This window comes from Granulosicoccus sp. 3-233, from assembly GCF_052681095.1.
Map to the genome: position 1 here is coordinate 260,007 of NZ_JBQYLE010000006.1, position 56,776 is coordinate 316,782.

54 protein-coding genes and 4 tRNA genes (1 of these 58 running past the window's edge) are annotated in these 56,776 nt (G+C 56.5%); 16 read left to right on the forward strand and 42 right to left on the reverse strand.

From position 1 onward, the window contains the following. From ACUNV4_RS17240 to ACUNV4_RS17250, 3 genes are all read right to left on the reverse strand, one after another. On the reverse strand, positions 1–26 hold the beginning of the coding sequence (locus tag ACUNV4_RS17240) for an ATP-binding response regulator (protein WP_430879835.1). 1,849 nt of this gene lie to the left of the window's left edge; only the first 26 of its 1,875 coding nucleotides appear in the window; the start codon lies at positions 24–26; its stop codon lies off the left edge, out of view. Positions 27–288: 262 nt separating this feature from the next. After that, on the reverse strand, positions 289–819 hold the full coding sequence (locus ACUNV4_RS17245) for a hypothetical protein (protein WP_430879836.1): 531 nt from the start codon (positions 817–819) through the stop codon (positions 289–291). A 4-nt stretch (positions 820–823) separates the two neighbouring features. Beyond that, positions 824–3,394 (reverse strand): M35 family metallo-endopeptidase, encoded by a 2,571-nt coding sequence (locus tag ACUNV4_RS17250; RefSeq protein ID WP_430879837.1) that lies wholly within the window; start codon positions 3,392–3,394, stop codon positions 824–826. A gap of 346 nt (positions 3,395–3,740) precedes the next feature. Between ACUNV4_RS17250 and ACUNV4_RS17255 the strand changes: the two genes are divergently transcribed. Then, the gene (locus tag ACUNV4_RS17255; RefSeq protein WP_430879838.1) at positions 3,741–4,475 is read left to right on the forward strand and encodes a hypothetical protein; all 735 of its coding nucleotides are present in this window, start codon (positions 3,741–3,743) and stop codon (positions 4,473–4,475) included. Here the strand turns inward: ACUNV4_RS17255 and ACUNV4_RS17260 are convergent. After that, a complete protein-coding gene (locus tag ACUNV4_RS17260) occupies positions 4,389–5,402 on the reverse strand; it encodes a LysR family transcriptional regulator (protein ID WP_430879839.1) in 1,014 nt (337 codons plus the stop codon). The two genes, ACUNV4_RS17255 and ACUNV4_RS17260, sit on opposite strands and share 87 nt — an antisense overlap. Before the next feature lie 246 nt (positions 5,403–5,648). On the opposite strand from ACUNV4_RS17260, the gene ACUNV4_RS17265 reads away from it, so the two are divergent. From ACUNV4_RS17265 to ACUNV4_RS17285, 5 genes are read left to right on the forward strand one after another with little or no spacing between them, the layout of a single operon-like run. Next, positions 5,649–6,419 (forward strand): maleate cis-trans isomerase family protein, encoded by a 771-nt coding sequence (locus ACUNV4_RS17265; RefSeq protein WP_430879840.1) that lies wholly within the window; start codon positions 5,649–5,651, stop codon positions 6,417–6,419. A 24-nt stretch (positions 6,420–6,443) separates the two neighbouring features. After that, positions 6,444–7,475, forward strand: coding sequence for a TRAP transporter substrate-binding protein (locus ACUNV4_RS17270; protein WP_430879841.1), 1,032 nt, complete (start codon positions 6,444–6,446; stop codon positions 7,473–7,475). A 57-nt stretch (positions 7,476–7,532) separates the two neighbouring features. Further along, on the forward strand, positions 7,533–8,087 hold the full coding sequence (locus tag ACUNV4_RS17275) for a TRAP transporter small permease subunit (protein WP_430879842.1): 555 nt from the start codon (positions 7,533–7,535) through the stop codon (positions 8,085–8,087). Between the two features lies 1 nt (position 8,088). After that, positions 8,089–9,390 (forward strand): TRAP transporter large permease, encoded by a 1,302-nt coding sequence (locus ACUNV4_RS17280; protein ID WP_430879843.1) that lies wholly within the window; start codon positions 8,089–8,091, stop codon positions 9,388–9,390. Further along, a complete protein-coding gene (locus ACUNV4_RS17285; protein ID WP_430879844.1) occupies positions 9,387–10,721 on the forward strand; it encodes an amidase in 1,335 nt (444 codons plus the stop codon). The genes ACUNV4_RS17280 and ACUNV4_RS17285 overlap by 4 nt, the downstream gene beginning before the upstream one ends. Before the next feature lie 156 nt (positions 10,722–10,877). On the opposite strand, the gene ACUNV4_RS17290 is transcribed toward ACUNV4_RS17285, so the two are convergent. Further along, entirely contained in the window at positions 10,878–11,780 is a 903-nt protein-coding gene (locus ACUNV4_RS17290; protein ID WP_430879845.1) for a LysR substrate-binding domain-containing protein, read from the reverse strand. Positions 11,781–11,920: 140 nt separating this feature from the next. Here ACUNV4_RS17290 and ydiJ point away from each other — a divergent pair, with 140 nt between their 5' ends. Then, positions 11,921–14,989 (forward strand): D-2-hydroxyglutarate dehydrogenase YdiJ, encoded by a 3,069-nt coding sequence (gene ydiJ / locus ACUNV4_RS17295; RefSeq protein ID WP_430879846.1) that lies wholly within the window; start codon positions 11,921–11,923, stop codon positions 14,987–14,989. Positions 14,990–15,346: 357 nt separating this feature from the next. Here ydiJ and ACUNV4_RS17300 read toward each other — a convergent pair whose 3' ends face one another. From ACUNV4_RS17300 to ACUNV4_RS17335, 8 genes are all read right to left on the reverse strand, one after another. Beyond that, complete coding sequence (locus ACUNV4_RS17300) at positions 15,347–16,870, reverse strand: tripartite tricarboxylate transporter permease (RefSeq protein ID WP_430879847.1); 1,524 nt, start codon at positions 16,868–16,870, stop codon at positions 15,347–15,349. A 1-nt stretch (position 16,871) separates the two neighbouring features. Then, entirely contained in the window at positions 16,872–17,333 is a 462-nt protein-coding gene (locus ACUNV4_RS17305) for a tripartite tricarboxylate transporter TctB family protein (RefSeq protein WP_430879848.1), read from the reverse strand. A gap of 893 nt (positions 17,334–18,226) precedes the next feature. After that, the gene (locus tag ACUNV4_RS17310; RefSeq protein WP_430879849.1) at positions 18,227–19,171 is read right to left on the reverse strand and encodes a Bug family tripartite tricarboxylate transporter substrate binding protein; all 945 of its coding nucleotides are present in this window, start codon (positions 19,169–19,171) and stop codon (positions 18,227–18,229) included. A gap of 446 nt (positions 19,172–19,617) precedes the next feature. Continuing rightward, complete coding sequence (locus ACUNV4_RS17315; RefSeq protein WP_430879850.1) at positions 19,618–20,514, reverse strand: dihydrodipicolinate synthase family protein; 897 nt, start codon at positions 20,512–20,514, stop codon at positions 19,618–19,620. Positions 20,515–21,256: 742 nt separating this feature from the next. Continuing rightward, positions 21,257–22,219 carry a 2-hydroxyacid dehydrogenase gene (locus ACUNV4_RS17320; protein WP_430879851.1) on the reverse strand — a complete coding sequence of 321 codons (963 nt, stop codon included), beginning with the start codon at positions 22,217–22,219 and terminating at the stop codon, positions 21,257–21,259. A 320-nt stretch (positions 22,220–22,539) separates the two neighbouring features. Continuing rightward, positions 22,540–23,439: an NAD(P)-dependent oxidoreductase gene (locus tag ACUNV4_RS17325; protein ID WP_430879852.1), complete on the reverse strand. Its 900-nt coding sequence runs from the start codon at positions 23,437–23,439 to the stop codon at positions 22,540–22,542. A 34-nt stretch (positions 23,440–23,473) separates the two neighbouring features. After that, complete coding sequence (gene gabD / locus ACUNV4_RS17330; protein WP_430879853.1) at positions 23,474–24,925, reverse strand: NADP-dependent succinate-semialdehyde dehydrogenase; 1,452 nt, start codon at positions 24,923–24,925, stop codon at positions 23,474–23,476. A 56-nt stretch (positions 24,926–24,981) separates the two neighbouring features. After that, positions 24,982–26,061 carry a tartrate dehydrogenase gene (locus ACUNV4_RS17335; protein WP_430879854.1) on the reverse strand — a complete coding sequence of 360 codons (1,080 nt, stop codon included), beginning with the start codon at positions 26,059–26,061 and terminating at the stop codon, positions 24,982–24,984. Positions 26,062–26,336: 275 nt separating this feature from the next. Here ACUNV4_RS17335 and ACUNV4_RS17340 point away from each other — a divergent pair, with 275 nt between their 5' ends. Continuing rightward, the gene (locus tag ACUNV4_RS17340; RefSeq protein ID WP_430879855.1) at positions 26,337–26,654 is read left to right on the forward strand and encodes a hypothetical protein; all 318 of its coding nucleotides are present in this window, start codon (positions 26,337–26,339) and stop codon (positions 26,652–26,654) included. A 37-nt stretch (positions 26,655–26,691) separates the two neighbouring features. On the opposite strand, the gene ACUNV4_RS17345 is transcribed toward ACUNV4_RS17340, so the two are convergent. The 11 genes from ACUNV4_RS17345 to ACUNV4_RS17395 all read right to left on the reverse strand — a co-directional run bounded on the left by ACUNV4_RS17345 (position 26,692) and on the right by ACUNV4_RS17395 (position 33,428). Then, positions 26,692–26,778, reverse strand: a tRNA-Leu gene (locus ACUNV4_RS17345). 143 nt (positions 26,779–26,921) lie between these two features. Continuing rightward, positions 26,922–26,995: transfer RNA gene (locus tag ACUNV4_RS17350), tRNA-Cys, on the reverse strand. A gap of 38 nt (positions 26,996–27,033) precedes the next feature. Then, a tRNA-Gly gene (locus tag ACUNV4_RS17355) sits at positions 27,034–27,109 on the reverse strand. Positions 27,110–27,152: 43 nt separating this feature from the next. After that, positions 27,153–27,228, reverse strand: a tRNA-Gly gene (locus tag ACUNV4_RS17360). Positions 27,229–27,297: 69 nt separating this feature from the next. Then, on the reverse strand, positions 27,298–27,861 hold the full coding sequence (gene pgsA / locus ACUNV4_RS17365) for a CDP-diacylglycerol--glycerol-3-phosphate 3-phosphatidyltransferase (protein WP_430879856.1): 564 nt from the start codon (positions 27,859–27,861) through the stop codon (positions 27,298–27,300). A gap of 20 nt (positions 27,862–27,881) precedes the next feature. Next, complete coding sequence (uvrC, locus tag ACUNV4_RS17370) at positions 27,882–29,699, reverse strand: excinuclease ABC subunit UvrC (RefSeq protein ID WP_430879969.1); 1,818 nt, start codon at positions 29,697–29,699, stop codon at positions 27,882–27,884. A 122-nt stretch (positions 29,700–29,821) separates the two neighbouring features. Beyond that, positions 29,822–30,475: a response regulator gene (locus ACUNV4_RS17375; RefSeq protein ID WP_430879857.1), complete on the reverse strand. Its 654-nt coding sequence runs from the start codon at positions 30,473–30,475 to the stop codon at positions 29,822–29,824. 10 nt (positions 30,476–30,485) lie between these two features. Then, a complete protein-coding gene (locus ACUNV4_RS17380) occupies positions 30,486–31,457 on the reverse strand; it encodes a beta-ketoacyl-ACP synthase III (RefSeq protein ID WP_430879858.1) in 972 nt (323 codons plus the stop codon). An 84-nt stretch (positions 31,458–31,541) separates the two neighbouring features. Further along, a complete protein-coding gene (gene plsX, locus ACUNV4_RS17385; RefSeq protein WP_430879859.1) occupies positions 31,542–32,549 on the reverse strand; it encodes a phosphate acyltransferase PlsX in 1,008 nt (335 codons plus the stop codon). Between the two features lie 85 nt (positions 32,550–32,634). Then, on the reverse strand, positions 32,635–32,832 hold the full coding sequence (gene rpmF / locus ACUNV4_RS17390) for a 50S ribosomal protein L32 (protein WP_430879860.1): 198 nt from the start codon (positions 32,830–32,832) through the stop codon (positions 32,635–32,637). 23 nt (positions 32,833–32,855) lie between these two features. Then, positions 32,856–33,428, reverse strand: a complete 573-nt coding sequence (locus ACUNV4_RS17395; RefSeq protein WP_430879861.1) for a YceD family protein — start codon at positions 33,426–33,428, stop codon at positions 32,856–32,858. Between ACUNV4_RS17395 and ACUNV4_RS17400 the strand changes: the two genes are divergently transcribed. Continuing rightward, positions 33,407–33,988: a Maf family protein gene (locus ACUNV4_RS17400; RefSeq protein ID WP_430879862.1), complete on the forward strand. Its 582-nt coding sequence runs from the start codon at positions 33,407–33,409 to the stop codon at positions 33,986–33,988. The genes ACUNV4_RS17395 and ACUNV4_RS17400 overlap by 22 nt on opposite strands. On the opposite strand, the gene ACUNV4_RS17405 is transcribed toward ACUNV4_RS17400, so the two are convergent. From ACUNV4_RS17405 to cysS, 3 genes are read right to left on the reverse strand one after another with little or no spacing between them, the layout of a single operon-like run. Beyond that, a complete protein-coding gene (locus ACUNV4_RS17405) occupies positions 33,985–34,464 on the reverse strand; it encodes a phosphatidylglycerophosphatase A family protein (RefSeq protein WP_430879863.1) in 480 nt (159 codons plus the stop codon). The two genes, ACUNV4_RS17400 and ACUNV4_RS17405, sit on opposite strands and share 4 nt — an antisense overlap. After that, positions 34,461–35,087: a transcription antitermination factor NusB gene (gene nusB, locus ACUNV4_RS17410; protein ID WP_430879864.1), complete on the reverse strand. Its 627-nt coding sequence runs from the start codon at positions 35,085–35,087 to the stop codon at positions 34,461–34,463. The genes ACUNV4_RS17405 and nusB overlap by 4 nt, the downstream gene beginning before the upstream one ends. 11 nt (positions 35,088–35,098) lie before the next feature. Then, positions 35,099–36,514, reverse strand: a complete 1,416-nt coding sequence (gene cysS / locus ACUNV4_RS17415) for a cysteine--tRNA ligase (RefSeq protein WP_430879865.1) — start codon at positions 36,512–36,514, stop codon at positions 35,099–35,101. Between the two features lie 138 nt (positions 36,515–36,652). Here cysS and ACUNV4_RS17420 point away from each other — a divergent pair, with 138 nt between their 5' ends. From ACUNV4_RS17420 to ACUNV4_RS17430, 3 genes are all read left to right on the forward strand, one after another. Further along, a complete protein-coding gene (locus tag ACUNV4_RS17420; protein WP_430879866.1) occupies positions 36,653–37,432 on the forward strand; it encodes a peptidylprolyl isomerase in 780 nt (259 codons plus the stop codon). Positions 37,433–37,603: 171 nt separating this feature from the next. Then, positions 37,604–38,101 carry a peptidylprolyl isomerase gene (locus ACUNV4_RS17425; RefSeq protein ID WP_430879867.1) on the forward strand — a complete coding sequence of 166 codons (498 nt, stop codon included), beginning with the start codon at positions 37,604–37,606 and terminating at the stop codon, positions 38,099–38,101. Positions 38,102–38,133: 32 nt separating this feature from the next. Beyond that, positions 38,134–38,940: a UDP-2,3-diacylglucosamine diphosphatase gene (locus ACUNV4_RS17430; RefSeq protein WP_430879868.1), complete on the forward strand. Its 807-nt coding sequence runs from the start codon at positions 38,134–38,136 to the stop codon at positions 38,938–38,940. A 142-nt stretch (positions 38,941–39,082) separates the two neighbouring features. On the opposite strand, the gene ACUNV4_RS17435 is transcribed toward ACUNV4_RS17430, so the two are convergent. After that, positions 39,083–39,934 (reverse strand): ferritin-like domain-containing protein, encoded by an 852-nt coding sequence (locus ACUNV4_RS17435; RefSeq protein WP_430879869.1) that lies wholly within the window; start codon positions 39,932–39,934, stop codon positions 39,083–39,085. Between the two features lie 338 nt (positions 39,935–40,272). On the opposite strand from ACUNV4_RS17435, the gene ACUNV4_RS17440 reads away from it, so the two are divergent. Then, positions 40,273–41,169: a DMT family transporter gene (locus ACUNV4_RS17440; protein WP_430879870.1), complete on the forward strand. Its 897-nt coding sequence runs from the start codon at positions 40,273–40,275 to the stop codon at positions 41,167–41,169. Positions 41,170–41,437: 268 nt separating this feature from the next. On the opposite strand, the gene ACUNV4_RS17445 is transcribed toward ACUNV4_RS17440, so the two are convergent. The 13 genes from ACUNV4_RS17445 to rpoE form a co-directional block, all read right to left on the reverse strand. Next, a complete protein-coding gene (locus tag ACUNV4_RS17445; RefSeq protein ID WP_430879871.1) occupies positions 41,438–42,559 on the reverse strand; it encodes a hypothetical protein in 1,122 nt (373 codons plus the stop codon). Between the two features lie 3 nt (positions 42,560–42,562). Continuing rightward, positions 42,563–43,408: a DNA repair protein RecO gene (gene recO / locus ACUNV4_RS17450; protein WP_430879872.1), complete on the reverse strand. Its 846-nt coding sequence runs from the start codon at positions 43,406–43,408 to the stop codon at positions 42,563–42,565. 33 nt (positions 43,409–43,441) lie between these two features. Continuing rightward, positions 43,442–44,329: a GTPase Era gene (era, locus tag ACUNV4_RS17455; protein ID WP_430879873.1), complete on the reverse strand. Its 888-nt coding sequence runs from the start codon at positions 44,327–44,329 to the stop codon at positions 43,442–43,444. A 51-nt stretch (positions 44,330–44,380) separates the two neighbouring features. Next, positions 44,381–45,073, reverse strand: a complete 693-nt coding sequence (gene rnc / locus ACUNV4_RS17460) for a ribonuclease III (protein WP_430879874.1) — start codon at positions 45,071–45,073, stop codon at positions 44,381–44,383. Positions 45,074–45,118: 45 nt separating this feature from the next. After that, positions 45,119–45,565 carry a DUF4845 domain-containing protein gene (locus tag ACUNV4_RS17465; RefSeq protein ID WP_430879875.1) on the reverse strand — a complete coding sequence of 149 codons (447 nt, stop codon included), beginning with the start codon at positions 45,563–45,565 and terminating at the stop codon, positions 45,119–45,121. Positions 45,566–45,800: 235 nt separating this feature from the next. Next, on the reverse strand, positions 45,801–46,598 hold the full coding sequence (gene lepB / locus ACUNV4_RS17470) for a signal peptidase I (RefSeq protein ID WP_430879876.1): 798 nt from the start codon (positions 46,596–46,598) through the stop codon (positions 45,801–45,803). Beyond that, a complete protein-coding gene (lepA, locus tag ACUNV4_RS17475; protein ID WP_430879877.1) occupies positions 46,598–48,394 on the reverse strand; it encodes a translation elongation factor 4 in 1,797 nt (598 codons plus the stop codon). The genes lepB and lepA overlap by 1 nt, the downstream gene beginning before the upstream one ends. A gap of 21 nt (positions 48,395–48,415) precedes the next feature. Beyond that, positions 48,416–48,847, reverse strand: a complete 432-nt coding sequence (locus ACUNV4_RS17480) for a glutaredoxin family protein (protein ID WP_430879878.1) — start codon at positions 48,845–48,847, stop codon at positions 48,416–48,418. A gap of 6 nt (positions 48,848–48,853) precedes the next feature. Beyond that, the gene (locus tag ACUNV4_RS17485) at positions 48,854–50,299 is read right to left on the reverse strand and encodes a DegQ family serine endoprotease (RefSeq protein ID WP_430879879.1); all 1,446 of its coding nucleotides are present in this window, start codon (positions 50,297–50,299) and stop codon (positions 48,854–48,856) included. After that, on the reverse strand, positions 50,296–50,844 hold the full coding sequence (locus ACUNV4_RS17490) for a SoxR reducing system RseC family protein (protein ID WP_430879880.1): 549 nt from the start codon (positions 50,842–50,844) through the stop codon (positions 50,296–50,298). The genes ACUNV4_RS17485 and ACUNV4_RS17490 overlap by 4 nt, the downstream gene beginning before the upstream one ends. Before the next feature lie 54 nt (positions 50,845–50,898). Continuing rightward, a complete protein-coding gene (locus ACUNV4_RS17495; RefSeq protein ID WP_430879881.1) occupies positions 50,899–51,957 on the reverse strand; it encodes a MucB/RseB C-terminal domain-containing protein in 1,059 nt (352 codons plus the stop codon). 47 nt (positions 51,958–52,004) lie between these two features. Next, positions 52,005–52,745, reverse strand: coding sequence for a sigma-E factor negative regulatory protein (locus ACUNV4_RS17500; protein ID WP_430879882.1), 741 nt, complete (start codon positions 52,743–52,745; stop codon positions 52,005–52,007). Positions 52,746–52,748: 3 nt separating this feature from the next. Continuing rightward, the gene (gene rpoE, locus ACUNV4_RS17505; protein WP_430879883.1) at positions 52,749–53,336 is read right to left on the reverse strand and encodes an RNA polymerase sigma factor RpoE; all 588 of its coding nucleotides are present in this window, start codon (positions 53,334–53,336) and stop codon (positions 52,749–52,751) included. Positions 53,337–53,530: 194 nt separating this feature from the next. Between rpoE and ACUNV4_RS17510 the strand changes: the two genes are divergently transcribed. Further along, the gene (locus tag ACUNV4_RS17510; RefSeq protein WP_430879884.1) at positions 53,531–54,361 is read left to right on the forward strand and encodes a sulfurtransferase; all 831 of its coding nucleotides are present in this window, start codon (positions 53,531–53,533) and stop codon (positions 54,359–54,361) included. A gap of 150 nt (positions 54,362–54,511) precedes the next feature. Here ACUNV4_RS17510 and rsgA read toward each other — a convergent pair whose 3' ends face one another. Continuing rightward, positions 54,512–55,384: a ribosome small subunit-dependent GTPase A gene (gene rsgA / locus ACUNV4_RS17515; RefSeq protein ID WP_430879885.1), complete on the reverse strand. Its 873-nt coding sequence runs from the start codon at positions 55,382–55,384 to the stop codon at positions 54,512–54,514. 176 nt (positions 55,385–55,560) lie between these two features. On the opposite strand from rsgA, the gene orn reads away from it, so the two are divergent. Both orn and ACUNV4_RS17525 read left to right on the forward strand, forming a co-directional pair. Then, positions 55,561–56,106, forward strand: coding sequence for an oligoribonuclease (gene orn / locus ACUNV4_RS17520; protein ID WP_430879886.1), 546 nt, complete (start codon positions 55,561–55,563; stop codon positions 56,104–56,106). Positions 56,107–56,273: 167 nt separating this feature from the next. After that, positions 56,274–56,531 carry a hypothetical protein gene (locus tag ACUNV4_RS17525; RefSeq protein WP_430879887.1) on the forward strand — a complete coding sequence of 86 codons (258 nt, stop codon included), beginning with the start codon at positions 56,274–56,276 and terminating at the stop codon, positions 56,529–56,531. The last annotated feature ends 245 nt before the right edge of the window (positions 56,532–56,776 follow it).

The window sequence follows — 56,776 nt, forward strand, 5'->3', positions numbered from 1 at the left end:
ATCAGGTGATGCAATATCACTCTCATCGCGAGTTGCCGCACCCGGTGCGGACGTCGCAGCTGCCGCGCAACCGGTTTGCTTGATGACTCTCAGCGCACAGTTTCATGTCATGAGCTTCAAGGCATGGATGCCACCCATGCCGCTTCCCGGCATGGATTTGAACTCAACATTACCATGAAAGCCGGCAGACATCCCCTACCATGTGCTCGGGCATGCAGCACAGCAGGCAGGAAACAACACCGATCGATTGCAGTGACAGAAATAACCGCAGCGTGGACGCTGCTGAAATCATTCCTTGATCGTGAAACTCAGCGTAGCCTTCTTCATGGCTATCGGCGTCTCCTGATTCAGTTGCATGAGGCCATCAACCAGATAGGGTCTGTAGGAAATCGAGTAGTCACCGGGTTCGGACATGTCATAGTACTGCCCGATATCCACGGTGGCATCGACACGCCCGCCGGCAGGCACTGTCACGTAGTCATGTGGCTGCGGTGAGCCGCGCTTGACCATCCTCCCGAGATATTCCATGGTCTTGCCATCACGCACCACGACAAACACATCCGCGGACAGCTCTTTCTCCAGAGGTGTGTTCCAGGTCAGGATGTCGACCGCCTGACTTGCATGGTTACTCACATGAAAGACGATAGGTGGAGGGCCCTCACCTGCTGCCGTTGCAAGCTCGATTCCTGCTTGCAATGTCTGCTGTCCGATTTCCGCTGGCATGACATCCTCTTGCGGCAGTTTGTCACTGGCCGAGCAGGCAGTACCGGCCAGCAGGGACAGCACCAGAACTCGTGCCACTGATCTGACGGCGTTCACTGACTCAACTCCTGACCCGACGCCGACGGCGAGCCGCAACGGCCAGCAGCAGCACTGCAAATCCCCAGTTGCTCATGGAACCAATACCACTGGACGACGAAGATGACACGGTATCCTGCGCCACAGGGTCATCGTCCGACGTAGTCGGCGTCTCGGGATCCACTGGCGTTTCGGGCTCTACCGGCGTTTCTGGTTCTACCGGCGTTTCTGGTTCTACCGGCGTTTCTGGCTCTACCGGCGTTTCTGGCTCTACCGGCGTCTCGGGCTCTACCGGCGTTTCCGGCTCTACCGGCGTCTCGGGCTCTACCGGCGTTTCCGGCTCTACTGGCGTCTCGGGCTCTACCGGCGTTTCTGGCTCTAACGGCGTTTCTGGCTCTAACGGCGTTTCTGGCTCTACCGGCGTTTCGGGCTCCACCGGCGTTTCGGGCTCCACTGGCGTCTCGGGCTCTACCGGAGTTTCGGGCTCTACCGGAGTTTCGGGCTCTACCGGAGTTTCGGGCTCTACTGGCGTCTCGGGAACCGGATCATCATCCGGCACAGTCTGAACCGCGACGCTGGTGACGGTGTACGCTGAATCCTCATGGCCGAAGATGGCCACGAAGTAGTCAATTTCGCTGGGCAAATCACAAGCATCGACCACCGATACAGAACTGAAGTCTTCCGACAGACAAAGCTGTTCCGCATTGTCCAGATCGCTGGAGTCGTAGATCGCCAGGTCCACATCACCGGAATCCGAAGTGGCCTGTACTGACGTTGCGCCACCCAGCACGAAGACATGGATATCGCCTTGCGACAGCGTGCTACTGCGTGACTCGCCGGCTGTCAGACGACCCATATCGGTTCTTGTTCCCGTCGGCTCGGAAACCGCCTCTTCCAGAGACGCTACCAGCGTGAACTGCGCATCGGTGTAGGCCGAAACCAGCACATGGTAGGTAGCTGTACTTGATGGGATATCACAAATATCCAGTGTTGATTGCGAAGGCGATGCCTCCGCTGAACACACCAGCGTTGCATTATCGAAATCGAGTGAATCGAACACGAACAGGTCGGCATCACCACTCAATGATTCCAGCTCGACCCGGTTGGCGCCACTGACCGAATAAACCAGGCGTTCACCCTGAGCCAAAGAGGCGGATACCGGCGTATCCAGCGCCAGCACCGCAACCACCTCTTCCGGCGGCACATCGATTTCCTCACTCAATGCGACCAGTTCGAAGTTCGTTGCACTGAATGCGCTGACCTCGATGTATACCGTTCCCGCACCAGCAATCTCACAGATGTCTTCGCTGGTCACGCTCAATGAACGGCAACTCTCAGCGGTCATCTCCTCATCCGTGTAGATGAAAAGATCGGCATCACCCCCTGTCGATGTCAGTTTGACAACACTGGCGTCATCGACCTGATAGGTCAGGCGTTCATTGGTAGCCAGCTCTCCACTGACCGGTACGTCCAGCTCCAGCACGACATGTTCCACGATGTCGGGCGGTTCAACCACACCTGCAATATCCAGAAAAGGGGTGTTCTCTGCAAAATATTCGTGATTGTCAGCATTGCTGATAGCCTTGTCAGGGTCTGAAATCGCCAGACTCTGTGCGCCTCGCTGAGAGTACACATGGTCATCGGTATCGGCCAGAACCGTGAAATGCGATAGTTCATGAATGATGGTTCCGGCGCGAGAATCCGTTCCATCGACATTGGCACGACGAAATTCGGGACAGAGGAAGACATCATACGGTCGGCTTGGATAGACATAGGCATAGGTACCCGCCTCATCACAGCCACAGTCGTAACGCAGGGTTTCTTCCTGCAAAGCGGTTTCCATGGACTCGAAATTGGCGACCACGCGATCGAAACGTGCCTCGGTATATTCACCGAACCAGGTTGTATAACGCGGCGACCCCGAACGTTCATCAATGGCCAGCCCGTTGAGATCCTGCACAGCCGTTGCAGTCAACTGTTCGGCAACCTCGGTCGCAGCAAGAATATCGCTCTGTTCCTGCGCCGAGCAATTGTTATAGGCCGGTACCTGAATTCGGCGCTCGATCGATGGATACACGTCCATCGAGAGTCTGTTCGACTGCATTTCGCTGACCAGCAATTCCTCTGCCGAGCTGATCTTTCGAGTCAGAGTGGTCGAACCCGTTGTTGCGTTCTCGAAGTAGCGGATATCACCGACGAACTGAATCTGACGAGTGTCCGATCGATCTATGCGGTAATAGTCATTCAACTGAACAACGGTACTGAGACTCGCGCCTGGTGCCACCGTCAGGTAGTTTTCGGCAGCGGGAGCGACACGCTTGACTTCACGGCCAATGTACGACGCTGACTCTTTCAGTGGCCATTGCTTGAGAACACGCTCGATACGAAAGACATCACTGGACAATGTCTGCTCGAACGGTGTGTCCCAGCTCAGAATCGACAGTGGATGCTGCCCGGAATTGCTGAGACTCACGGTAACGGAGCCTTCCGCCGGACCGGCCGTCAGCGATATCTCCAGTGGATCAGCCTGTGCACTCAGGGCACACAATCCGATGCAAGCCGCCATTGATTGACGACGAATTGACGACGCACGCATCCCTTTTCTTACTCGAATTCCACTCGATGAATGCATTATACCGAGTAACGAGCATCGAAACCTTTCCGTTGGCGCATCAACGGAACGCATCACACCCGATCACCATCCGCGTGAACAGCGGCATGAAAGCAAGTGAAGACGTCACAAACAGTAGCAAAACCCTCTTCCGAGCATGAGAAAGATCTCTCGGCCTGGATCAACATCTGCGATATGATGCTCACTGTCGATGCTGGAACTGACCATCAAACCGCTTGCAAGGGTTTGGAATGCGAACATTTCCGGCTCGCCGACTTCAGGATACCCCTGCGCGATTCCGTTCAGCCGAATGAGACGAGGAAGTGATTTGATGACTGATGCACCTGTGACACCTGTTCTTGACATTTCTCAGGCTCTCATCGAGGCACGCCGCCTGGGTCGTCGCACGGACATATCGCAGCTTCCGACGCCGGACTATGCCGAAGCCCTGGAAATTCAGCAGCGTGTGCAATCGACCCTGGGGCCTGTTGGCGGCTTCAAGGTGGCGCGCCGCGCAGAAGGCGCACCGATCATGGCTCCGATCAGCACCAGTCGCGTGCTGCCGTCGGGTGCCGATGTTCACACGGACGACAGGCTTGGCATCGAGCTTGAAATCGGCTTCGAACTGATCTCCGATACCGTACCGGATAATATTGCAAGCCCTAACCAGCATTTTCGCCCGCGTATCGTTCTGGAACTGGTCGATACCCGACTGGAGGGAGCCGAAAGCGATCCGATGATGAAGCTGGCCGACATGCAATTGAACGCCGGACTTGTCGTCGGACCCGCAATCGAGACCTGGAACGGTGACGATTTCGGCACTGTCGAAGGCAGCCTGAGGTGTGGCGAACAGCAAGTGATCGATGGTGCGGTAACCGTACCGGGCGGCTCTGCCCTGGCAATGCTCTCGCACTTTCTCGAGCACGTTGGAAACCACTGCGGCGGCCTTCGTCAGGGCCAGATCCTCATCACGGGATCGCTATCGGGCCTGCTCTACTTCCCCCCCGGAACCCACGTCCTGGGCAGGATCAGCGGATTCGGTGAGGTCAGTTGTCGTCTGGGATGAGGCCCTGCCTCTTGCCTCGGCCAGCAATGTCTGCGTGCGCGTGACCAGGTAGTCTGCCACCAATCGCGCTGCACGTGACAAGGGACGACGCGCATCGATCACCACCGAGATCGTAGGTGACGAGAGAGCCTTGTCCTTCAGCGGCAGGAACAACAGCGTACCCTGATGCATTTCCGGGAGCACATCCAGCTCGGACGTGATCATGGCTACATCGCCGCTCTGCAGAACCTGCTTCAGGAGTTGTAGAGAATTCGAAGACAGCACCGGGGTGTTTTCCGCAAAGAACCAGGCGTAGCGATTATCGAGATACTGCCTCATTGGCAGCATCTTGTTCTGTGATACCAGCGCATGACCACTCACCTTGGCCAGTGAGGTATGCGGTACGTCGGCAAGCGGATGACCCGGTGCCACAATGCAACCGAAGCGCAACTTGTCAGACCAGTGCACGTGCTGGTGGCGCAGTCGCGGCAGGTTGAAAGCCATGGCAATCTCGACAGCGCCTTCGTCTAGTGCGCGAGCGGCTTCCGCAGGCGTGACGATATCAAGCGACAACCGGATATGGGGATGTTCAGCGCGTAGCCAGGCGTGCAGATCTTCCAGAATGCCATTGGACAAGCTGTCCATGGCAGCCAGTCGCACGCTGCCGTGCTTTACCCCACGCATTTCCAGCAACGCGTTTTCCAGCTGCTCCGCATCCGAACTCCAGCGACGAGCCATGACCACGACGGCTTCACCGGCTGCAGTGGGACGCATCCCACGTGGCAGACGTTCGAACAGAGGCACGCGAGAGTCCGCTTCCATCGACTTGACATGACGGTCGATCGCCGATGCAGCAATTCCCAGCGCACGCGATGCCGCCTGAACCGACCCATGTTCGGCAACCGCTGCGATATAGAGCAACTGCCGCGGTACCAGATGAAGTTTCATGTTCTCGGATATCCTCAAACCATTCTCAAAACGAGAATGCAGCGTTACAGATTTTGCCGTAGATGGCAATCCACCGTTGCGCTACTCTGTTTTCGACGTTGCTTGACGGACACTGAAAATGCCACCTACCTACTGCAAGGGACACGCCCTGCCGGAGCCGACCGTGAATCACGAACCAGTCATCAGAAACAACTGGCCGGATGAACGACAAGCTCCCAACCGCGAGACACAGCGGCAGGTCAGAGCATGAGATTCACGCCTGTTGACGGTCGCCGAATCGGCATGCTGACTCCTTCGTCCAATACCGTACTGGAACCGTATACATCAGCCATGTTCGCGCCACTCGGGCAAGATGCCAGCGCCCACTTCGGACGCTTCCGTGTCGTCGAGATCTCGATGTCGGAAGCCTCTCAGTCGCAGTTCGTCATGGATCCGATACTGGATGCTGCCGAACGACTGGCAGAGAGCAATCCGCACCTGATTGCCTGGAACGGCACCTCCGCCTCATGGCTGGGTCTGGACAAGGACCGCGCGCTCTGCGCAGCGATCACCGACAGAACCGGTATTCCGGCGACTTCGACCATGCTCGCCTACGATGACTTGCTGCGTGACTTGAAGGTCACCCGATTGGGACTGGTGACGCCATACCTTGGCGAGATACAGAGCCGAATCGAAGCAAACTATGCAACCCAGGGTATCCAGATCGTCGCCGAGGCTCACCTGGAAGACAAGGGCAACTACAGCTTCGCCACCTACCCGGCCGAGCAAGTTGGCGCGCTGGTGGAAGACGTCGCCGAGGCCCGACCAGACGCCATTGCCATCGTCTGTACGAACTTTCGGGGCGCCCCGATCGCGGAACGCATCGAACAATCCTGTGGCATTCCTGTGCTCGACTCCGTCGCCGTCACTGCGGCTTACTGCCTGAGAAAGACAGGCCTGGATCCTTCGCGAATCACCGGCTGGGGAAGCGTTTTCGAACGTGTGGCACGACTCGACACTTCCCTGACCCATCATTGAACAACCCGACCAGAGATAGACGCCATGAAACATGAAATCACCGCCAGTGCCATTGCGCTGGCCATTCTGACTGCCCCTGTCAGCGCGGAAAATCTGCGCGTGATGGGCCAGCCTGTCGCCACTGGCCTAATCCAGAAGAATGTGGAACAACCATTCTTCGAGAACTTTGCGACCGAGACCGGTCTTGAGGGATTTACAGCAGACTATCAGCCGGTGGATGTCACCGGCATCAAGGACACTGAGCAGCTACGCATCCTGAAGGACGGACTGTTCGATATCGTGTCCCTCCGCCTGAGCCAGGTATCGCGAGACGAACCAACCATACTGGGCCTTGACCTGGTCGGTTTGAACCCTGACTACGCCACAGGTCGCACGACCGTTGCCGAGTTTGCGCCGATCGTGGACGCTCGACTGCAGGAGAGGTTCAATACCAAGCTCCTGGGTGTCTGGCCGTTCGGACCACAGGTTCTGTTCTGCGAACCGGAGATCGACTCGCTGGCCGATCTGACCGGACTGAAGGTACGCGTATACGACCAGAACCTGGCCGAATTCGTGTCGCTCGTTGGCGGCACGCCAGTACCGATCGGCTTTCCTGAAGTTCAGCAGTCACTCGCCCGGGGTGTCATCGATTGCGCGATTACCGGCCCCTCCTCTGCCAATTCAGCCGGCTGGCCCGAAGTCAGCTCGTATACCATGCCCATCGCCTTTCAACTGGCGATGAATGGCTACGGCATCAACCTCGACACCTGGAAAAAGCTCACGCCCGATCAACAGGCGAAGCTCCAGGCCGGATTCGACAAACTCAGCGAACAGATCTGGACGTATTCCGAAGAACTCTTCACCGATGCAGTGCGTTGCAATACCGGCGAGGAGCCCTGCGAGACAGGTACTTCATACAACCTGACACTGGTCGAGCCAAGTGCCGCAGACATGGAACTGGTAGGCACTGCGGTACCCAATGTCTCCTTCCCTGCGTGGAAGGAAGTGTGCGATGTCTCCAATCCAGGCTGCTCCGCAGCATGGATGGACTCGGTCGGTACAGCGCGCGGGCTGTAAACAACAACCGGACCCGGGTCTGTTGAGCCCGGGTCGTTCTCGTTTCGGGAGAATGTCATGGATCGTCTGGCCACATGGATCAGCCGCTTGTTCGGATGGGCATTGCTGTTCCTGTCCGCCTTCGTTGCGCTGGAAACGCTGCTGCGCAAATTGTTCAATACCTCATTGCAAGGGGCGGATGAGCTGGGGGGCTACATTCTGGCGCTCGGCGCCTCCCTGGCTTTCATTGTCGCCATGATCGATCGCGCACATATCCGCATCGATGTACTGCACGCACGATTCCCACTCAGATTGCAGGCGCTGATCGACTGGCTTTCGGTCATCTCGCTCGGCGTGATCGGACTGTTTTTCCTGTACGTGGGCTGGTTCGTGATCACCGACACGCTGGAATACCGCTCGACGGCTGCCACGCCCTGGCGAACGCCACTGATCTGGCCTCAATCGGCCTGGTACGCCGGTCTGGTCGTTTTCGCTCTGTGCTCCTTCGTGCTCGCAGGCCGGGCAACGCGACTGTTCCTCTCGGCTGACTACACCCAACTGGCCAGGGAATTCAATCCGAAATCCGCGCAGGACGATCTGAGCGAAGAACTCGAACAGCTCAAGGAACGATGACATGAGCATTCTTGACGTGTTTGTCGGTTTTTCGATCATGATGGGCATGCTGCTTGTCGGCCTGCCAGTCGCCACGGTCATGGTTGCGATGGGAGTGGCAGGAGGCATGATTCTCTACGGTCCTGCCCTGCTGAAGAGCATGGGGCCGGTTCTCTGGGGCACTTCGAACGAACCCGTGCTGACGGCCATTCCCCTGTTCATCCTGCTGGGCGAATTGCTGTTGCGATCCGGCCTTGCCGATCGCATGTACACCACACTGGCACTGTGGCTCGGTCGCCTCCCTGGAGGGCTGCTGCATACCAACGTCGGCTGCTGCTCGCTGTTCGCGGCAACGTCCGGTTCATCGGTTGCGACGGCCGCAACCGTGGGCACCGTGGCTCTCCCCGCGCTGACCGAACGACGCTATCGTCCCTCCCGCTCACTTGGCTCTCTTGCCGCAGGTGGCACATTGGGAATTCTCATTCCCCCATCGGTCAATCTGCTGGTATACGGTTCTCTGGCGAGTGTCTCGGTCGGACAACTCTTTCTCGCAGGGATCATACCCGGAATCCTGCTGACGCTCGGTTTCATGCTGTTCATCGCGGTGCAGGACATTCTTTCACCGGGCGGTGAGTTCCGGGAAGAGGATGTCCCCCTGCAGGTGAAGCTCCAATCGCTCAGGCACCTTGTTCCCGCTGGCACCGTTTTTCTCATCGTCATGGGATCGATCTATTTCGGGATTGCCACACCAACCGAAAGTGCCGCACTGGCCGTCATCGTTGCCCTTGGTTTCGTTTGGGCCGAGGGCAAGCTCAGCATCGAATTCCTCGACCTCTGTTTTCGCATGACCGCCAAGACAACGGGCATGATCCTGCTGATCATCGTGGCCGCTTTCACGCTCAACCTGACACTCGCGCTCGGCGGAATCACCCAGGTGATGTCGCTATGGGTCGAGAGTCTGGGTCTGACCCCGGTGGAATTACTCTTTGTACTGGTGGGCTTCTACCTGGTGCTGGGCATGTTCATGGATGTGCTCTCAATGCAAGTGCTGACAATACCCATTGTCGTTCCCATCGTCGTATCGGCGGGGATCGATCCCGTCTGGTTCGGCATTTTCGTGGTGCTGATGTGTGAGCTGGGCATGATCACTCCGCCGGTCGGCATGAATCTCTATGTCGTGCACGGCGTGCGCAGCGACAAGGGCCCCTTCATGGACGTGGTAACAGGTGCCATACCCTATGCACTCATCATGCTCCTCTTCACTTCCGCTCTGATCCTGTGGCCTGCCATTGCAACCTGGCTACCGGAGGCCGTTGGACAATGAATGTGCAGGATCTTGTCAGCAACGCTGAAGACGCAACCGAGTTGCTGAGTGATTACGCTACCGGACGCAGTGATCCGGTCACCATTGCCGAGTCTCACCTCGAACGCATCGAGCAGCTCAACCCGATACTGAATGCCTTTACCACTCGCGCAAGCGATGTGCTCGATCGGGCTGTCGAGTCCCGGGATCGCTGGAAGAGCGGCACACCGCTTGGCGTGCTGGACGGCGTACCCCTTGTCCTGAAGGATAACCTTGTCTGCGCAGGATTGCCGGCGGCCTGGGGAAATGCGGTATTGACAAACAGAGTACCTGAGCAGGATGAGATACCCGTTGCCGCACTACGCAAGGCCGGTGCCATCGTACTGGGCATGGCAAACACACCGGAGTTTGCGGTCGAGGGTTATACCGGCAATGCGACATTCGGTGTCACACGCAACCCGTATGACCCGACTCTGACACCCGGAGGTTCATCCGGCGGTGTTGTTGCCGCCGTGGCCTCAGGTATGGCGGCCGTCGGGCTGGGTACCGATGGTGGCGGCTCCATTCGCAGACCCGCTGCCTACACCGGACTGTGGGGGCTGAAACCGGGCATCGGTAACGTGCGCCGCGGAGGCGGCCTGATGCAGGTGCTGCTCGATTTCGAAACGGTTGGGCCACTCACGCGCAGCGCACGCGATCTATGCCTGTTGCACCAGGTTCTCGCCAAGCAACCCATGCGCCCGCATCCTCGCCCGCTCGATATTCTCGCTGTGGCGCAAATTCAGGACGCGCCTTGTGATCCGGGCATACGAGATGTATTCGAATCAACCATCGAACGTTTGTCCAGCATGGGTCATCGGGTGGTGCAAGGCACCCTGCCAGTTGACCTCGGTCCGATGAATGAGGTCTGGAGCCAGATTGCTGAAGTCGGATTGGCTCATATGCAGTCGAAGGACCCGACCGTCATGGCTGCCGCTGCTGAAAAGTACCAGGAAATGGCGAACCGTGGTGCACTCATCAGTGCGGCGTCGTTTCATGAAGTACTTTCCCGTGTCTTCGCATTGCGGGAGGCAGCCCGCGGTCTCTGGGGTTACGACGCCATTGTGACCCCTGCTGCGGCAGCGCCACCCTGGTCTGCGGAACAGGCCTACCCGGAAACGATTGACGGGAAAGCGGTCGGCCCACGCGGACACGCCGTGTACACCGGCTGGGTCAATGCGGCGGGCTTGCCAGGTCTTGCCTGTCCGGCAGGATTATCTGAAGGACTGCCGGTGGGGGTACAGTTCATTGCAGATCATGCCGGTGAAGGACTCCTGTTGAGCCTTGCCACAACACTCGACATTGCGGATTGAGCTGCCGGGCTATCTGTTGCAAGGCGTTTGCGTATGCCTGCCACCCATCGGATTGGCAGGCAGCCAACGCACTCGACAACCAGCCTTCCGGGTGTAATGCTTCGTCACCCGTGCCGCCCTCCCCGCTCGACCTTGGCGACAACTCTTTTTCTGGACTCAAGCATCCTGGAACCGATCGGGAAGATTCTGTGCGAGATGCTGAACAAACTTTGTAATACGCGCGGGTACGTGTCGTCTATGCTGATAAACAGCGTAAATGTCCGCCCGGGGAGCCTCGTAGTCGGGAAGCACGGCGACCAGGTCGCCCCGACGCAATTGCTCATGCACATCCCAGCGTGAACGCAGAATCAGCCCATGCCCATCAAGCGCAAGGCTGACCACGGCTTCTCCGTCATTACTGCTCAGAGTGCCTTTAACCTTGAGGGCTCGTTCCTGTCCCGCATGGAGAAATCGCCACACGGCATAGTCACTCTCGAATTGACGAAGAATGATGCAATTATGATTCAGCAGGTCACCGATTTCGCGAGGAGTGCCCTTCCGCGCCAGATAATCTGGTGAAGCGCACAGGACCCTGGGATTATCGAGCAGGTGGCAGGCAACGAGCCGTGAGTCAGGGAGTTCGCCGAAGCGAATGTCGATGTCGATTGCGGAAGTCAGCAGATTTACGGGTTGGCTGGACAGGTCGAGCGACAGTTCGATTTCCGGATACAGTTTGGCGAAAGTCGAGAGCAATGGAGTGACATGACGACGACCAAAACCAAACGTCGCGTTTATGTGCAGTTGTCCGCGCAAGTCTTGCTGACGACTGCTAACTGCACTCTCCAGCTCTTCAAGCTCGCGCAGGATGGGTCGCGCACCTTCGAGGTACAGTAGCCCTTCAGGAGTAAGATCAAGACGTCTGGTCGTCCGAGTGATCAACTGAACTCCAAGTCGCTGTTCGAGCAGAGTCAAGCGTTTGCTCACGGCTGGTAACGACAGACCGAGCTCACGAGCGGTAGCCGTCAAACTGCCGTTCATTGCCACGCGACTGAAAAATGCCAGATCGTCTGTTGAACTCATACCCTTAACTTTTTTTTAACAATAGCTTAACCAATGGCATTATTGTTTGGTTAATAAAATTCCTCAATAATGATTAGCAAGGATTCCTAACATAGTCCGAATGGTAACAACTGCTTCTCAACGACAGGTTTCCAAGCACCATGATTCCACGCATTGCCGAATCTGATACCACGGACAGTCTCTACCTCGAATTTATCGAAAGCCTGCAGCAGCAAGGCTTCAGCGGTGAAACCAGCCCTGACTATGCCAACCGGGTGGTCCAGTCCACCGACAACGGCATCTATCAATTGCTCCCGCAGGGGGTCCTGTACCCCAGAACCGAGGAAGACCTGATATCGATCACACGACTGTCCGGTGAAGCGCGTTTTGCCGGCATCCATCTGAGCCCCAGAGGCGGCGGTACCGGCATCAACGGACAGTCGCTGACGGACGGACTCATCGTGGATACCTCGAAGCACATGAACCGCATCCTCGAGATCAATGCCGAAGAGCGCTGGGTGCGGGTTGAAGGCGGCGTGGTAAAGGATCAACTGAATGCTGCGTTGAAACCGCATGGCCTGTTCTTCGCACCCGAGCTTTCGAGCAGTAATCGCGCGACCATTGGCGGCATGATCAATACCGATGCCAGCGGTCAGGGATCCTGCCTCTACGGCAAGACGCGCGATCACGTCCTCGAGCTGCGCTCGGTATGGCTCGATGGCAGTTGCTGGGAATCCGGGGTGCTCGACGAGACTGAACTGGCCAGGATCAAGCAGCGGGATGACCGCATCGGTGTAGCGCACCGGTTGCTGGATGAAATTTACCGCACCCGCCGCGACGACATCGAGGCCAGATTCCCGAAACTCAACCGTTGCCTGACGGGTTATGACCTTGCTCATATCCGTGATGAACAGGGGCGCTTCAATCTCAATTCGGTGCTTTGCGGGGCCGAAGGGACGCTGGCCTTTATCGCCGAGGCGAAACTGAACCTGTTGCCGATTCCGAAGTTTTCAGCGCTGATCAATATCAAGTACGACAGCTTCGAAAGTTCGCTACGCGATGCCAAGGCATTGACCGCCTGGAGGCCAACCTCGATCGAAACCATCGACTCCAGGGTACTGAATCTTGCGATGGGAGATATCGTCTGGGATGCGGTAAGTGGCTATTTTCCACAGCAGGCCGGTGAGCCCGAGATCCAAGGCATCAATCTTGTTGAATATACCGCCGACGACGAAGCACAGTTGCAGGACGATGTAGACAGGTTTCTGGCCCACCTCGAACAGGTCCGCGGCCAGAGTGGCAAAAACTTTGGGCATACGGTGGCCTATGGCGCCAGCGAGATCAACAAGATCTGGAGCATGCGCAAAAGAGCGGTAGGGCTGCTGGGCAATGCCAAGGGCGAGCGACGTCCCATTCCGTTCGTCGAAGATACCGCGGTACCGCCGGAGAACCTGGCGGACTTCATCATGGAGTTTCGTGCGCTGCTGGATCGGCGAGGACTCGACTACGGAATGTTCGGTCATGTCGATGCCGGGGTACTGCATGTTCGCCCGGCCATCGACATGAAGGATGAGTCCCAGGTAGGGCTGATTCGCGAGATCACCGATGAAGTGGTTGGGCTGACGCGCAAATACAAGGGGCTGCTCTGGGGCGAGCATGGCAAGGGGATGCGCTCTGAGTATGCGCCTGAGTTTTTTGGGGAACTCTACCCGGAGTTGAAACGCATCAAAGCTGCCTTCGATCCGCACAATCAGCTCAATCCAGGCAAGATAGCGACTCCGATGATCGACAGTGCCGAATTGCTGAGAATCGATCAGGTACCAACCCGCGGGCAGCACGACCGTCAGATTGGTCGAGACGTACGCCAAACGTATGATTCTGCGATGAAATGCAACGGAAATGGCGCCTGCTTCAATTACGACCCCAACGATGCGATGTGCCCGTCCTGGAAGGGAACCCGGGAGCGAATCCATTCTCCCAAGGGGCGAGCGTCGCTGATTCGCGAATGGTTGCGACTGATGTCCAGTCAAGGTGTCGATTTGCAGGTGGAGAGCGATCGAGTCAAACAACTCTCCTTCATGCGCACGTTGCCTAACCGCTTGCACAACAGCCTGGCAAAAAGGCGCGGTGAACATGATTTTTCCAACGAGGTACATGAGGCGATGATGGGTTGTCTCGCCTGCAAATCCTGCGTCAGTCAGTGCCCGGTCAAGGTCAATGTGCCAGACTTCCGATCCCGCTTTCTCGAGCTTTACTACGGGCGTTATCTGCGCCCGATGAAGGATTACTTCGTTGGCAGCCTGGAACATGTGATACCGCTGCTGGCACGTTTTCCGGCACCCTATAACTGGGCCACGGGCAATCCACTGATCAAGCGGGTTTTCCGGCACCAGCTGGGCATGGTCGACAGCCCGGCCATTTGCAGCCAGAATCTGACTGTCGGACTGCGCCAGCGCGGCATCGACCTTGCCACATCCGAGACCGTGGCTGCGCTGTCCGAGTCACAACGTGACAGAAGCGTGATCATCGTACAGGACGCCTTCACCAGCTATTTCGAGACCCAGCTGGTGCTGGACCTGATCGATCTGCTCGGTCAACTCGGCTTCCATGTACTAGTGGCGCCTTTCAGACCAAACGGTAAGCCACTGCACGTGCATGGCTTTATGGCTGCGTTCGAGAAAGCGGCACAGCGTAATGCCAGCTTGCTCAATACACTCGCTGCCAAAGGACTGCCGCTGGTCGGTATCGACCCGTCAATGACGCTGACCTATCGTCAGGAGTATGGATCCGCAATGCCCGCCGAGGAACTGCCGCCGGTGCAGCTGATCCAGGAATGGCTGGTGCAGCAGCAGAGTGCGCTCGAAGCCGTGGCATCTCGACTGCCCCAGGGGCAATTCAGGCTGCTGGCACACTGTACCGAGAAAACCTCAGCGGCGCCGTCGGTCCGCAGCTGGCAGTTGCTGTTCGAAGCACTAGGCCAGAAACTCGAGATACTCACGGTTGGCTGCTGCGGAATGTCCGGCACCTACGGTCACGAAACAGCCAATTACGCAACCTCCCTCCGAATATATGATCTGAGCTGGCGCCAACCGGTGAACGAGGCGTCCAACAAGGGTCGACTGATGGCGACCGGTTATTCCTGTCGCAGCCAGGTGAAGCGCTTTGATGAGCAACAGATTCCTCATCCGGTTCAAGTTCTGCTGAAACAGCTGCGGCGTCACTCCAACTGAAACCAGTACGCCAGTACTGGGGTCATTTGTCGTGGTCGGCCCCAGCAAGCCGTCGAGCTCAAGCGACCAAACCCACGCTGTGGGACTGAACGTCATTGAGTATCAGGAAGTAAGAAGCACGAGCTCTCCTTGATATCGCCTTGTACAATCAGGATTCATCACTGGCGACCACGCAACTCTGACGCTGAACTTACGCGAAGTAGCCAACGTCTGGTTGCGACCTCACTGGTAGCCACCTGGCCAGCGACGGCTCATCCATCCCACTCGAATACATCAAGACAAATGGATGAGACTCCTTTCTCCCTTTGAGAGCAGTCCCTGGCACTCCCCGCCTGAAGCTCAGCTTCGATTCAGTCCTCACATTTCGTCTGTTGACGCCGCATCTTTCTTCGCTTTCAACCTTGAACGGTTAACAAGCTTCGGACCAATGAGAGGATATAGAATGACAACTGCCGTGATCAGAAATAATACGCAGGCGATGGAACTCTGAAAAAACGCGAGCGGATTCATATCGGTCAGGATGAGTCCCTGCCGCAGATTGGTCTCCAAAGGTTTTCCAAGGATAAAACCAATGACAATTGGAGCGAGTGGAACATTGGCATAACGAAGGAAAACTCCGATGGCCCCCGCAATTATCGCAACCCCGACATCAAGCATGCTGAAGCGGACTACATAAGAACCCGCAAATGACAGCGCTACAACAACTCCCATGATCAGAGCATGGGGCATGCGAAGCACTCGACTGAATATCTGTGCACCTGCGACTGCCACGAAAAACATCATGATATTGGCAACAAGGAGGGCAACAAATATAAAACTGACCAACTCTGGACTACGATTGAACAACTGAACACCAGGAGTAATACCATGAATGACCAAGGCACCCATCATGACTGCCGTGGCTGCATCTCCTGGAATTCCCAGCGCAAGAGTTGGAACCAGAGCTCCACCCGTTACAGCATTGTTCGCCGACTCAGAGGCGACCAGCCCTTCAGGCTCGCCTTCGCCAAAATTGTCTTTCCGCGGTGAACTTGCCCGAGCCTGAGCATAGGAAATCAGAGACGCTGCCGTTGCCCCGACTCCGGGAAGGATGCCTAGAAATGTGCCGATAACCGACCCTCGAAGTAGGGTACCTTTTCGCGCATTCCACTCTTTGAATGAGGCTACCTTGAACCCTGTACTCAAAATTGGCTGCGCCACCTTCTTGATCCCGGTGCCAGCTGTCGCAAAAACTTCCGAAACAGCAAACAGACCTATAAGTATCGGAACAATATGAAATCCAGCCGATAGAGCGAAGATATCAAAAGTGAAACGGTAGGTTCCACTCATTTCATCCACGCCTATCGTGGCAAGAAAAACACCCACAACTCCAGCCAGCAGTCCCTTCAATGGATTGCCCTTCGACACCCAGGCTATGGTCGTGAGAGAGAAAACGATAAGAGCAAAAGTCTCAATGGAGCCAAAGTTGATTGCAATGGATGCCAGTTGTGGAGCTGCAAACATCAGGACGACCATGGAAAAAATGCCACCTATTGCCGATGACATGGTTACCCAACCCAGTGCTTCAGCGACCTTCCCTTGTTTGGCCATGGGATAGCCATCGAATGTGGTTGCAGCCGACTGCGGTGTACCTGGAACGTTGATGAGCAATGCAGGGATGGAGCCGCCATAAACGGAAGAAACATAGATCGCTAGCAACATCCCGATGGCCTGAGGCGCCGTCAGCACATAGGTGAAAGGCAGCATCATGGCAAGTGCCGTGACTGTCCCAAGCCCTGGCAAGGCACCAACGATCATGCCGACGCTGGTTGCCAACAACATGATGGCTAGAGCCAGAGGGTCGAACAAACCAAATGATGCTATCAATGTATCGAAATTCATATCAGAACCTCATTCCCGGGAAAGTGGGCAATGGCATATCTGCAAAGCCGCTGAGCAGAGCCCAGACAAGAACGCCGCTGAGAATACCGGTCAGAAACACAATCCATATCTTCCGATAGGCAAGCAGAATGCATGTACCAATCACCGATATGGCCCCGGCGAAAACAAAACCGATATACTTCATGAGTACCGCGCCAATGGCGACACAGCCAATGACACTGACAAGCCTTTTCTTGTCCACGGTGGGTATGGGTGTGCCCTTGCCCAACAAGCCACCAAGCAGCAGAGCCACCGATATCGCAATCCACAAGAAGAGATAGATCTGCGGCACAAGAAACGGTGGAGCATCACCCTGAAGAACAAAGACCGTCGCGCTCTCCTTGTAACTGATGACCAGAAAAATCACCCCCAGGAGAAGAGAGATCCCCCCCAGATAGGTATCCGCGTTATTGATCTTTTTCATGAGAAACCTCGTAGCAATGACCAAACCTCCCCAGCAGTTGCGAATGATCAGTCAACCATGACATGCCAACTCGCACCTACCCTTTCTTGCATCATGATCGGCGCATGACAGCAAATACCATTGTATTCTGCTTCCATGAACTCGAAAACAATTGCTCTCGTTTGATTGTCGGATTGGGAGCCGTTCAATAAACATGCACCGCATCTGCCTTCAACGCACGGAAGTAGCCCAGACATACAACGGATTTTCGCCGGGCTATTTCCTGAGGTGCCATTATTGCATTGTCCAGATTCACCCCAAGACAATGGCCTGCCATCCACATGCCTTTTGCTTACAATCGCATATCCCCCCGCAGGGAGACTCCCGGAGGCCTGCTCACACAACGTGACCAGAGCGCCACCTTGTATCCAGCGTATTCGTGACACACGTATGCTCTGGCCCGTTATCAATTACTCGTCCTTCTGGTCCTTTCTGGCAATTCTTGCGTCAACCACACATTCGCGTCAGTGCATGGAGTTTCCACATCTAGCCGTGTGGCATTGACTTCGAACTTGTTGTGCCAATAGTGTCGAGTTTTGTGGTCTTCAGGCCCCGCTTCCCGGCAACCTCGGTGATACCGTTTGTGACAACATGTTTGACAGGCCCTCACCTTCACCCACCCGAACATGCAATGTGTCGCAGCATCATGGAATCATTCCGAGTAGCCATTGAGCATCTCAGTGTCGAAATGCTCGCCAAACCGACTGTTCGCTGGTTCGGAACTGAACCTGAGGTGTCTCAAGGCCTGAAACAGCCATTTCATTCAGAATTGAAAGTGCTTTTCCGACCACTGCAGCGAGAGTTGCTCCCGCCACAGTGGATCGGAGTTGACTGGATTCAACGCTTTCAACAAGCTATTTTGCTTTCACCCCGATCAATTCCAGCAGTTCCTTGTTATTGGTGAACTGCTCCTGGTAGTACTCCTTGAACTCACTGCGCGGCAGATAACGCACAATGGACTGAGCCTTTTTCATGCCTTCCAGAAATTCTGGATCCTGGACAGCCTCACTACAGGCCTCATCCAGTTTGTCAAGTTTGTCTTCCGAAGTCCCTTGGGGTGCAAAGAGACCAAACCAGATGGAGAGGCTGAGGTCCTCCCCCTGTTCCTTCAGCGTCGGAATATCTGGGAGCTCGACCAATCGCTCGTCTGCAAGCACCGCCAGTCCCTTCAGCCCGTTAACAGACACCATCGATGAGACATTGGAGGAAAACGTTGCTTCGCCTCCCAGGACAGCTTTCGCTGAATTTGCAGCGTTACCTGCTGGCAGATAGGTAAACTTTGTGCCATAGGCATTCGCCACAGCTGCTTGAACAATATGCGGCATGGAACCAGGTGCAGCACCGACGGCAACAACCTTGCCGCTTTTCGAAAGTGCAACAAGATCATCAATGGAGTTCAGCTCGCTGTCGGGCGCAACAGCAATTACATTCGGATTGTCAGAAACCAGGCAGACAGGTTCAAAAGAATCCATTCCATAAGGAAGTTTACGCAAGTGGGGTTGAACAGTTACCGGAGCAATTGGACTGAAGCCCAGAGTATAGCCATCAGGCTCGGAGTGAAACATTTGAGCCATACCTATCGTGCCACCAGCACCTGCAACATTGAGAGGTACAACATCTGCCCCGAGAGACTTCTTTATTGCATTGATGAAGACCCTGCCAGTCGTGTCCGTGCTCCCACCAGCCCCATAAGGGATGATGACCTCTATCGGCTTCGACGGATAATCTGCAGCCATTGCAGAAAAACTACATGCAAAAATAGTCAACGCCGATATGGACGATGCGAATTTCGTTTTCATTTTCATTATTTGCTTCCAACCAAGTTAATTATTTATATTTAATAATGTCAACTTCCCGTGCTCTTGCTTGTCAAAAACCCGGAAGTATTGATCAAACCAGATTACTACTGCTTTTTCCTACTCTTCCTCCCCATGAATATTCATTCTCCGGGCAACAGGTGCAAGGCCAGCAACCATTCGAATCAGCGGCAGCCTGGTGTTGTCCAACCAGGTGTAACCGGCCCGGATCGACCGCTACTATCTGCGGCTGCACTGCAACACTTTCGGACGTCTTCCAGTGCCCAATGAACTTGTCCACTGCATCCGCAACCTACAAAGTCTTCGGGCAACTCCAGTCATAAAAAGCCGTACGCACTGCTCCCAGGTACCGAAGTCCTGCATGAACTCGAACAGGCTGTCGCTCTTCTGAAGCTACTTGTTGAAGAAAGTCTGAACCAGAGAGCCATCTACTCGAGACCTAATTCATCAAGCAGAGCGAACAACTCATCAATGGTTGTCTGATCCGCTTCGACACCGGGATGTCTCATTCTCGTGCAGGTCATCAATCCACGACGTTTCATGATTTCCTTTCGCAGACTGATCAGAAGACCCTGGGTAAACTGCAGCCGAATGGCAGGCAGATATTTATAGAACACCTCTCCGGCACCCTTTTTATCTCCTGCCTGAATCAGATCGTACATTTGGACAAATATATTCTGATAGGCAAAACCCGACATTGCACCGACCGCACCCCGGCATAACTCTTCATACAGGTATACACCTCCCAGGCCTCCGAATATCCCCAAGGCGTCGCCAGTCAGATTCCTGATTTCCGTAACCTTCTGCGGACAAGGCGTATCTTCAAGCTTCAGGTAATTGATATTCTCGAAGTCATCCACCAGTTTGGCGATGAAATCCGGGGGCATCTGCACGCCGGTAACTGCAGGATAATCCTGGACGACTACCTGGATATTTACTGCTCCAGCAACCGCAACATAATATTCGTACAGCCTCTTCAAATTCGACTTGGGCATTGGCACCGCCGCCACCATGACTGCCGTTGCTCCAAGCGATTCAGCCAACTTGCATCGTTCAACAGTTTGCCGTGTACCAGTCCCACTAGTACCTACAGTCACCTCGATCCGGCCACCGGCCGCTCTTACTGTCTCCTCGATCACCAGGTTTCTTTCCTTGTCATCGAGCCGATTGGCCTCTCCGGTAACCCCAAGGCAGACAACCCCCTTGCATCCGTCTTTGACGGAGAGGTCCACCATACCCGCGATGGGCTCCAAATCAAGATCTTCCGTCTCGGTGAAAGGAGTTGGAATCATGTAATGTATTCCATCCAGATTTCTCATCGCCATCCCTCAATACCTCCGAAAATATAATAATCTGAAAATCAGTTAATATTGCAACCCATTATAATAACGAGCTTTTTATCCTTATTTTATATAATCATGCTACTAATACACCAACCACAAGTCAACGACCTTGCATGAACGTTTTCATTAATATCGAATTCATCAATTCAAAATAAATCATCAAACCCCTACCGACAGAAAACCCCAACACCAACAAAGGCAACTACCCGAGATAACAGCTGCCTCTTTTTCAACGGATCTCACGAACATTCTCGATAGTTGACTGAAAATATTTCTTGCAATTGATGGTTATCATGGACAAGCCGATCAGGATATTTCCCCGTCCCTGTACAAGCCGCACAGAAAACCAGCCTGGATTACGCATACCTGTTCCATTCGACATATTGATGCTCTCTCGAATGGAACAAGAACTTGCAGTCACCGACCAGGTACCAGACACTCAGCCCGACTGGAATGAAGACCACCTTCGGCGTCATGCGGAACGAACAATCAGTTATCATGCTTCATATCCTCACCGATCATCTTGCGAGTCGTCCTTCACCTACGATTACAGGAAATGAATTCATCGCAGTAATTCGTTGTGTAGATAGATTCATGAACAATATCCTCACCGACAAATTCTCCATCATTCTGGTTACGCGGTGACAAATCGACCCGACCCCAATACTGCAAGGGAGGTAATCAACAGGCTGCAAGCTCCGCATGCCAACAGATATCCTGACGACTACGCTACACGACGAATTGTCTCACCCGATCTGAAAGCTTTCACGTTCTCGACAAGCTGATCAACGATGCGTTGACGAGCATCGAGACTGCCCCAGGCACTATGGGGAGTTATGATCAGACGTGGGACATCATCCGCCAACAAGGGGTTACCATTGACAGGTGGCTCTTGAGTGAGAACATCAGTTGCAGCTCCTCCAAGATGACCTCGTCTTAACGCATCAGCCAGAGCCTGCTCCTCGATCAACCCACCTCTCGCCGTGTTGACTATGAATGCTCCGGGTTTCATCAGCGAGAGTTCTCGCTCGCCGATAAGGTTTTTCGTTTGCTCTGTCAGCGGACAGTGAAGCGAGAGTGCGTCGACCTCTTGCAACAACTCGTCCAGAGATCGGCGCTCAGGTTTTGGCGGACGTCCGGGAAGATTGGCGGTAATTACGTTCATGCCGAAGGCCTCCGCCAGCTTGGACACTGCTCCACCGAGTTCTCCCTGGCCCAGCACTCCTAGCGTCTTGCCAGACAGTTCGACTATGGGAAAGTCAAGAAAGCAGAAATACCCGGCTTCTTGCCAACGCCCCGCTCTCACTGCCGTTTGATAGTCAGGCAAACTGGTTGCAAGTGCAAGCAATAGCATCAGACTATGCTGAGCAACGGTGGCGGTGCCATAGCCGGAACAATTGCAGACGGTAATTCCGAGGCGTTTTGCGGCTTCAAGATCAACATTGTTCAGCCCCGTCGCAGCAATCAGTACAAGCTTGAGCGCAGGACTAGCTGCCAGTACATCCGCAGTCAACTGAACCTTGTTGACTATCGCCACCTGGGCCCCTGAAAGGCGATGTATCACTTGATCAGCCGGGGTGTTCTCGTAGCTGTCCAGCCTGGAGAATGCACTCCTCAAGTGTTCCAGCGTCAGATCATTCTGATCGAGCGGCTTTACATCGAGAAAAACACCATGGAAAGTTTTCATAGACTTTAATCCTAGAGGTTTTCGATGAGTCGGTTGATCATCCAATCAACATCGGCAACCAGAACGGGATCTGCGAAAAACAGGTCAGCAGAGCAAGAACAAACAGTACTGCCAGGAAACAGGATCTCACGCCACGCGAAATAGCCCCTGATGAGATTCCCCCTTGCCGAGCGTCCACGAAACGGATCAAGCCGAGGAAAGATCTGGTCATGTCCATCGCCGATTTCACGATCCTCAACACGTCGGAATGCATTGGATCGATACCAACCCTCAACTTCGACAAGGGGCCAGCAGGCCCCACCTGAAATCAATGATACTGATCAGCTACCCTCTTTTTCGTTCAGGATAGTGATCAGTTCCGGAATGCTCGTTTGACCAAAACCAGACTGCAATGCGGAGTTCAAAGTGCCAAAAATACCATCGGCCACTGTGTGACTGGCATCTGCAGCCTCAACCATGGAAAGGTAATAGCCGATATCCTTGTGGGCATTGGAAATGGAAAAGTTGAACCCGGAACTGTCTCGCTCAAGAATATAAGGTTGCAAACGTTGAAGAACGGCACCGGCTCCGCCACCCTTGGATAGCACCTCTACCAGTACTTGCGGGTCGACATCATTCAGCTCGGCACAAGCAGCGGCTTCAGCGAGTACCGCAGAAAACCCAAGAGACACGAAGTTGTGCAATAACTTGAGCTTGTGCCCTGATCCAACGGCCCCTGCATAGGTGATATTCTCGGAAAAGGTTCGTAGCAGCGGCAGCTGCTTCTCGAAGATGTCGAGTTCACCACCCACGATCAGGTTAAGGCGCCCCTGTGCCGCTTCTTTTGGCGTGCGAGTCATTGGCGCATCCAGAAAACATCCGCCGGCTGCAATGACCCGCTCGGCAATGGATATGGTCGAGGTTGGGATCGCCGTCGAACAGTCGATGATCACAGTGCCCTTTTGCAAACCATTCAGAACGCCGTCTTCCCGCGTCAGTACATCTTCAACCTGAGGTGATCCAGTCACACAAAGTATGATTACATCACAGGCACCAGCGAGCTCTCGGCCGGTGTTGAATGCCTTGGCCCCGTCCGCAAGCAGCTGATCCACCGGTTGATTGCCAGGATGATCCAGAAAGTTCAGTGTCCAGCCGTTCTTGAGGATGTTACTGGCAATACCGTGCCCCATGAGGCCAATTCCGATCACCCCGATGCGCTGTGTCATGTTTTGCTTTTCCATAGGTCTCCCCTTCGTTGGTATTGTCTGCAAGCGGTTAAAGGCCACCCATGCACATGTATTTGATCTCGAGGTAATCCTCGATACCGTACTTTGAACCCTCTCGGCCTACACCCGATTCCTTTACACCACCGAAAGGCGCTAGTTCAGTTGAAATTATGCCCTCATTGATCCCGACAATGCCGTACTCCAGAGCCTCGGCCACGCGCCATACACGTCCGATGTCGCGACTGTAGAAATAACAAGCCAGACCAAACTCAGTGTCATTTGCCTTGTTGATGACATCAGATTCATGACTGAATCGAATAAGGGGCGCCACAGGCCCGAAAGTCTCTTCGTTCATCAACAGTGCATCGGCAGTCACATCGGTGAGAATCGTAGGTTCAAAGAAAGTACCACCCATGGCATGACGCTTGCCCCCAAGGTAGGTACTGGCGCCTCTGGATGTAGCATCGCTGATATGCTGCTCGACCTTTTCTACTGCGGCCTCGTCAATCATTGGCCCGATTGTCACTCCAGCGTCCAGTCCATTGCCGATCTCCAGCGCCCTGACCGCACTTGCAAGACGTTCGGCAAACGCATCGTAAATACCGTCATGCACGAAGATCCTGTTGGCGCAGACACAGGTTTGACCAGCGTTACGGAACTTGGAGGCCATTACTCCCTGAACCGCCTTGTCAAGGTCAGCATCGTCGAAGATAATGAAAGGTGCGTTGCCACCCAGTTCCATTGATACTTTTTTCACTGTCCTGGCACATTGCTCCATCAGAGTCTTGCCCACCTCAGTCGAGCCTGTAAAGGACAGCTTGCGAACGGTGGGGTTTGCGGTCAGCTCGCCGCCAACGACGCGGGCTGAGCCGGTCACGACATTGAACACACCGTCGGGGATACCCGCTCGTTTGCCAAGTTCTGCCAGAGCCAGCGCGGAATACGGTGTGCTGGATGCGGGCTTGACTACCACAGTACAACCGGCAGCCATGGCGGCTGCAGCCTTGCGGGTAATCATGGCATTCGGGAAGTTCCAGGGGGTAATGGCGGCAACAACTCCCACCGGTTCCTTGGTCACGATGATTCGTCGATCTGTAGCCGGAGCCGGAATGACGTCGCCATACGCCCGCTTGGCCTCCTCCGCGAACCATTCGATAAAGGCGGATCCGTAAGCAATTTCACCCTTGGCCTCCTGAAAAGGCTTGCCTTGCTCCAAAGTCAGGATTCGAGCGAGGTCATCCTGGTTTTCCATACACAGGTCAAACCAGCGACGCAGTATAATTGCTCGATCTTTCGCCGTCCGGGCACGCCATGCCGGCAAGCTGGCATTTGCAGCCTCGACTGCGCTACGGACCTCGAGTTGAGACAGGCTCGGGACGGTACCAATATCATCCGCAGTCGCAGGGTTGTTGACCCTGATGACCTCACCGCTATCGGCAGAAACCCACTCACCATTGATAAAGCACTGCTGTCGAAGCAGTTGTTCGTCATGTAATTGCATTACTCAAGCCTCAGAATTATCTAGTCCTACACCTGCCCTACGGCGTCGTGGTTGTATTACAGCGTCTCGGCAATCGCCTTGCCCAGCTCAACCGTATTACCGCGCCCACCCAGATCGGCTGTTAGCGGAGCTTCTTCCGGCCCTCGTGCGAGCACCTGTTCGATAGCATCCAGCACGGCGGCACCGGCAGCCGGATGTCCCAAGTGATCAAGCATCATTGCTCCGCACCAGATCTGACCGATCGGGTTGGCGACTCCTTTGCCTGCAATATCCGGTGCCGAGCCGTGTACCGGCTCGAACAGACTTGGATACTTCCTGTCGGGGTTGATATTGGCAGATGGCGCAATACCAATGGTGCCTGTACAGGCCGGTCCAAGGTCGGACAGGATGTCACCGAACAGATTACTCGCCACCACCACGTCGAACCAGTCGGGATGCAGCACGAAGTTGGCTGCGAGAATGTCAACGTGGTATTTGTCGACGTCGACACCTGGGTACTGCTTGCTCATTTCCTCCACACGCCCATCCCAATAGGGCATGGTAATAGCCATACCATTGGACTTGGTGGCAGATGTCAGGTGCTTCTTCGGCCGACTTTGCGCCAGTTCAAAGGCGAATTTCAGAATGCGATCGACGCCAATACGGGACATCACGGTTTCCTGAACCACCACCTCGCGCTCGGTACCCGGGAACATCATGCCACCCACACTGGAGTACTCACCTTCCGTGTTTTCACGTACGACATAGAAGTCAATATCACCCGGCTTACGTCCGACCAGAGGCGACTTCACACCGGGCATCAAGCGCACTGGACGCAGGTTGACGTACTGATCGAATTCGCGACGAAACTGAAGCAGTGAATCCCACAAGGATATGTGGTCAGGCACCAGATCCGGCCAGCCAACGGCACCGAAGTAGATCGAGTCAAAGCCTTGCAAAAGGTCACGCCAGTTATCCGGCATCATCTTGCCGTGTTCTACGTAGTAATCAGCGCTGGCGAAATCGAACCACGTCCATTCCAGTTCGATACCAAATTTTTGCGCAGCGATGTCAAGAACACGCACGCCTTCAGGCATGGTTTCCTTGCCTATACCGTCCCCGGGGATCGCTGCGATTCTGTAGCGAGAAGGTGTCACATCAGACTCCTGCTTCTTTTCAAGGTGGATCCAGACTATTTGATTGAGTTTTAATAAACAATATTCAAAATAGTAAAACCATTATTAGAAATAAGTGAAGAATGATGAGCTATACGGTTGCTCCGATAGTGTTCAAGTAGGTAGCTGCCCATTGCAGCTGGCGGTCACCGTGCACGAGCCAGGTTTGTATTACTTGTCCCCTGCAAGCAACCGATGTCGTACCACTGGCGGCGTTCAGGCTCGACCCGGCCTTCGCCATCGGCTGAATTACCCAGATGATGTCGCTGTGGGTAAAAGACCCGGCTCTGACATCGATCGAATTGCTCTGCGTCCTGGTGAGCTTCTACTTCATGCTCGGTCTATTCTTGAACACGCTCTCGATGAAAGTCCTGACGATCCCCATCGCCGCATCGGCGAGGAAGGACTTCGATGCAACCATCGAAAACCTGTCCAGCTCGGAGCACCGCGTGATGCAAGACACCCTGCCAATCGATCTCGGTTGGGTGAACGACGTATGGAGTCAGATTACGGCAGCTTGCCAGGTCATCAGATGCCTGACGCTTACCTGCCATTCATGGGGTTGGGGACGATAGCCGACGTGCTCGAATATCCTTCAAGTCGTCGTGTCATTGGTGCCCGGGGCCGGACTTGAACCGGCACGACCATAAGGTCGAGAGATTTTAAGTCTCTTGCGTCTACCAATTTCGCCACCCGGGCATCTGAGGGGCTTCGTGAATCCAGTAAGGAGCGATACGACTGGAGAACCTGACGGTAGAACAATACAGTACAGGAGCAGAGAACGAGTGGCGCGTCTCTGTCAGACCGGCGATGGATCAGTGCCGGACAAGGGTAATGACACCTGGAGGCTGAGCCCGGAGTCGAACCGAGGTAAACGGATTTGCAATCCGGTGCATAGCCACTCTGCCACTCAGCCGAGTGTCGTGAACATACATGCCAAAACCAGACCAGATATGGAGCGGGAAACCAGGTTCGAACTGGCGACCTCAACCTTGGCAAGGTTGCGCTCTACCAACTGAGCTATTCCCGCACCGATCATGGTTTTACTACAACTGATTGTACTGCTTGAATATTGGAGCGGGAAACCAGGTTCGAACTGGCGACCTCAACCTTGGCAAGGTTGCGCTCTACCAACTGAGCTATTCCCGCACCGATCTGCGTATTCTGGGATTTACAGCTTTCGCTGTCAAGCACTTCGATGAATTTTTCTGAATTTTTTTACGACTTCTCTTCGGGTGCGTCCGTGAACGCTGCTTTCATGTAGCCCACCATCGACCAGATGGTCAATACCGTCGCAACATACAGTGCAAACATGCCCATCTTGTAGATCGGCAGGCCAAACAGGTCATGAAGGTACAACAACATCGACAATGCGGTGATCTGCGCAGTAGTCTTGACTTTACCGATCCAGCCCACAGCCACTTTGCCTCGCTGCCCCATTTCAGCCATCCACTCTCGCAAGGCACTGATGGTGATCTCCCGTCCGATGATGACGATGGCTGGAATCGTCAACCAGGGGCTGTGATCGAACTCGACGATCAGGATGAGCACACAGGCCACCATCAACTTGTCGGCCACCGGATCGAGGAAGGCACCGAAGCGACTTTCCACTTTCCACAAGCGGGCCAGATAGCCATCGAGCCAGTCGGTGATCCCTGCCAGTATGAACAGGAAACAACTGAGAGGGCGAGCCCAGTGCGCATCGAGATAGAACACCACCACTATCACGGGTAACAACGCAATCCTGAGCAATGTCAGCCACGTCGGCAGGTTTTGTCTCATCGGTCTTTCTTCACCAAGGGTCAGCTTTTTGAAATGCGGGTCGGATGCAGCTCATCGTACACTCTCGTTGCCAGTTCTGTGCTGATGCCTGGCACAGATGAGATGTCTTCCACACCTGCCTTCTGCAGTCTCTGCAAACCTCCGAAGTGCGTCAACAGCTGTTTGCGACGCTTGGGCCCCAGCCCCTTGATGTCCTCCAGTATGGATGTCTGGCGCTTTTTCGCGCGTTTTCCGCGATGACCGGCGATGGCAAACCGATGAGCCTCATCCCGAATTTGCTGGATCAACAGTAATGCTGGAGAATCATTGGTCAACTGCCTTTCCACACTGCCACCCTGCTGTTCGTCACGACACAGAATCAGCGTCTCATCACCTGGCCGCCGATCCGGTCCCTTGGATACGCCGACCACCTGCACCGTATCCACCTGCAGTTCTCTCATGACGTCCAGCGCCACCGAGATCTGTCCCTTGCCGCCATCGATGAACAGAATATCCGGCAGATCGCGATTTTCCTTGATCAGGCGCGTATAGCGACGCGTCAGCGCCTGCTGCATGGCCGCATAATCGTCACCCGGGGTGATGTTCTCGATGTTGAATCGCCGGTAGTCCGACTTCAGTGGCCCTTCGGCATTGAATACCACACAGGAGGCCACGGTGGCCTCGCCCATGGTGTGCGAGATATCGAAACATTCCATGCGACTCGGTGCATCATCCAGCCCCACCAGCGCGCGCACCGCTTCGAGCCGCGCCGCCATGCCCGAGCGTGACGCCAGGCGGGCAGCCAGCGCAACGTCGGCATTGGTCAGGGCCAGTGCCTGCAGCTTCGCCCGTTCGCCTCGCACTCGGTGAACCACCGCGACAGAGGCTCCCAGACGCTCGCTGAAGACCTGCTGCAGCAGCTCGGCATCCTCGATCGCCTCACTGACAACGATCTCGCGAGGCAGGTCATGCTCCAGATAGAACTGGGCGATGAAGGCGTTGATTATTTCGGCGCTGCTGCTGCCAACCGGCGTCGCCGGATAGAAGGCCTTGTTCCCCAGGTTGATGCCATTACGCACGAAGAAAACCTGCACACAACTCTGACCACCCTTGGTGGCAGCTGCCACATAGTCGGCATTGCTGTCATCGCGCATGCTGGTCGACAGGTCGCTGACAGCTTTCAGGCTACCGATCTGATCACGCAGCTGCGCCGCCGTTTCGAAATCCAGCGCCTCGCTGGCTGACTCCATGCGCTTGACCAGATCGTTGACCACATCCTTCGACTTGCCCTCCAGTACCTGAATGGTCATATCGACATCCTGCCGATAATCCTCCGGAGAGATGCGGTTCACGCATGGCGCTGTACATCGCTTGATCTGGTACTGCAGGCAAGGCCTCGAGCGGTTTCGAAAATAGCTGTCTTCGCACTGCCGAACCTTGAACAGCTTCTGTACCAGCCACAGGGAGCGCTTGACCGAACCGGCACTGGGATAAGGGCCGATGTACTTGCCGGGCGTCTTGCGCGCCCCACGCTGGTAACTGAGCCGCGGGTAAGTGTCCCGCGTCGAGATATAGATATACGGGTAGCTCTTGTCGTCACGCAACACGACGTTGTAGCGCGGCCGATGTTCCTTGATCAGGTTCTGTTCCAGCAACAATGCCGCGGCTGCGCTATCGGTGACCGTTGTCTGGACGTTGGCGATATGGGACACCAGCGCCTGCGTCTTTCGGTTGTCCAGCGTCTTCTGAAAATAGCTGCCCAGGCGATTCTTGAGATTGCTGGCCTTGCCGACGTAGATGATATCGCCCTGGGCGTTGTACATCCGGTAAACCCCCGGACGCGTTGTCACCGTGCGCATGAAGGCGGTCGAATCGAAGTGCCGCGACGCCGATTGCGCTTCATCTCGCTGCACGTCGGCTGATGCCCGATTCTCCCCGTCTGCCGACTTGTCTTCGCCAGTCACGAAACGCCCTGCACGGATCAGTCGTCGTTCCAGAGATTGAAGCGCATCGCCAACCGCACCAGTTCCGCTGTCGTCTTGACCTGCAGTTTCTCGAAGGCTCTGGTCCTGTGCGTACTGACCGTCTTCTCGCTGATGTGCAGGCTGTTCGAGATCTGACGGTTGCGATGTCCGCGCAGCAGCAGATGAATGATCTCCGATTCTCGGCTCGTGAGTTTGTCGAACGGATTCTCATCGTCACCGTTGATCATGTCCATGGCGACCTGTTGAGCAACGTCCGGGGAGAGATACTGCTCCCCCGCCATGACTCGGCGCATGGCGCGATCCATCTCGTCGGAGCTGCTGCCCTTGGTGATGTAGCCGCGCACGCCGGAGTTCAGCAGCTTGCGAATATGCCCCCCCTCCAGTTTGCCGGTCACCATGATGATGCGACTGCCCGGATCCAGTTGCAGCAGTCGATCGGATGCCTCCATGCCGCTGATACCGGGCAAGGTGATATCCATCAGAACCAGATCGAAGCGCTCTTCGCGAGCAAGCTCCAGGGCCTCTTCACCGGAATTGGCTTCGTAGATGGAACCCAACTGCGGGTTCTCCTCCAACAGTCGACGCATGCCGGCACGGACCAGCTCATGATCATCAACAATCAGGACTTTCAGTTGTTGCTCTCCACTCATGAATGCCAGACTACCAGTTTACAAGCGCCGATCCCCAGGTGAACCCGCCACCAAAGCCTTCCATGAGTATATTGTCGCCAGACTTGATCCGACCATCCCTCACCGCCACATCGAGTGCCAGTGGTATCGATGCAGCAGACGTATTGCCATGTTCAGCTACAGTCTGTACCACTTTTTCCATGGGCATGCCAAGTTTTTTGGCAGTAGCGGCGATGATTCGGTGATTGGCCTGATGCGGTACCAGCCAGTCGATATCGGTCTTGGCCAGCTGGTTGGCTTCCAGCGTTTCATCGACAATGCGCCCCAGCGTCTTGACGGCCATGCGAAACACATCGCTGCCGGCCATCTCGACATAGGCCGTGCCTGCCTGTACTGACGACAGATTGTTGGACACGCCCTTGGGTACTTGCAGCAGAGAGGCGTAATCGCCGTCAGCGTGCAGATGAGTGGACAGGATACCGGGAGCATTGTCGCGTCGCAGAATGACCGCACCAGCACCGTCACCAAACAGCACACAGGTGTTCCGGTCGGTCCAGTCGATGATCCGGGAAAAGGTTTCAGCGCCGACCACCAGCGCTGTTCTGGCTGTACCGGATCGCACGAAATGATCCGCAACCGACAGGGCGTAGACAAACCCTGTACAGACAGCCTGAATATCGAAGGCCGGACAACCGTGCACACCCAATCGGCTTTGCAACAGACAGGCGGTGCTGGGGAAAACCTGATCGGCGGTTGTCGTTGCCACGATGATCAGATCGATATCCGAATGCGCAATTCCGGCAGCATCGATCGCCTGCAAGGAGGCTCTTTCGGCGAGATCGAGAGTGAATTCACCTTCGGACGCGATATGGCGCTGCCGAATGCCGGTCCGTTCCCTTATCCAGGCATCGCTGGTGTCGACCGTCTTTTCCAGTTCTGCATTGGTGACGACCCTCTCCGGCAAATAGCTACCGGTTCCAACGATACGAGCAAAGTGTGTCATGTTCTGGGAACGGATGGGCCTTGCACCATTATAGGTCGCGGAAACGGCGACGACAGGTGAACTGCCGCCGCGCAACGAAAAAACTCAGGCGGCGTTCAACGTCTCGCCCAGACGGTCGGCAATCATCGAAGGCAGATTGTGCCCGATCTCCAGCAAGGCAATATCGATGGCATTGGCAAACGCAACCGCATCGGCACTCCCATGGCTCTTGACCACAACGCCTTGCAGGCCCAGCAAACTGGCACCGTTGTACTTGCGTGGGTCGATCCGGTTACCGAACGACTTCAGAACAGGTCGCGCCACCAGCCCCACCAGCTTGTTCCACAGAGAACGCTTGAATTCTTCCTTGAGATAGTGCGACACCATGCGCGCAACGCCTTCACTGGTCTTCAGCGATACATTGCCTACGAAGCCGTCGCAGACCACCACGTCAACCTTGTCCGTATAGATTTCGTTGCCTTCGGCAAAACCGATGTAGTTCAAGGAACTGTTCGCCAGCAGTGGTGCTGCCAGCTTCACCTGTTCATTGCCCTTGATATCTTCTGAACCGATATTGAGCAGAGCCACCCGAGGTTGCTTGATGCCATCAACGGCCTGCGCCAGAATGGACCCCATCAGCGCGAACTGATACAGATTCCTGGCAGAACTGTCGACATTGGCCCCCAGATCCAGCATGTGGGTATGCCCGTCGATGGCAGGGATGATCGCGGCGATGGCCGGTCTGTCGATGCCACGCACCGTCTTGAGGACGAATTTGCTGATCGCCATCAGTGCACCCGTATTACCGGCACTGACACAGGCATCCGCCTCGCCTTCCTTGACCAGGTTGATGGCCAGACGCATGGAAGATTTCTTCTTGCTGCGCAGCGCCACCGCCGCACTGTCTTCCATGGTGACCACTTCGGACGATGCGACTACGCTGAACCTCCCCTCTGGCAGAGGCGTTGACCCGATACACTGATTGATGCGATCAGGTTCTCCGACCAGAATCAAGTGCACGTCGTCCCGCTTACTCAACACCGACCTGACCGCATCGACGATGACACCCGTGCCACCGTCGCCGCTCATGGCATCAATTGCAACTTTCAGCATGACTGTCGGCCGTTGCATTCGAACTCAACAGGAGCCGGCTTGCGGGGCCCCCTGTATTCAGAGCAGGACAGCATGGCCAGACGACCTACTCGTCTTCGTCTTCCAGCTCTTCCGGAGTCTGGACGACCTGGTTACCACGGTAGAAGCCATCAGCAGTCACATGGTGACGACGATGCAGCTCACCCGTGGTGGGGTCTGTCGACAGTGTGGGGTTCTTCAGCGAGTCGTGCGAACGACGCATGCCGCGACGTGAAGGTGTCTTGCGGCTCTTTTGAACGGCCATGACTTATTAATCCAGTAGAAAAGTTAGTGTAAATTCAGATTCTTCAACGCGTCGAAGGGGTTTGGCTTCCCCTCTTCCACGTCAGCAGGCAATTCGCCGAATTCAGTCGGTCCCGGATTGCATGCAGACATATCCGTATGTTTCGGTATTTCAGGCACGTGCAACATCACCTCATCCTCGAACAGATCGACGACATGAATTTGCCCGTGTTCATCCAGTACGACAGGATCCAGCTGCTTCGGCAATTCTTGCGCCTTTTCTTCGTTCTCGACGAAAACCAGCTCGAACGGCTCACTGATATCCACATCCATCGACTCCAGGCAACGCTGGCATTGCAGCGCAAACCGCGTCGTCAATCGCCCGCTGACCACTATGTGATCCTTGCGTCGCGAAAACAAGGCAGTAACCTGTACGTCATTGTCGGCAGATGCCAGAATGCCACTGAGTCGTTTCATCTGACTCTGCGGCAAGACCAGCTCGAAGCGTGTTCCGTCGCGTGCCAGAAGATCCGGATTGAATCGCTGTGGAAGTGCCTTGACCATAACCCGCGAATTGTAAAGAAAGGAGTAGTCTGTTGCAAGTGCTTGTTCTAGCATCAGGGTCACGTTACCGCGCAGAGTTACTGCAACGATTGAACCTGCCGTTCCAGCAATGTTCACCGAACATCGACGAATCGGCACTTTCCGGAGAATCTCCCGATGCGCTCGCCAGCCGTCTCGCCCGTGAAAAAGCTGATGCAGGCCGTATTCTGACGCAAGCTGACGCGCTTGTCATTGCTTCCGATCAGGTAGCGGCATGTCAGGGTGAGCGCTTGCACAAACCAGGATCGGAAAGTGGCGCCAGGGAGCAACTTCAGCAAATGAGTGGCCATTCTGTCGACTTCTACACGGCACTTTGTCTGCTGGATACACGATCAGACCATTATTTCACTGCTCTGGATCGGACAACCGCCCGCCTGCGCCAGCTGCGGGCAGAGGAAATCAACCGTTACATCGCCGCCGACCAGCCACTGGATTGTGCCGGCAGCTTCAAGGTCGAGTCACTCGGCATCAGTCTGTTCGAGTCAGTGGAGAGCCAGGACCCGACCGCCCTCATCGGCCTGCCGATGATCGCCTTGTGCCGAGGCCTGCGGCAGGCCGGCGTCATGGTTCCCTAGAAAAGGAACAGCAACAGGTGCATGACGGCCAGTGCAAACAGCGCGGCCAGCATGTCATCGAGCATGATGCCCAGTCCGCCATGCACCTGCCGATCAATCCAGCTGATCGGCCACGGCTTCAGGATATCGAACAGGCGAAACATGGCGAATCCGATCACCACCCACCACACACTGCGTGGCACGGCGATCATGGTGATCAGATAACCGACCACCTCATCCCAGACAATCCCCGGGTGATCGTGCACGCCCAGAGAGCGGGCACAGAGGTGACAACTCCACACACCGACCAGCGACAGCACACACAGCACGGCCAGGTAAGCGGCCAACGACTGTGGCATCACCAACAGCAAGGGAATGCCGAGCAGCGTGCCGAATGTACCGGGTGCCTTCGGTGCCAGACCCAGCCCGGCGCCCAGAGCCAGAAAATTGGCGGGGCTATCCAGCAAGGCCGACAGCTTGATGGTATCGGGTTTCAACGCCGCCTCATCTCCAGCGGGCGCACGGACGCGGCCAGCTTGTCCAGCACACCGTTGACATAGCGATGCCCCTTGTCGGCACCAAAGCGCTTGGTGATCTCGATGCCCTCGTTGATGATCACACGTGCCGGAATATCCTGGCATTCCATCAGTTCGTAGGTAGCGACCCGCAGCACGCCGCGCTCGATCGGGTCCAGATCATCCAGCGGACGGTCCAGCGCCTCGGACAGTGCTTCGTCGATGGCGCCGGGATGATGGCTGACGCCATTGAACAACAGGACGAAGTAATCCACATCGACCCGGCTCATGTCCTGACTGTCGAGAAACTGCTTGCGCACATCCGAACTCTGGGCACTGCCCACATCCCACTGATACAGAGCCTGCATGGCCCGCTCACGCGCATAGCGACGTGACTGCGCCCGGTTGACTCGCTTATGCCGTCGAGGCGGTGCTTCATCGGTGGGGGCCGCCCGGTCACTGGCGCCCTCGGCCTCTGCTCGCTGGGCCTGAAGCTTTTCGGCTTCGCGCATCATGTCGCCCAGTGATCGCGGCTCTTCGGTACCTGGCAACACCGGAGCGGTGTCGCCAGGTTGCAGTTCTTCGGGTTGGGGAATCTTTTTCACGGGGCTGGTTCTCAATCGCGACGCCAGGTGGTCTTGCCACCGGCATCTTCCAATACAACACCCTGCGCGGCCAATTCATCACGAATCTGGTCGCTGCGGGCAAAATCCCTGGCCTCACGAGCCTTGCGCCGCTCGTCAATCAGCGCATCGATCTGCTCGGCCGTCGGGCCGTCGCCATCGCCCTGCCCCTGCAACACGAGTTCCGGGTCCTTGTCCAGGATACCCAGTCGCCCGCCCAGGCAGACCAGGGTCGATGCCAGACGAATCGAGCGTTCGCTGTCGCTCTGCGCTTCCTTGTTCAGTGCGTTGGCCAGCTCATGCAATACCGCGAGTGCTTCCGGCGTGTTCAGATCATCATCCATGGCGGCACCGAAGCGCTCGACATAGTCAGCCTCGAGCAGGGACGAGTCGACCGTCGCGGCATCCTTCAGCGCATCTCGTGATACCGGCCGACCACGCAGCGCCGTGTAGAAGCGGCGCAAGGCCGTTCTGGCTGCCAGCAGTGCTTCACTGGTGTAATTGAGCGGACTTCGATAATGACTGCCAATGATGAATGTACGAATTTCCTCGCCTGAATACTGAGCCAGGACATCTCGAATGGTCAGGAAGTTGTTCAGCGACTTGGACATCTTCTCCTCATCGATCCGAACCAGACCATTGTGCATCCAGTAGCGTGCGAAACGCCCGCCGGTCAGTGCCTCACTCTGAGCAATCTCGTTTTCATGGTGCGGAAACTGCAGATCGGAACCACCGCCGTGAATGTCGAACTCCTCGCCCAGCAGATCCATCGACATGGCCGAGCACTCGATGTGCCAACCGGGTCGACCGTCACCCCAGGGTGACTCCCAACTGGGCTCGTCCGGCTTCGAGGCCTTCCAGAGCACGAAGTCGAGAGGGTCGCGCTTGTATTCATCGACAGCCACCCGTTCACCGGCCCGCAATTCGTCGATCTTGCGCCCGGAGAGCTTGCCGTATTCGGCAAAGGACTTCACCGAATAGAAGACATCACCGTTCTCGGCAGCGTAGGCGTGGCCGGAGTCGATCAGCTGGCCGATGATGCGCACCATGCTCTTGATGGATTCCGTGGCCCGCGGCTCATGGGTGGGCGGCAGCACATTCAGGGCGCGCTCATCCGCATGCATCTCATCGATGTAGCGCTGAGACAGTTCTGTCGGAGATACCCCGTTCTCAGCCGCTCGCTTGATGATCTTGTCATCCACATCGGTGATGTTGCGCACGTAGTTGACCGTATAACCTTTTGCCTGCAGATGGCGATACAGCACATCGTAAACAATCATGACGCGGCCATGCCCCACATGGCATTCGTCGTAAACAGTGACTCCGCACACATAAAGGCCGACATGACCGGCTTTCAGCGGCTCGAAGGGTTCCTTGCGTCGGTTCAGCGTGTTATGGATTTGCAGCATCTTGTGGGGTAGAACGCGTTAATGAAGGTTATCTGGCGGAAGCCTATCAGATTACCCGATGGTTACTGGCAGGAGTAAGGCTACAAATGCCGTTAAAATCATGCCCGTCAGGAAAATACCGAAATGACAGGAATTCTCATGCCATTCACAAGTGTCGTCGTCCCAGTGATCGCTGAACTGTTCAGCCCAGCTGTGCGACAGCGATTCGTACAGCCACTGTCAGCGCTCCTCCTGCTGGCTGCCTTGCTGTTGCCGACAGCCCATGCCGCGGATCCCAGAGTGCAGCTCAGCACCAGTCTTGGCGATATCGTGCTGGAACTCGATGAAAAGCGCGCTCCCCAGACTGTGCGCAATTTTCTCGATTATGTCGATAGTGGCTTCTACGATCAAACGCTTTTCCATCGAGTCATCGAAGGCTTCATGATCCAGGGCGGCGGGTTCAACCAGAATTACCAGAAAAAGGCAACACGCGCCCCCATCAGCAATGAAGCCTACAACGGCCTGCGAAACGATCGCTACACCATCGCCATGGCGCGCACGACAGCACCTCATTCCGCAACGTCACAGTTCTTCATCAACAGTGAAGACAATCGCAATCTGGACCATACCGATACCACTCAGCGTGGCTGGGGTTACACCGTGTTCGGCCGCGTGATCGAAGGCAAGAGCGTGGTGGACGCCATATCACGCTCACGCACCGGCCCTGGCGGTCCATTCAGTCGTGATGTCCCTGTCGAGCCAGTGGTCATTCTGTCTGCCACTCGCCAGGAACCGAGCGTGACGAATGGTAATGACCTGATGGCAGACGAAGGCAGCCCACGCTCTGCGTCAGCCAGATCCTCAGAAGGCGATCGGCCAGTGAAGGCCTCGACCGATCAGACCACCGTTCAGACAGAAACGCCGGTTGAACAGAACTGACCGCGGCGGCAAACGGCTCCGGACCAACGCAATGCCGACAGGGCTCGCGACTTCGGCAATCCTGGCCACTGTCTCGGCCCGGCGGCCTTGCAAGTGAACCTCTCGAACTACAGGCTGGCAATCAGACTGTTACACTTCACGTTTTGACATCAGAAAGATCCAGCTACAGACATGAAAGCAACCATTACGACCAACAAGGGCACTATCGTGCTCGAACTCGACACAGAAGCTGCGCCGAAGACCTGCGCCAACTTCAAGCGCTATGCCGATGAAGGGCATTACGCTTCCACCATCTTCCATCGCGTGATACCCAACTTCATGATCCAGGGCGGTGGTTTCACCGAAGAGATGGATCAGAAGCCTACTCACGAGACCATCGAGAACGAGGCCGCCAATGGCCTGAAGAACGACAAGGGCACCATTGCCATGGCCCGCACGCCAGACCCTCACTCTGCCAGCTCGCAGTTCTTCATCAACCTGACAGACAATGACTTCCTGAACTTTCGCGACGAGACTCAGGCTGGCTTCGGCTACTGTGTATTCGGCAAGACCGTGGAAGGCATGGACACCGTGGCAAGCATCGCCACTGTCTCTACCGGTTCCAACGGCCACCATCAGGATGTCCCCACGGAATCCGTGATCATCGAATCCATCACCGTTACCGAATAGCGGAAACGCCAGATACCGACGCCCCCCCCCCGATGAACGGCAGCCATCTTTTCATTGCCGACCTGCACCTGAATCCCGAACCGGATCCCAGCCAGGGCACGGGGGTCGGCACGTTTGCCGACCCCGACCTGCTCGACAGTGCAGATGATGATTCCAGTCCGGAAGCTCGACAAACGGCGGAGCTCGCCCTGCGTTTTCTGCAACAGGCGCACGGTCAACAGCATCTGTACATCCTGGGCGACCTTTTCGAATACTGGCTCGGTGATGATGCCGGCCTTCCCCTGCATCCATCGATGCTGGCGGCACTACGCGCCGTCAGCGACTCCGGCTGCAAGGTATCGGTAATGCTGGGAAATCGTGATTTTCTGCTGGGCCAGACCTTTGCCGAGGCTGCCGGTGTCACCCTGATTCGCGACGATGAACACATCATCACACTGGGCAGCGAACCGGTGTTGTTGATGCATGGGGACACACTATGCACGGATGACAACGACTATCAACGCTTTCGGCGGAATGTGCGAGAACCTCGCTGGCAACAGCAGTTTCTGGCCAAGAGTGTCGATGAACGTCGTCATCATGCAGAAGCCCTGCGCGCCGCCAGCCATGATGCCAGTGTCAGCAAGTCAGCGGTGATCATGGATGTGAATGTGGAATGTGTCTCCCGGCGCTTGCAGGCGACAGGTTGCCAGACACTGATACACGGACACACCCACCGACCGGCGGTCCATGAGGGACCGTCTGCGGGACAACAGCGCCTGGTCGTCGGCGACTGGCATCCGGATTACGCCCAGTATGTGGAATGGGACGGAACAGACTTCCAGCTGAAGACCTTTCGCTGATCGCGGCACTACCTTGCGAGCGCTCTTCGATATCCGACGCCGCCCTGAGCGGCGGTAGCCTTGCGCTGCTGGTCGCAACCTTTCCCACTGGCAGTCATCCGATAGGGTCATCGCGGGCAGTATCGAGGACAGTCCGCCCGCTTCACGCCTGTCTTGCCGCCTGATATTCCAGTTCCATCTCACGAATCAACGCCAGCTCCTGCTCGTTGAAACCGGCCTGTAGTCTGGCCTCCCTGTTATAGGGGCTTCTCAGGTAGGCGCTGTTCTCGCCACGCAGCAGATCCCGGAAGACGTCGGTGCCATCCAACCCCTGCTGTTCACAGACGAAACGAAACCAGCGATTGCCGACCTCCACGTGCGTGATCTCATCGGTATAGATGCGCTGCAGAATATCGGCAGTCGCCTCATCCTTCAAGTGCTGCAACTTGGCAATCATGGGAGGAGCGACGTCCAGACCGCGAGCTTCGAGGATTCTGGGAACCAGTGCCATCCGTACCAGTACATCGTGGTCCGTCCTGCGCGCCATGTCCCACAAGCCATCGTGCGCCGACAAGGCGCCGTAGTGCGAGTCCAGCGTGCTCAATCGGTGGTGAAGCAGCAGAAAGTGCTCGCCCTCATCCGACGCGACTCGCAACCAGTCCGTGACGTAGGCAGAGGGCATCTCGCGAAAGCGATAGACCGCATCCAGTGCCAGATTGATGGCATTGAACTCGATGTGTGCCAGAGAATGTACCAGCGCAACCCGTCCCGCTACCGAACCCAGACCGCGTCTGGGCAGTTGATGTGCCTCCACCAGTGCCGGTCGCTCCGGCCGACCCGGTGCGTCAATGACCTGCACCACGGATACACTGGGCTGAACCAGTGACTGCTCCTGTACAGTTTCCGGCAATGACAGCCAGAGGCGATACAGTGCAATGCTGGCGTTGGCCTTGTCCACTGGATCCGCCATCCGCAGCACGGTTTCCGCCTCTAGGAATATATCGGGTACCTTCATGCCGGACGCCGCTCTCCCCTGCATTTCGAATTGACTGTCATCATCTGAACAAGGCTCATTCGCTTATCTGCGATCATCTGTGTCCGGCCTGCGCCAGTGGCCGGCATGCGCCAGGATTCGAGCAAACGCAGGCAACCTGCGCCAATCCCGGCAATCGCCTGAACGAAACAGACATGCGCATCTGGCTACTCGACCAGACATCACCGCCATAGACGCGAGACCTGCGGTACACACGTTGGGTCCGGCGGCGACAGGATCGACTGGAGGTGCCCCTGCGCCGCATGCCACATTGGCGTACCATACTGCACTTTCGCGGCATGGCATAGCAAGAATACCTGATGACGCTCGTAAGCCCCTGGATAGCCTTCACCATTCTGGCCGCTCTGATGCAGGCGGTCAGAACAGCCGGTCAGAAACAGTTGACCAGTAGCGTCACTCCCATGAGCTCAACGCTCATTCGCTATGTATTCGGACTTCCCTTTGCCATCATCTATCTGATCTATATCACCCGTGCGGATTTACCGGCGGTAGTAGCGGACGCCCTGGGTAATGACCGATTCCTGCTTTTTGCACTGGCCGCCGCCGTGGCTCAGATCATGGCAACCGTACTGCTCGTCAAGCTCTTCAGTTTTCGCAACTTCACCGTCGGCACCAGCCTTGCAAAAACCGAAGCCGTGCAGGCCGCCGTGTTCGGTACGGTGCTGTTCGGCATGCCTCTGTCACTGCTCGGCTGGCTGGCTGTCGCCGTGGGTTTTCTGGGCATCTATATCGTCAGCATGCCCAGCGGCGAACAACGCTGGGAGCCCCGCACCGTGTTGCTGGGCACCTTGTCCGGCACCGCCTTTGCCTTGACTTCACTGTGGATTCGGCAAGCCAGCCTGAGTCTGGATCATGGCGTGCTGACCAGTTCAGCCATGACTCTGGTATTCCTGGTCAGCGTGCAATCGCTGATCTGCACGGCCTACACTGTTCTGCGCGAGCCGGATCAGTTCCCCGCCATTGGCAAGCGCCTGGGACTGGCAGGCTTTGTCGGTCTGACCAGCGCGCTCGGCTCGATCGGCTGGTTCACCGCAATGACGTATCAGAACCCGGCACTGGTAAAGTCACTGGGACAAGTGGAATTCATCTTTACCCTGCTATTGACGACGCTGTTCTTCAAGGAGCGCGTCACCGCCAGAGAGTTGCTGGGCGTCGCAGCCATTGTCTGCAGCGTCATCCTCATACTGCAAGCCTGAGCAGTGACTCCGAGCAGCGACTCCGAGCAGCGACTCCGAGCAGCGACTCCGAGCAGCGACTCCGAGCAGCGACTCCGAGCAGTGACTCCGAGCAGTGACTCCGGGCAGCGACTCCGGGCAGCGATCCCAAGCAGCGATCCCAAGCAGCAAGCCCGAACAGCAAGCCCGAACAGCAAGCCCGAACAGCAAGCCCGAACAGCAAGCCCGAACAGCAAGCCCGAACAGCAAGCCCGAACAGCAAGCCAGTCAATCTGCTCCGGTGTAGCGGCTAGCGGAACAAGGCCTCGATCAAATCAAGCCCATCGAGTGCGCCGCTGGCATCGGGCACCGACGTCGGTACGGATTGCTCCAGCAACGCATCCAGATCTGGCTGGAATCCACCTTGCGCAAGCTCCTGCCAGCCAATCGCCTCAGCCCGCCCAACCTGCTTCAGCCAGGCAGTCAGACAAGGCTCTTCCGGCCAGTCGCCGCGTTCGGTGAACAGCACAGGCAGGCCGCAGCAACCGGCGCCGGCAAATGCGCCATACCCCGGCTTCGTGACCATCGCATCACAGCTGGCAAACAGATCGGCATAGGACAGTCCCGTGGATTCGATGCTCCGAAAACGATTCGTGGCGACAAGCCGTGAAGCTTTGATCAGCCATGCATCCGGTACGAAGAATACCGTGTTGTCGAACGCCGGCCACCGCGTGATATCCACCTCACCGGCGATACCACCGAGCGTGAGCACGACCAGACGCCTGTCAGCGGGCAGTTGCAGAGCCTGTTGCAACTCGCTGCGCCGAGATTCTCCCACCAGTACCAGTGGACCGATGGCGACCGTATTGCCCAACGTATCCATCGGCATTGACGGCTGCGGACGCAGGAACAGTTCGGCTGTGGCGTAATAGCTGCGAATCGCCCCGACAATCTCATCGGCCCCTGCCAGCCCGCCGCAGTAATGTTCGAGAATATCCGCCCAGTTCAGTGAGCAGACGGCAACTGCGGGAATACCGCAATGCCTGGCAGCCGCCAGCGGCAGATACGGAATGTCACCAATCACCAGGTCTGGCCGAAAGTCGTGGAACAGCCTGAGTTGCGTGGAAAAATGCTCTGACCAGTTATCGTGAATTTCCCGATAGGCCGCCAGACTGTCTGCAGGCAGCACCTTCATCGGACCGGACATCACCATGCCGAAATCGGCAGCTTCCGCATGTACTTCCGCATCGGCACCAAAGCTCTGTCGCAGCAAGTTGGCAGGTAGAGACGACTGTACTGACAGAACCAGTGACGGATAACGGGCTCGCAGCACTCGCACCAGGGGTATCAGTTGCACCAGATGACCATGACCGTGACCGGACACCGCCAACCACAGGCGACCGGGACCCTTTCCGGTATCCACCAACGACATGAATCAGTTCCGCCTGACCAGGGAATCGAACAACTCGCGACTCCTGAGCGGTCGGTCTCCCAGGTGTACCCGCAGAATCCTCCGCATGAGACCCCGTGCTTCCTGCAGCACGGCCGGGTCGTCAACATCCAGAGAAGACAAGGCCAGCAAGGTGCGGCCACTGACCAGCATGCCCTCATCCAGCGTCATGCCATCGGCATGCAGGGCTGGGTCGCGACTGTCCCCTTCCCCCATTCGCGTCTTCTCCTTCTGGATACCCAGACTCGAATCGACATCCAGGGCCGGGTTCTGAACGATCGCAATGGCATTGGCCGGGTGGTAGCGGTATTCACGATCAGGCAGCACCGGCGAGCCGTTCGGTGTACACCGGGCCAGATCCGGCAACACGGCCAGCGCATCCAGCAACTGCAGTTCGAACAGGCGCAGTACGGCTTCCATGCCTGGCTGACCAGGCTCACCCAGCGCTCCCAGATCATTCAAAGCCACCATGTAATGGGCGAAGACCTCGGTTTGCGGCTGATCCTTGCCCAGCAGACGCATGACAAGTTCATTGATGTAATAACCGCAGGCCAATGCCGCATCGGCCAGGGGTACGGCCGCGCCGGACTCCTCGATTCCCGTCAGGGTACGCATGTCGCTGTGTCCGACCCAGGATAGCAGCAAGGGGCGAAAAGGCTGGTACAAGGCTCTGACTTGCGGCCGGGAGGCCCGGGCACTCTTGGCCATCATGCTGATACGTCCATGACTCAGCGTGAACGCATCAACGATGTAACTCGATTCCTGCCATTCGGTGTAATGCAACAGGTAGGCAGCCTGCAGCGACGTACTGACGCTGTCGTCCCCCATCATGCAGCCTGTTCCCGAACCTGTCGCCGCAAGACCTTACTGATCGTCATACCCCAGGCTGCGAAGCGCACGCTCGTCATCGGCCCAGCCTTCCTTGACGCGCACCCAGAGTTGCAGAAACACCTTGGTACCGAAAAGGGTCTCGAGTGTGCCACGGGCACGCGAACCCACCTCCTTGAGCTGCGCCCCACCCTTGCCGATGACAATGCCTTTCTGACTGGGTTTGTCGACCCAGATGACGGCACCGATACGCAGAAGGTCGGGGCTTTCCTCGAAAGTTTCGATCTCCACGGACAGCGCATAGGGCAATTCCGCCGAAAGCAGACGTGTCAACTGTTCCCTGACGGCTTCTGCTGCGAGAAAGCGTGAGGAGCGATCCGTGAGTTCGTCCTCACCGTACTGCCAGGGTCCTTGAGGGATGAGTTTGCCGACGCTCTCCTCCAGCAAGTCGAGTCCTGACTTCTTCTGCGCGGAGATCAGCATCACCCCCTGCAAATGTTCGTGATCGGGCAGCTTGGCAAGAAAAGGCAGCATGTCCTCCTTGCGGCGCACGGTATCGATCTTGTTGACAGCGATGAAGAACGGTACACCGGAGTGGCTGACCAGTTCGAAGGCTCTGATGTCATCCTCATTCCAGACCATGGCCTGCACCACCAGTATGATCACATCGACATCGTGCAGTGACGTCGATGCAGTACGGTTGAGAACCTGATTCAGCCGCTGGGTGCCGGTGACATGAATGCCGGGAGTATCCACATAGATGACCTGACGATCACCACTGGTCTGAATACCCAGAATACTGTGTCGAGTGGTCTGCGGCTTGTGGGCCGTGATGCTCAGTTTTTGTCCGATCAGCCGGTTCAGCAGCGTGGACTTGCCGACATTGGGTCGACCAGCGATGGATACAACGCCGCAATAAGTCATGGAAGGGAATGTCCTTGGGATAAGCTCGATGGAACGCGCAACTCGCCCAGTTTACCCGCTCTGGGCACTCAGTTGCTGATGAAGGTCTTCGAGCATCAATGCCGCGGCTGCCTGTTCTGCCTTGCGTCGGCTGGTGGCCGTGGCGCGCACCTTCAGCGACAGTTCCGGCAAGGTGCAGGCTACCGTGAAGCGCATGTCGTGTGACTTGCCACTGGCTTCGATCACTTCGTACTCGGGCCGGGCGTAGGAACGTCCCTGCAGCAGCTCCTGCAGACGCGTCTTGGGGTCCTTGAGTTCGGCTGACGGTGGCAGCGTGTCGATGCGATCACCGTACAGACGCAAAACCAGTGCACGCGCGGTGTCATGACCGGCATCCAGCAATACCGCACCGATGATCGACTCCACGACATCGGAGAGGATGGAATCGCGTCGGAAACCACCACTGCGCAGCTCACCCACGCCCAGTTTCAGGTATTCACCCAGATCCAGCTCTCGGGCAATATCGGCCAGCGTACTCTCCCGTACCAGACTGGCGCGCAAACGGCTGAGCGCTCCTTCGTCTTCATCGGTCCGCCGCTGATACAGCTCCGAGGCGATGACGAAATTCAGAAAACTGTCGCCCAGGAACTCCAGGCGCTCATAGTTGTGAGAGCCGCTGGAGCGATGCGACAAGGCCTCATCAAGCAACCCCTCATCGGAGAATTGATGGTCCAGTCGCTTTGTCAAAATACCGATATCTGCCATGCGCGCACTTTACCAGTGCTGGGGCTTCCGCGCACAGGTCCTGTATCAGTGAACCGGAGTTGCTTCCTTGTCGAAGGATGTCACCAGATCGATGTTGCTGAACAACTTGTCGCGTTTTTCGTACTGAACCGAGACGATATAGCCGCGTTTGCCATCCTTCTTCAGCTTGATGGTCTCCTCGGGCTTCAGATCCCAGAGGCTGTTGGTTCGATAGGCCTGATTGATGTAGCTGTACACCTTGCTGCGCGGTTGTCTCAACAGATCGGGATTGGAGGCGACATCGCTGGCGATCTTGCTGACCGTCCAGTTTTCCATGTAGTTCGGCCCCACCTTGATCGCAAACAGGCCGATGAAGACAGTAACCGCGATAATGGCGAAGATCGACAGCATTCCCATGCCGCGCTGATGCTGCATCCCCGGAGCCGCTTCGCGTCGGCGTACCCGGTAAACACCCGTAGTTGGCTGATGATTGCTGTTCTGCGTGAAACCCATCTGATCTGTACCCTCATACTGACGCGGGGAGATGCCTCCGGGCATCCCTTGGACGAAAGCGGAGAGATGGCAACCGGCAGCTGCCGGTACACACCCCGCCTTCACCATACAGCGTCAGATCCGGCAGATTCCTGAGCGAACAGGCTCGGGTTGTGCGGTCGCTACCGGCTCGAAGTACAGGCCAACTGATCGTTCTGTGCAGCCGCTAACGTTTCAGCAACTGACAGCCTCATCGCTACTTGATCGACGAAAACAGTCGATTCCAGATCACACCTTCATTCCAGTGCATCCAGATGTATCTGGCTTCACCAACGAGATTCTCTTCGGGCACGAACCCCCAGAATCGGCTGTCGTTACTGCGATCCCGATTGTCACCAACCATGAAGTAATGCCCTTCCGGCACAGTGAAGGTACCTGATCGTTTCGGGTATTCGTCATTGAACTGCAGTATGTCGTGCTCGACCTCGCCCATCAGTTCCTGATTGACGGTAGCTCCCAGTACCGGCAGATCGTTCACCGGACTGACGTAAGGCTCACCACCTGTCACCGGCATGGCCACACCGTTGACGACAAACTGCCGGTTGTCATACATCACGGTATCACCCGGCAACCCGACAACACGCTTGATGTAGTCCAGACCGGGATCCTGCGGGAAACGGAACACCGCGACATCGCCTCGTTCCGGTGAACCGGTATCCAGAATCTTGGTGTTGACCACTGGCAGGCGCACACCATAGCTGAACTTGTTGACCAGAATGAAGTCACCGATCAGCAAGGTCGGGATCATGGAGCCCGATGGAATGCGGAAAGGCTCGAACAGGAAGGAGCGCAGCACCAGCACCACTAGCAGAACCGGAAAGAAAGACTGGGCGTATTCCACCAGCACCGGCAACTCACCATCCTTGTCTCGCATGGCCGCCTTGCGCTTCGGCGCGAACAACAAGGCGTCAAGCAACCAGATGAGACCGGTGACCCCGGTGGCGATAACAAGCAATAATGGAAAATTCAATTTATCAGCCCAACTCGACGGCATCAGTTACGGTCCACTTGTAGAACGGCCAGGAATGCTTCTTGTGGGATCTCCACCTTGCCCACCTGCTTCATGCGGCGCTTGCCGGCTTTCTGCTTTTCCAGCAGCTTGCGTTTGCGCGACACATCGCCGCCATAACACTTGGCCGTCACGTTCTTGCGCAATGCCTTGATGGAAGAACGTGCAATGATATGTGAGCCGATGGCAGCCTGTACGGCCACTTCGAACATCTGCCTGGGAATGATGTCCTTCATGCGTTCCGCCAGTTCGCGTCCGCGCGCCTGGGAACGATCACGATGAATGATGGAAGCCAGAGCATCGACCTTGTCGCCATTGATCAGGATATCCACCTTGACCAGGTCGGCGGCCTGAAAGCGTTTGAATTCGTAGTCGAACGAGGCGTAGCCCTTGCTCACCGACTTGAGGCGGTCGAAGAAGTCCAGCACCACTTCCGACAGGGGCAGTTCATAGACCATCTGCACCTGACGCCCCAGATACTGCATGCTGATCTGTACACCGCGTTTCTCGACACACAGGCCGATGACTTCGCCGACGTAGGTTTGCGGCAACAGCAGGTTGGCTCGAATGATCGGCTCACGAATCTCGTCGATCACGTTGACCATCGGCAGTTCCGATGGATTGTGGATATAGGAGAGTTCGCCCTTGGTATCCAGGATTTCGTAAACCACCGTGGGCGCCGTCGAAATCAGATCCAGATCGTACTCGCGCTCCAGGCGCTCCTGCACGATCTCCATGTGCAGCATGCCCAGGAATCCGCAGCGGAACCCGAAACCCAGCGCTGTTGAGGATTCGGGCTCGAAATGCAGGGCCGCATCGTTCAAACGCAGCTTGGACAGTGCTTCCCGGAAGGCTTCGTAATCTTCACCTTCGATCGGGAACAGGCCGGCAAATACTCGCGGTTGCACTTCCTTGAAGCCGGGCAGAGGCTCTGCCGCCGGTCGAGCGGCCAGCGTGATGGTGTCACCCACCCGGGCGGCTTCGATCTCCTTGATGCCGGCAATGATGAAGCCGACTTCGCCAGCGGCCAGGCGCTCACGAGTCTGTCTCTTGGGTGTGAAGATACCGACGTCATCTGCCTGAAAGGTACGCCCGGTAGACATGATCTGAATCTTGGAACGTCGCTCGATGGTCCCCTCGATGACCCGCACCAGTGTCACGACCCCCACATAGGCATCGAACCAGGAATCGATGATGAGTGCCTTTGCCGGCGCATCGTAGTCACCCTTGGGCGGCGGAACCCGGGCAACCAGTTGTTCCAGCAGGTCGTCGATGCCAAGGCCTGTCTTGGCACTGACATGAACCGCATCATGTGCCTCGATACCGATGATTTCCTCGATTTCATCAACCACGCGCTCCGGATCGGCAGCGGGCAGGTCTATCTTGTTGAGAACCGGAATGACTTCCAGATCCTGCTCGATGGCGGTATAGCAGTTGGCCACACTCTGGGCTTCCACACCTTGCGATGCATCCACCACCAGCAAGGCACCTTCACAGGCAGACAGGGACCGTGACACTTCATAGGAGAAGTCGACATGGCCGGGCGTGTCGATGAAATTCAGGTGATAGGTCTCACCATCCCGCGCCTTGTAGTCAAGCGATACCGCCTGCGCCTTGATGGTGATGCCACGTTCCTGTTCGATATCCATGGAATCGAGCACTTGCGAGCTCATTTCCCGGGCCGTCAGCCCACCACAGACCTGGATAAAGCGGTCCGCTATGGTGGACTTGCCGTGATCGATATGGGCAATGATCGAGAAATTGCGTATGTTCTGCTGCATGCGGTCGGGTTCGGGGAGACGTTACCTGTCGGCGGGCGAAGTGCGCGCGGCAAGGAGTGGCCTATTGTAGCTTGCAAGAGCCTCTCTCACGGCGACAAGATCCAAAAAGTGTTCGCACAATTCCTTCAGAGTACCGTTCAGCGGACCTTTGGCGTCGTTCCGGACAGGTTTCGCCCCTTGGGCCAGCCCGGCAGTCGCGACCTCGAGGCCTTCTTCGGGCAAACGGGAAGCTGGCAGCTGCACCAGACTCAACACGGGCACACGGACGTTGTACGCCTCGCGAAGCACCGCATCCTCATCGATGTCGATCAGCGTCAGCCGGAATTCCCCCGGCTCGAACAGTTCAGCCAGCTGCTGCTGCATGTCCTCGCACAGGTGACAGCCCTCCCGGTAGTGCATCACCAGCTCGGGCAAGACGACATCGGTGTCAGCAACAGACGGAAAACGGGTCACGGAAGGTCAGTCGTCCAGCTTCAGAGCGAGAAATACCGGCCCGTCGGCACGATGTACCAGCACGGCCACGGATTTGCGGTCACCCAGCTCACCAAGCACCTTCTCGACATCACTGGCCGAATCCACCGGACGATTGTCGATGGTGGAAATCACGTCATCCTTGCGGATGCCGGCTTTCTGCGCCGGTCCACCCTCTTCCACGCTTGCCACCAGCACGCCGCCCTTGTCGATGCCCAAGGACTCGCGCGTCTGCTCATCGAGTGGCGTGACCGTCAGTTCGAGCACATTCTGCCTGGGTGCTGCAGGCGAACGTACGTTCTGACGCAGTTCCTCATCGCTGGGCAATTCACCGATGTTGACCGTCAGCTCCACCATCTTGCCTTGTCGCACCACTTGCAGCGTGGCATCGCTGTTGGCGGGCACACGCCCCACCAGTGGTGGCAAGGAGGATGAACGTTCGATCTGCCTGCCTTCGAAATGCGTGATGACATCACCAACCGCCAGTCCCGAGTTCGCCGCCGGACTGTCCGGCAGGATACTGGCCACCAGCGCACCATAGGCTCTGTCCATGCCGAAGGAATCGGCCAGCTCCATCGTCACTTCCTGAATGATCACACCGAGCCAACCTCGTGTGACCCGGCCATTCTCACGAATCTGATCGGCCACATCCACGGCCATCTCGATGGGGATGGCGAACGACAGCCCCATGAAACTGCCTGTGCGACTGTAAATCTGGCTATTGATGCCGATCACGTCACCATCGAGATTGAACAGCGGTCCCCCTGAGTTCCCCGGATTGATGGCCACATCGGTCTGAATGAACGGCACATAGCTTTCGTTCGGCAAGGCACGTCCGGTGGCACTGACAATGCCGGCCGTAACCGAAAAATCAAAGCCGAACGGCGACCCGATGGCCAGCACCCACTCTCCGACTTCCAGGGCATCACTGTTGCCGATACTGACGACCGGCAGATTACCGGCATCGATCTTCAGCAAGGCAACATCGGAGCGCGGATCGGTGCCCACGACCTCGGCCACCAGCTGCCGCCGGTCGTGCAGACGCACCAGCACCTGATCAGCCGATTCGACCACATGATTGTTGGTCAGGATGTAACCATCCTCGGAAATGATGAAACCCGATCCCAGAGCTTCGCTTTCGGAGAACCCGCGTGGTTGCTCCTGCTCCTCGTAGCGCTTCAGCAGATCATCGACTTCCTCGTCATTCAGGCCCGGCAAGCGGGTACGTGCGTCCAGCTCCACCGGTGACTGCGAAATACTGATGTTGACCACCGACTCGTAGTTCTTCTTCACCAGCGTGGTGAAATCAGGCAATGAGGCCTGCAGCGCCTGCGCCGTCGAGGCTACTGTCGACAGCAGCAGCAAGCCGGTGCACAGCAGTCCTTTCGCATACCGAGAGGGTGTCGACCGGACAGAGGGCTGGTTGAACATCATCGTGTTTCTTCCCGAACTGGTGGCAGTGGACGCTGTGTACTGATGCGTACCGAAGATTCATGGCTGACGGCCACTATACGTCCAGATCGCAGGCAGTGCCCGGCATCCGATCGCCGCAGCATGCCTGGCGCAAGCATTCGCCATGCAAATACGCCTCCAGCCAGACCTGTCAGGCCCGCAATTGCCAGCAACAGATCCTGTTGAGCCAAGGACAGAGAGGCCGCTGGCAGTGCACGCTCGAGCGCCAGGCTACTCGTCACGATTGCCAACAGCAAGCCGCCTGTCGGCAGGCCATAGGCTCCCAGAACCAGTCGCAACCAGTTGGCGTTCTCCGCGCCCTCGAATTCGACCAGGACTTCGTCGCCAGCCTCGACCGCACGTTCGCTCAGGCAGGAAAGCTGAACCGCAGCCACTCCCTGATTGAAGATGCCCGCCCCGCAGCCCTGGCCACGGGCGCAACGCATGCACTGGGAAGGTGCGTGTATTTGAACACTGGCGAGCTCACCGGCCTCGACGGAATCCAGCGCCAGGCCGGAGCGCCTCATTGTCGTTCGGTCATTGCCGCAACACGGAACACCTGCGCAACCATGAGACGGCCTCTAGTGGATCTTCACGGCGTTGGCAATGGCCTGCACCGTATCTGCCGGAACCTCGCCCACTGCCGTGATGAAGGCATTTTCAGAGCTCAGCCCGTAGGCATTCATGGCGCCCATGCTGGACAGACCGGCAGCGCCCTCGCTCTGTTCGGCAAGCGGTACATATTCGACGTAGACCGATACCGAGGCCATTCCATCGCTCAGCATCACATGGCTGATGGGAGCACTGTCGGGCAGCATGGGTGAATAGGTCTCCGATACTTCCCGATAGCCGTCAGGCAGATTCGCGAAATCGACACGATCGACCTGGTCGGCCAGTATTTCCGGCAATCCGGAAGATGCCTGCAGCTTCTTGGGTTCCAGCCAACTGACCTGTTCGCTGTCCGTCTCCACTTCAAAACGCGCAACATCGATGCTCTCCGGATACTTGATCACGGTAAACATCACCTGCTCCACCGCGCGCTGACCATCCAGCAGCATCGAGCGCAACAGCATGTGCGTGTCGCGATCGATCCAGAAACGATAGCCATAGCGAAACGTATCCGCCGGCGTGACGTTGACCACATGGGTTATCAGCCCGGCCACCCGATCCGGCTCACCCATCGTGAATCGATAACGCTTGTTGGCCGCCAGATCGGCATCCACCTTGGGAAGCAGTTCACGCGGCTTGGATTTACTCACGACAACCGATTGGCTGGCCGGCCAGATGCAGGTTACCAGGGAATGATTGCGGTAGACCTCTCTCGCCTCACCATCCAGCGATCGCATACGCTCCAACTCACCATTGTCATCGCTGGAGTGGAGAATATTCATCGAGGTGATGTGTGTTCCCTGAACATGAACGAAATCGCCTTCGTAATTGAGCGTCTTCATGGCAATGGACATGGATCTGACCAGTTCGGCCGGATCCATTGACTGAACCACGTCATCGGCGCTTTCGCTGGATCCGGCAGCCGGAACCGGGTCCGACGCGGCATGCGCCGGACCCGTAGCTCCCATACCCACCAGAGAACTCATCAGAACCACCCGCAAGGCCGTACCCACCGCTCTTTGTCCAGACATCGCAGGCATACCTTCAGATCCGAATACCGGAAACCAACTGCTCACTATCAGCGCTCCTGAACACGCTCGTCGTAACCCACCAGGCGCGAGTAAGGCAGCAGCCCCTCACGGTCGGAGGTGGGAGAATTCTCGATATGTTGCGACAGATACATGTTCAGCTGTTCCTCGTTGCCGACTCGCTTCGAAGATTGTGGCGACACCCAGTACGAGCCGGTATTGGCAACCAGCTCCACCTGCGGTAGCGGCGCACCGCTCACTTGCTGCGAGAAGACATTGCGACCGTCAATCGCCGCTGAGCTGCGCACTGACGCTACATTCTCGACCGGGTCCAGCTGCTGATTCTGCCAGACATTCATGCCGACCACGGTCACTGCAGCCACACTGGCAGCCAGTGCAAAGCCTGCCATGCCGGTGCCCAGCCAGGATGACTGTCGACCACGACCGTCTTTCGCGACCAGCGGGGTGACCTCTGCCGATGCTGGCGTGGACACTGGAGCCACCTCGACCTTGTCGGGCAGTTCCGCGTAATTCGCCAGTGGCGTGATATTGCTGTACGCTGGCTCATCGGCAATGGCATCACAGATGCGTGAAACCAGCCGGTGATCGGTCTCGATGGGTTCGTTCTTGATGACATCCCGAATCAGGTGGTAGCGCGCCCACTTGCCGCGCAGTTCTTCATCGGCACAAACACCCTGCACACAGTCGGAGGGGTTCAGATCATGCCACTCACCATCCATGAGTTGTGACAACGTTTCCTTGTTCATGGGGGGGTTGTTGGAATCTTGCATGATTTACCTGCGTCTATCATCGAGCAATGGCTCGAGGTTGTTATCAATGGCCTCTCGCGCCCGGAAAATGCGGGAGCGGACCGTGCCGATCGGACAATCCATGGCCTGAGCGATCTCTTCGTAGGACATGCCCTCGAATTCGCGCAAACGAATTGCGGTGCGCAGATCGTCCGGCAAGGCGTTGATGGAGTCTTCTACGACCCGGGCAATCTCATCCGTGACCATGACACGATCAGGGGTAGCGTTTTCGCGCAAGGCACTGCCGCTGTCGTATTGCTCCGCATCGGCAGCGTCAATCCCGGTGTCACTGATCTTGCGACTCATCGTGACCAGGTGATTCTTGGCAGTATTGATGGCGATACGGTAGAGCCAGGTATAGAAAGCACTGTCTCCACGGAAATTCTTCAAGCCTCGATAGGCCTTGATGAATGCTTCCTGGGTAACATCCTGAGATTCATGCGAGTCATGCACATAGCGAGACACCAGATGCCCGATCTTGTGCTGATACTTGAGTACCAGCAGATCGTAGGCGGCCTTGTCACCACGCTGTACGCGCTCGACAAGCGCCAGATCGATTTCTTTATCACTCAACGTATTCGCTCCTCGAGCGATTTGTGTTTCTGATTTAAACACCTTGTTCGAGGCGAGGATCATATCAGTCTATATCCGGTATCGGCTAAAGAGGCCACGCAAACTATGACCACGATTCTCGGTATAGTTCATGCGCTGCCGATGCGAAAACGCGAAGGCCTACGAAAAATTCATGAATTGTGCGGATATAGCCCATGTCATTGCCTCTGGTCCTCGAACCAACCGAACTGGCCACCCTGCTGGCCGACATTCAAGCCGAGGGTAATACACTCACCCAGGCGCATCTCTGCGTCGTCGATCTACGCTCGGCCGAAGCCTATGCAGCCGGCCATCTGCCGGGGGCCGTTCACGGTGATGCTGCCCTGCTGAACCGGGTGGACAGTCCGATGGGGGGCCTGATGCCCGATCCGGATCAGGTCAATACCTTTCTGGCAAATATCGGCGCCAATCTGGGCGACCAGATCATTGCCTATGATGGTGGACGAGAAACCCCGGCTGCGCGCCTCATGTGGGTGCTGGATGCCTACGGCTATGAAGTGGGTAGCTGGTTGAACGGCGGATTTGCCGGTTGGCAGGCACAAGGTTTGCCGGTGACTCGGGAAGTACCCGATGTACGCCCCGGCCAACTGTCCCTGTCACTGATTGGCGACAACGTCATCTCGGCAGACAATCTGATGGCAGAACTTGACTCCCCCACACTGAGCATCCTGGACGTGCGCAGTGAAGCCGAATTCAACGGTACCGACGTGCGCAGTGCCATGGGGGGCCATGTGCCAGGCGCCTGTCATCTCGAGTGGACGGAAATGCTCGATGAACAGGGCCGATTGCTCGACGATGACACCCTGCAATCCGCACTGGATGCCAGACAGATCAATCTTGACGATACCGTCATTGTCTACTGCCAGACACATCAGCGCTCGGCTGTGACATACGTTGCACTCAAGCACCTGGGTTATGGCGATGTCCGCGCGCTGGATGGAGCCTGGTCGAACTGGGGCAATCGGGCAGACACACCAAAGGAGTGACAATCGGAGGCCGACGGACGCCAGTGGCCGGGAATCAGCCTGACTGGCGTATCTACTGCTCAGCTACATGCCATAACGCCATCTCGGCAGGCTGCAACAATGTCCGAGCGGCCATCAAGCAGCCATCAGGTAGTCAGCCGCAAAGACCGCTTACTGGGCAGCCAGCTTGAGGTAGTTGTCGTACCGCCAGCGAGCCACGGTTCCTTCAGCGAGAGCATGCTGCACCCCGCAACCCGGCTCTACCGTGTGCGTGCAGTTGCCGAAACGGCAGGATTCTGCAGCTCTGGCCAGTTCGTGGTAGCCCGAGCGCACCATGTTCGGCGCCAGATGAGCCACCGAGTACTGGCGTACTCCGGGTGAATCGATGATGGCGCCGCCATCGGGTAGCTCGTACCAGAAAGTCACCGATGTGGTATGAGACCCGAATCCCGTGGCTGCCGACACTGCACCGACGCGCAACTCCTTGTCCGGCAACAGCCTCTGGATGATCGACGATTTCCCCACGCCACTGGCACCGACCAGAGTGAATGCTCGTCCTTCCAGCTCGTCAAGCAAGGGTTGCATGCCATCGTCGCTCTTGGTGTCGATGGCCACGGCCGGGTATCCGATGGAACGATACACATCCAGTACCCTGCGGCTGCGCAATTGCTCTTCTTCATTCTGCAAGTCGCATTTGTTGAAGATGATCAGCGCTCCCACCCCTGCTCGATGAGCCGCCACACAGAACTGGTCAATCAGCAAGGTATCGATTCCGGGAGGATTGGCCGAAACGATACCCAGATGCGTGAGATTGGCGGCCAGCGGTTTGACACTACGCCGGTCAGCCCGTTCGAGCACACTTTCCCGCGGCTCCAGGGCGACCACCCGCAGCACTCCGGCATCGAATTCACAGAGCACAAGATCACCGGCAACCAGCAGAGGCACACTACGCAGTGCGTGAGCCTTCACGATTTCTGCCTCACCCTCCAGCTGCAGCGCAACGCTGGCACGGAAGTTGGCAATGACTCGAGCGCGAATACTCACTCGGAGAATGCTTTGGAATATGACAGTCTGATTGCAGGCACGTTCACGGTTTGTATGCTTGAATAACCGGGATGAGTTTAACGCTTTCTGACCATCGATGGCGTCATGCTCGAGCTCAACGGGCTTGCAGCCCGCATTCCCCATAATTGACACCAGTTAGAGGCCAATACACTCTGATGCCAGCGAGTAACGACAACCTGATCTGGGTTGACCTGGAAATGACCGGACTCGATCCGGAGACGGACACCGTGATCGAGATCGCCACCATCGTCACCGATCCGCAACTCGAAACACTTGACGAAGGGCCGGTCATCGCCATTCATGTCGATGATGACAAGCTCGAAGCGATGGATGACTGGAACACCGAGCACCACACACGTTCGGGCCTGGTAGAGAGAGTTCGTGCCAGTGACTACTCTCTGGAAAGAGCCAGCGCGGAGACCATCGAATTTCTGCAGCGCTGGATCGAGCCGGGCAAAAGCCCCATGTGCGGCAACAGCATCGGCCAGGATCGGCGGTTCATGGTTCGCTACATGCCGGAGTTGGAAGCATTTTTCCATTACCGCAATGTCGATGTCAGCACCATCAAGGAACTGGTCCGTCGCTGGCAGCCCTCGGCCGCCGATGGGTTCAGCAAGACGAATTCACATCTGGCGCTTGACGATATCCGGGAAAGCATTGCCGAACTGCGTTACTACCGCGAGCATGTCTTTTCCATTTGAGGATTCCAGCAAGACCTCAGAGGTCCTACAGCAAATCCACCGGTGCGTGGTATCGCAGAAGCCGGAAATTGGAGACCGTTTGGTCATAGCTGACGATCCGGCCCTGCAAATAACCTGCCCATCCTGAAAAAACAGGCAAATTTCCAGTATTTATCCTTTCCTGATGCTTGACGAAACGTGTTTGTGTTGACCTTATGCACAAGGAAATCGACTTTGCGAAACAGCTCTCAAAAGCGCTTGAACAAGAAGTTCACGACATCAGAACAACACCGTATCCAATTGTTTTTCATAGATATTTTATATCTGTTCAAAATATGTTCAAAGTGACGATAGCGTTAAAACCAGAGGGCTGGAGGCCGTTTGCGGCGGTTCATCCACAACGTTATCCACAGATATTGTGGATAAACCTGCAAGAGACGCTGTAGAGCGCTGTTTGCTGTAAAAACGCCTGGTATCCCAACGCCATCTGGCAGCTGGATACCGGGATAGTGCGTCTCGCTGCTCAACGTCTAGTCGCTTCACGGCGTTCTCGGCATGTGCATGTGCGACTTGCGACTTGCGACTTGCGACTTGCGACTTGCGACTTGCGACCTGCGACCTGCGACCTGCGACCTGCGACCTGCGACCTGCGACCTGCGACCTGCGACCTGCGACCTGCGACCTGCGACCT

Excerpts from the sequence above, each read along its gene's own strand:
- gabD (WP_430879853.1), bottom strand. The coding sequence starts at position 24,925 with ATGCAATTACATGACGAACAACTGCTTCGACAGCAGTGCTTTATCAAT.
- ACUNV4_RS17255 (WP_430879838.1), top strand. The coding sequence starts at position 3,741 with ATGACTGATGCACCTGTGACACCTGTTCTTGACATTTCTCAGGCTCTC.
- ACUNV4_RS17500 (WP_430879882.1), bottom strand. The coding sequence starts at position 52,745 with ATGCAAGATTCCAACAACCCCCCCATGAACAAGGAAACGTTGTCACAA.
- ACUNV4_RS17315 (WP_430879850.1), bottom strand. The coding sequence starts at position 20,514 with ATGGCGATGAGAAATCTGGATGGAATACATTACATGATTCCAACTCCT.
- ACUNV4_RS17310 (WP_430879849.1), bottom strand. The coding sequence starts at position 19,171 with ATGAAAACGAAATTCGCATCGTCCATATCGGCGTTGACTATTTTTGCA.
- ACUNV4_RS17280 (WP_430879843.1), top strand. The coding sequence starts at position 8,089 with ATGAGCATTCTTGACGTGTTTGTCGGTTTTTCGATCATGATGGGCATG.
- ACUNV4_RS17440 (WP_430879870.1), top strand. The coding sequence starts at position 40,273 with ATGACGCTCGTAAGCCCCTGGATAGCCTTCACCATTCTGGCCGCTCTG.
- rnc (WP_430879874.1), bottom strand. The coding sequence starts at position 45,073 with ATGGCAGATATCGGTATTTTGACAAAGCGACTGGACCATCAATTCTCC.
- orn (WP_430879886.1), top strand. The coding sequence starts at position 55,561 with ATGCCAGCGAGTAACGACAACCTGATCTGGGTTGACCTGGAAATGACC.
- ACUNV4_RS17445 (WP_430879871.1), bottom strand. The coding sequence starts at position 42,559 with ATGTCGTTGGTGGATACCGGAAAGGGTCCCGGTCGCCTGTGGTTGGCG.
- ACUNV4_RS17395 (WP_430879861.1), bottom strand. The coding sequence starts at position 33,428 with ATGCTAGAACAAGCACTTGCAACAGACTACTCCTTTCTTTACAATTCG.
- ACUNV4_RS17465 (WP_430879875.1), bottom strand. The coding sequence starts at position 45,565 with ATGGGTTTCACGCAGAACAGCAATCATCAGCCAACTACGGGTGTTTAC.
- cysS (WP_430879865.1), bottom strand. The coding sequence starts at position 36,514 with ATGCTGCAAATCCATAACACGCTGAACCGACGCAAGGAACCCTTCGAG.
- pgsA (WP_430879856.1), bottom strand. The coding sequence starts at position 27,861 with ATGAGACAAAACCTGCCGACGTGGCTGACATTGCTCAGGATTGCGTTG.
- lepB (WP_430879876.1), bottom strand. The coding sequence starts at position 46,598 with ATGCCGTCGAGTTGGGCTGATAAATTGAATTTTCCATTATTGCTTGTT.
- ACUNV4_RS17270 (WP_430879841.1), top strand. The coding sequence starts at position 6,444 with ATGAAACATGAAATCACCGCCAGTGCCATTGCGCTGGCCATTCTGACT.
- ACUNV4_RS17285 (WP_430879844.1), top strand. The coding sequence starts at position 9,387 with ATGAATGTGCAGGATCTTGTCAGCAACGCTGAAGACGCAACCGAGTTG.
- era (WP_430879873.1), bottom strand. The coding sequence starts at position 44,329 with ATGACTTATTGCGGCGTTGTATCCATCGCTGGTCGACCCAATGTCGGC.
- ACUNV4_RS17510 (WP_430879884.1), top strand. The coding sequence starts at position 53,531 with ATGTCATTGCCTCTGGTCCTCGAACCAACCGAACTGGCCACCCTGCTG.
- ACUNV4_RS17435 (WP_430879869.1), bottom strand. The coding sequence starts at position 39,934 with ATGAAGGTACCCGATATATTCCTAGAGGCGGAAACCGTGCTGCGGATG.
- plsX (WP_430879859.1), bottom strand. The coding sequence starts at position 32,549 with ATGCTGAAAGTTGCAATTGATGCCATGAGCGGCGACGGTGGCACGGGT.
- ACUNV4_RS17425 (WP_430879867.1), top strand. The coding sequence starts at position 37,604 with ATGAAAGCAACCATTACGACCAACAAGGGCACTATCGTGCTCGAACTC.
- ACUNV4_RS17260 (WP_430879839.1), bottom strand. The coding sequence starts at position 5,402 with ATGAAACTTCATCTGGTACCGCGGCAGTTGCTCTATATCGCAGCGGTT.
- ACUNV4_RS17275 (WP_430879842.1), top strand. The coding sequence starts at position 7,533 with ATGGATCGTCTGGCCACATGGATCAGCCGCTTGTTCGGATGGGCATTG.
- ACUNV4_RS17495 (WP_430879881.1), bottom strand. The coding sequence starts at position 51,957 with ATGTCTGGACAAAGAGCGGTGGGTACGGCCTTGCGGGTGGTTCTGATG.
- ACUNV4_RS17325 (WP_430879852.1), bottom strand. The coding sequence starts at position 23,439 with ATGGAAAAGCAAAACATGACACAGCGCATCGGGGTGATCGGAATTGGC.
- recO (WP_430879872.1), bottom strand. The coding sequence starts at position 43,408 with ATGATGGGGGACGACAGCGTCAGTACGTCGCTGCAGGCTGCCTACCTG.
- ACUNV4_RS17265 (WP_430879840.1), top strand. The coding sequence starts at position 5,649 with ATGAGATTCACGCCTGTTGACGGTCGCCGAATCGGCATGCTGACTCCT.
- ACUNV4_RS17490 (WP_430879880.1), bottom strand. The coding sequence starts at position 50,844 with ATGAGGCGCTCCGGCCTGGCGCTGGATTCCGTCGAGGCCGGTGAGCTC.
- ACUNV4_RS17250 (WP_430879837.1), bottom strand. The coding sequence starts at position 3,394 with ATGCGTGCGTCGTCAATTCGTCGTCAATCAATGGCGGCTTGCATCGGA.
- rpmF (WP_430879860.1), bottom strand. The coding sequence starts at position 32,832 with ATGGCCGTTCAAAAGAGCCGCAAGACACCTTCACGTCGCGGCATGCGT.
- ydiJ (WP_430879846.1), top strand. The coding sequence starts at position 11,921 with ATGATTCCACGCATTGCCGAATCTGATACCACGGACAGTCTCTACCTC.
- ACUNV4_RS17305 (WP_430879848.1), bottom strand. The coding sequence starts at position 17,333 with ATGAAAAAGATCAATAACGCGGATACCTATCTGGGGGGGATCTCTCTT.
- ACUNV4_RS17290 (WP_430879845.1), bottom strand. The coding sequence starts at position 11,780 with ATGAGTTCAACAGACGATCTGGCATTTTTCAGTCGCGTGGCAATGAAC.
- ACUNV4_RS17380 (WP_430879858.1), bottom strand. The coding sequence starts at position 31,457 with ATGACACACTTTGCTCGTATCGTTGGAACCGGTAGCTATTTGCCGGAG.
- lepA (WP_430879877.1), bottom strand. The coding sequence starts at position 48,394 with ATGCAGCAGAACATACGCAATTTCTCGATCATTGCCCATATCGATCAC.
- ACUNV4_RS17300 (WP_430879847.1), bottom strand. The coding sequence starts at position 16,870 with ATGAATTTCGATACATTGATAGCATCATTTGGTTTGTTCGACCCTCTG.
- uvrC (WP_430879969.1), bottom strand. The coding sequence starts at position 29,699 with ATGCGCACGGTGACAACGCGTCCGGGGGTTTACCGGATGTACAACGCC.
- ACUNV4_RS17420 (WP_430879866.1), top strand. The coding sequence starts at position 36,653 with ATGCCATTCACAAGTGTCGTCGTCCCAGTGATCGCTGAACTGTTCAGC.
- ACUNV4_RS17485 (WP_430879879.1), bottom strand. The coding sequence starts at position 50,299 with ATGATGTTCAACCAGCCCTCTGTCCGGTCGACACCCTCTCGGTATGCG.
- ACUNV4_RS17320 (WP_430879851.1), bottom strand. The coding sequence starts at position 22,219 with ATGAAAACTTTCCATGGTGTTTTTCTCGATGTAAAGCCGCTCGATCAG.
- ACUNV4_RS17340 (WP_430879855.1), top strand. The coding sequence starts at position 26,337 with ATGATGTCGCTGTGGGTAAAAGACCCGGCTCTGACATCGATCGAATTG.
- ACUNV4_RS17430 (WP_430879868.1), top strand. The coding sequence starts at position 38,134 with ATGAACGGCAGCCATCTTTTCATTGCCGACCTGCACCTGAATCCCGAA.
- ACUNV4_RS17375 (WP_430879857.1), bottom strand. The coding sequence starts at position 30,475 with ATGAGTGGAGAGCAACAACTGAAAGTCCTGATTGTTGATGATCATGAG.